This window comes from Marichromatium bheemlicum, from assembly GCF_012276755.1.
GTDB classification, from domain to species: Bacteria; Pseudomonadota; Gammaproteobacteria; order Chromatiales; family Chromatiaceae; genus Marichromatium; species Marichromatium bheemlicum.
In genome coordinates, this window is the sequence record NZ_JAAXKX010000018.1 from 1 (window position 1) to 57,180 (window position 57,180).

At 67.4% G+C, this 57,180-nt stretch carries 51 protein-coding genes; 29 read left to right on the forward strand and 22 right to left on the reverse strand.

The window, feature by feature from the left end; all coding sequences use genetic code 11:
• Positions 1 to 75 precede the first annotated feature (75 nt).
• Positions 76 to 570 (forward strand): pilin, encoded by a 495-nt coding sequence (locus HF203_RS12180; protein ID WP_168670087.1) that lies wholly within the window; start codon positions 76 to 78, stop codon positions 568 to 570.
• Between the two features lie 108 nt (positions 571 to 678).
• On the opposite strand, the gene HF203_RS12185 is transcribed toward HF203_RS12180, so the two are convergent.
• The 4 genes from HF203_RS12185 to HF203_RS12200 form a co-directional block, all read right to left on the reverse strand.
• Positions 679 to 1,014 (reverse strand): cupin domain-containing protein, encoded by a 336-nt coding sequence (locus HF203_RS12185; RefSeq protein ID WP_168670090.1) that lies wholly within the window; start codon positions 1,012 to 1,014, stop codon positions 679 to 681.
• Positions 1,011 to 1,391: a PH domain-containing protein gene (locus tag HF203_RS12190; protein ID WP_168670092.1), complete on the reverse strand. Its 381-nt coding sequence runs from the start codon at positions 1,389 to 1,391 to the stop codon at positions 1,011 to 1,013. The genes HF203_RS12185 and HF203_RS12190 overlap by 4 nt, the downstream gene beginning before the upstream one ends.
• 28 nt (positions 1,392 to 1,419) lie before the next feature.
• The gene (ptsP, locus tag HF203_RS12195; protein ID WP_168670094.1) at positions 1,420 to 3,681 is read right to left on the reverse strand and encodes a phosphoenolpyruvate--protein phosphotransferase; all 2,262 of its coding nucleotides are present in this window, start codon (positions 3,679 to 3,681) and stop codon (positions 1,420 to 1,422) included.
• A 98-nt stretch (positions 3,682 to 3,779) separates the two neighbouring features.
• A complete protein-coding gene (locus HF203_RS12200; RefSeq protein ID WP_168670096.1) occupies positions 3,780 to 4,331 on the reverse strand; it encodes an RNA pyrophosphohydrolase in 552 nt (183 codons plus the stop codon).
• Between the two features lie 256 nt (positions 4,332 to 4,587).
• On the opposite strand from HF203_RS12200, the gene HF203_RS12205 reads away from it, so the two are divergent.
• From HF203_RS12205 to HF203_RS12225, 5 genes are all read left to right on the forward strand, one after another.
• A complete protein-coding gene (locus HF203_RS12205) occupies positions 4,588 to 5,244 on the forward strand; it encodes a histidinol-phosphatase (protein WP_168670098.1) in 657 nt (218 codons plus the stop codon).
• A gap of 114 nt (positions 5,245 to 5,358) precedes the next feature.
• On the forward strand, positions 5,359 to 6,126 hold the full coding sequence (locus HF203_RS12210) for a GNAT family N-acetyltransferase (RefSeq protein WP_168670100.1): 768 nt from the start codon (positions 5,359 to 5,361) through the stop codon (positions 6,124 to 6,126).
• Positions 6,127 to 6,145: 19 nt separating this feature from the next.
• Positions 6,146 to 6,898: a lysophospholipid acyltransferase family protein gene (locus HF203_RS12215; RefSeq protein WP_343043917.1), complete on the forward strand. Its 753-nt coding sequence runs from the start codon at positions 6,146 to 6,148 to the stop codon at positions 6,896 to 6,898.
• A gap of 3 nt (positions 6,899 to 6,901) precedes the next feature.
• Complete coding sequence (locus tag HF203_RS12220) at positions 6,902 to 8,101, forward strand: glycosyltransferase family 4 protein (RefSeq protein ID WP_246221764.1); 1,200 nt, start codon at positions 6,902 to 6,904, stop codon at positions 8,099 to 8,101.
• Positions 8,077 to 8,604: a phosphatase PAP2 family protein gene (locus HF203_RS12225; protein WP_168670104.1), complete on the forward strand. Its 528-nt coding sequence runs from the start codon at positions 8,077 to 8,079 to the stop codon at positions 8,602 to 8,604. The genes HF203_RS12220 and HF203_RS12225 overlap by 25 nt, the downstream gene beginning before the upstream one ends.
• A gap of 90 nt (positions 8,605 to 8,694) precedes the next feature.
• Here HF203_RS12225 and HF203_RS12230 read toward each other — a convergent pair whose 3' ends face one another.
• The 3 genes from HF203_RS12230 to HF203_RS12240 form a co-directional block, all read right to left on the reverse strand.
• Positions 8,695 to 9,102 (reverse strand): sulfur globule family protein, encoded by a 408-nt coding sequence (locus tag HF203_RS12230; RefSeq protein ID WP_168670106.1) that lies wholly within the window; start codon positions 9,100 to 9,102, stop codon positions 8,695 to 8,697.
• A 100-nt stretch (positions 9,103 to 9,202) separates the two neighbouring features.
• Positions 9,203 to 10,111 (reverse strand): uracil-DNA glycosylase, encoded by a 909-nt coding sequence (locus HF203_RS12235; RefSeq protein WP_168670108.1) that lies wholly within the window; start codon positions 10,109 to 10,111, stop codon positions 9,203 to 9,205.
• Between the two features lie 6 nt (positions 10,112 to 10,117).
• On the reverse strand, positions 10,118 to 11,668 hold the full coding sequence (locus HF203_RS12240) for a 2-isopropylmalate synthase (RefSeq protein ID WP_168670110.1): 1,551 nt from the start codon (positions 11,666 to 11,668) through the stop codon (positions 10,118 to 10,120).
• A 279-nt stretch (positions 11,669 to 11,947) separates the two neighbouring features.
• Here HF203_RS12240 and HF203_RS12245 point away from each other — a divergent pair, with 279 nt between their 5' ends.
• The 3 genes from HF203_RS12245 (at position 11,948) to HF203_RS12255 (ending at position 14,860) form a co-directional block, all read left to right on the forward strand.
• Positions 11,948 to 13,438, forward strand: a complete 1,491-nt coding sequence (locus HF203_RS12245; protein ID WP_168670193.1) for an AAA family ATPase — start codon at positions 11,948 to 11,950, stop codon at positions 13,436 to 13,438.
• 156 nt (positions 13,439 to 13,594) lie between these two features.
• The gene (locus HF203_RS12250) at positions 13,595 to 14,491 is read left to right on the forward strand and encodes a DnaJ C-terminal domain-containing protein (protein ID WP_168670112.1); all 897 of its coding nucleotides are present in this window, start codon (positions 13,595 to 13,597) and stop codon (positions 14,489 to 14,491) included.
• Between the two features lie 30 nt (positions 14,492 to 14,521).
• A complete protein-coding gene (locus tag HF203_RS12255) occupies positions 14,522 to 14,860 on the forward strand; it encodes a chaperone modulator CbpM (protein WP_168670114.1) in 339 nt (112 codons plus the stop codon).
• 7 nt (positions 14,861 to 14,867) lie between these two features.
• On the opposite strand, the gene nadC is transcribed toward HF203_RS12255, so the two are convergent.
• Complete coding sequence (gene nadC, locus HF203_RS12260) at positions 14,868 to 15,728, reverse strand: carboxylating nicotinate-nucleotide diphosphorylase (protein ID WP_168670195.1); 861 nt, start codon at positions 15,726 to 15,728, stop codon at positions 14,868 to 14,870.
• Between the two features lie 135 nt (positions 15,729 to 15,863).
• Here nadC and ampD point away from each other — a divergent pair, with 135 nt between their 5' ends.
• A complete protein-coding gene (gene ampD / locus HF203_RS12265; RefSeq protein WP_168670116.1) occupies positions 15,864 to 16,424 on the forward strand; it encodes a 1,6-anhydro-N-acetylmuramyl-L-alanine amidase AmpD in 561 nt (186 codons plus the stop codon).
• Here the strand turns inward: ampD and HF203_RS12270 are convergent.
• The 3 genes from HF203_RS12270 to HF203_RS12280 all read right to left on the reverse strand — a co-directional run bounded on the left by HF203_RS12270 (position 16,313) and on the right by HF203_RS12280 (position 18,525).
• Positions 16,313 to 17,047 (reverse strand): GNAT family N-acetyltransferase, encoded by a 735-nt coding sequence (locus HF203_RS12270; RefSeq protein WP_168670118.1) that lies wholly within the window; start codon positions 17,045 to 17,047, stop codon positions 16,313 to 16,315. The two genes, ampD and HF203_RS12270, sit on opposite strands and share 112 nt — an antisense overlap.
• A gap of 244 nt (positions 17,048 to 17,291) precedes the next feature.
• A complete protein-coding gene (locus tag HF203_RS12275) occupies positions 17,292 to 17,654 on the reverse strand; it encodes a phenylpyruvate tautomerase MIF-related protein (RefSeq protein ID WP_168670120.1) in 363 nt (120 codons plus the stop codon).
• Between the two features lie 52 nt (positions 17,655 to 17,706).
• A complete protein-coding gene (locus tag HF203_RS12280; protein ID WP_168670122.1) occupies positions 17,707 to 18,525 on the reverse strand; it encodes a UDP-2,3-diacylglucosamine diphosphatase in 819 nt (272 codons plus the stop codon).
• 235 nt (positions 18,526 to 18,760) lie between these two features.
• Between HF203_RS12280 and HF203_RS12285 the strand changes: the two genes are divergently transcribed.
• The 3 genes from HF203_RS12285 to HF203_RS12295 all read left to right on the forward strand — a co-directional run bounded on the left by HF203_RS12285 (position 18,761) and on the right by HF203_RS12295 (position 23,194).
• On the forward strand, positions 18,761 to 20,428 hold the full coding sequence (locus HF203_RS12285) for a cation:proton antiporter (RefSeq protein WP_168670124.1): 1,668 nt from the start codon (positions 18,761 to 18,763) through the stop codon (positions 20,426 to 20,428).
• Complete coding sequence (locus HF203_RS12290; protein WP_168670126.1) at positions 20,428 to 21,330, forward strand: universal stress protein; 903 nt, start codon at positions 20,428 to 20,430, stop codon at positions 21,328 to 21,330. The genes HF203_RS12285 and HF203_RS12290 overlap by 1 nt, the downstream gene beginning before the upstream one ends.
• Before the next feature lie 643 nt (positions 21,331 to 21,973).
• Positions 21,974 to 23,194, forward strand: a complete 1,221-nt coding sequence (locus tag HF203_RS12295; RefSeq protein WP_168670128.1) for an argininosuccinate synthase — start codon at positions 21,974 to 21,976, stop codon at positions 23,192 to 23,194.
• A gap of 807 nt (positions 23,195 to 24,001) precedes the next feature.
• Here HF203_RS12295 and HF203_RS12300 read toward each other — a convergent pair.
• From HF203_RS12300 to HF203_RS12325, 6 genes are all read right to left on the reverse strand, one after another.
• The gene (locus HF203_RS12300) at positions 24,002 to 25,132 is read right to left on the reverse strand and encodes a PQQ-dependent sugar dehydrogenase (RefSeq protein ID WP_168670130.1); all 1,131 of its coding nucleotides are present in this window, start codon (positions 25,130 to 25,132) and stop codon (positions 24,002 to 24,004) included.
• A 53-nt stretch (positions 25,133 to 25,185) separates the two neighbouring features.
• A complete protein-coding gene (locus HF203_RS12305; RefSeq protein ID WP_168670132.1) occupies positions 25,186 to 25,620 on the reverse strand; it encodes a gamma-butyrobetaine hydroxylase family protein in 435 nt (144 codons plus the stop codon).
• A 14-nt stretch (positions 25,621 to 25,634) separates the two neighbouring features.
• On the reverse strand, positions 25,635 to 26,735 hold the full coding sequence (gene hemH / locus HF203_RS12310; RefSeq protein ID WP_168670134.1) for a ferrochelatase: 1,101 nt from the start codon (positions 26,733 to 26,735) through the stop codon (positions 25,635 to 25,637).
• Positions 26,735 to 27,295, reverse strand: coding sequence for a hemerythrin domain-containing protein (locus tag HF203_RS12315; RefSeq protein WP_168670136.1), 561 nt, complete (start codon positions 27,293 to 27,295; stop codon positions 26,735 to 26,737). The genes hemH and HF203_RS12315 overlap by 1 nt, the downstream gene beginning before the upstream one ends.
• Before the next feature lie 188 nt (positions 27,296 to 27,483).
• Positions 27,484 to 29,199: a potassium channel family protein gene (locus HF203_RS12320; RefSeq protein ID WP_168670138.1), complete on the reverse strand. Its 1,716-nt coding sequence runs from the start codon at positions 29,197 to 29,199 to the stop codon at positions 27,484 to 27,486.
• A gap of 32 nt (positions 29,200 to 29,231) precedes the next feature.
• Positions 29,232 to 29,615, reverse strand: coding sequence for a DUF6394 family protein (locus HF203_RS12325; RefSeq protein ID WP_062277143.1), 384 nt, complete (start codon positions 29,613 to 29,615; stop codon positions 29,232 to 29,234).
• A 569-nt stretch (positions 29,616 to 30,184) separates the two neighbouring features.
• Between HF203_RS12325 and HF203_RS12330 the strand changes: the two genes are divergently transcribed.
• The gene (locus HF203_RS12330) at positions 30,185 to 32,809 is read left to right on the forward strand and encodes a DUF2339 domain-containing protein (RefSeq protein ID WP_168670140.1); all 2,625 of its coding nucleotides are present in this window, start codon (positions 30,185 to 30,187) and stop codon (positions 32,807 to 32,809) included.
• Here the strand turns inward: HF203_RS12330 and HF203_RS12335 are convergent.
• Both HF203_RS12335 and thrC read right to left on the reverse strand, forming a co-directional pair.
• Entirely contained in the window at positions 32,769 to 34,340 is a 1,572-nt protein-coding gene (locus HF203_RS12335) for an alpha-isopropylmalate synthase regulatory domain-containing protein (protein ID WP_168670142.1), read from the reverse strand. The two genes, HF203_RS12330 and HF203_RS12335, sit on opposite strands and share 41 nt — an antisense overlap.
• Complete coding sequence (gene thrC / locus HF203_RS12340; protein ID WP_168670144.1) at positions 34,337 to 35,737, reverse strand: threonine synthase; 1,401 nt, start codon at positions 35,735 to 35,737, stop codon at positions 34,337 to 34,339. The genes HF203_RS12335 and thrC overlap by 4 nt, the downstream gene beginning before the upstream one ends.
• 549 nt (positions 35,738 to 36,286) lie before the next feature.
• On the opposite strand from thrC, the gene HF203_RS12345 reads away from it, so the two are divergent.
• The 13 genes from HF203_RS12345 (at position 36,287) to pyrC (ending at position 52,293) form a co-directional block, all read left to right on the forward strand.
• Positions 36,287 to 36,544, forward strand: coding sequence for a DUF4212 domain-containing protein (locus HF203_RS12345; protein ID WP_168670146.1), 258 nt, complete (start codon positions 36,287 to 36,289; stop codon positions 36,542 to 36,544).
• Positions 36,545 to 36,556: 12 nt separating this feature from the next.
• Positions 36,557 to 38,362: a sodium:solute symporter family protein gene (locus HF203_RS12350; protein ID WP_168670148.1), complete on the forward strand. Its 1,806-nt coding sequence runs from the start codon at positions 36,557 to 36,559 to the stop codon at positions 38,360 to 38,362.
• Positions 38,363 to 38,476: 114 nt separating this feature from the next.
• Positions 38,477 to 40,339: a DUF294 nucleotidyltransferase-like domain-containing protein gene (locus HF203_RS12355; RefSeq protein ID WP_168670150.1), complete on the forward strand. Its 1,863-nt coding sequence runs from the start codon at positions 38,477 to 38,479 to the stop codon at positions 40,337 to 40,339.
• A gap of 9 nt (positions 40,340 to 40,348) precedes the next feature.
• The gene (locus HF203_RS12360) at positions 40,349 to 41,026 is read left to right on the forward strand and encodes a 3'-5' exonuclease (RefSeq protein ID WP_168670152.1); all 678 of its coding nucleotides are present in this window, start codon (positions 40,349 to 40,351) and stop codon (positions 41,024 to 41,026) included.
• A 249-nt stretch (positions 41,027 to 41,275) separates the two neighbouring features.
• Complete coding sequence (acs, locus tag HF203_RS12365; RefSeq protein WP_168670154.1) at positions 41,276 to 43,222, forward strand: acetate--CoA ligase; 1,947 nt, start codon at positions 41,276 to 41,278, stop codon at positions 43,220 to 43,222.
• 463 nt (positions 43,223 to 43,685) lie between these two features.
• Positions 43,686 to 44,528: a LabA-like NYN domain-containing protein gene (locus tag HF203_RS12370; RefSeq protein WP_168670156.1), complete on the forward strand. Its 843-nt coding sequence runs from the start codon at positions 43,686 to 43,688 to the stop codon at positions 44,526 to 44,528.
• Between the two features lie 97 nt (positions 44,529 to 44,625).
• Positions 44,626 to 46,341, forward strand: a complete 1,716-nt coding sequence (gene pilB / locus HF203_RS12375) for a type IV-A pilus assembly ATPase PilB (protein WP_168670158.1) — start codon at positions 44,626 to 44,628, stop codon at positions 46,339 to 46,341.
• Between the two features lie 6 nt (positions 46,342 to 46,347).
• Positions 46,348 to 47,592: a type II secretion system F family protein gene (locus HF203_RS12380; protein WP_168670160.1), complete on the forward strand. Its 1,245-nt coding sequence runs from the start codon at positions 46,348 to 46,350 to the stop codon at positions 47,590 to 47,592.
• A 60-nt stretch (positions 47,593 to 47,652) separates the two neighbouring features.
• Entirely contained in the window at positions 47,653 to 48,522 is an 870-nt protein-coding gene (locus HF203_RS12385) for a prepilin peptidase (RefSeq protein ID WP_168670162.1), read from the forward strand.
• 5 nt (positions 48,523 to 48,527) lie between these two features.
• The gene (gene coaE / locus HF203_RS12390; RefSeq protein ID WP_168670164.1) at positions 48,528 to 49,142 is read left to right on the forward strand and encodes a dephospho-CoA kinase; all 615 of its coding nucleotides are present in this window, start codon (positions 48,528 to 48,530) and stop codon (positions 49,140 to 49,142) included.
• 71 nt (positions 49,143 to 49,213) lie between these two features.
• On the forward strand, positions 49,214 to 49,471 hold the full coding sequence (locus tag HF203_RS12395) for a hypothetical protein (protein WP_168670166.1): 258 nt from the start codon (positions 49,214 to 49,216) through the stop codon (positions 49,469 to 49,471).
• 171 nt (positions 49,472 to 49,642) lie between these two features.
• A complete protein-coding gene (locus tag HF203_RS12400) occupies positions 49,643 to 51,247 on the forward strand; it encodes a phosphoenolpyruvate carboxykinase (protein ID WP_168670168.1) in 1,605 nt (534 codons plus the stop codon).
• A gap of 5 nt (positions 51,248 to 51,252) precedes the next feature.
• Positions 51,253 to 52,293: a dihydroorotase gene (pyrC, locus tag HF203_RS12405; protein WP_168670170.1), complete on the forward strand. Its 1,041-nt coding sequence runs from the start codon at positions 51,253 to 51,255 to the stop codon at positions 52,291 to 52,293.
• A 55-nt stretch (positions 52,294 to 52,348) separates the two neighbouring features.
• On the opposite strand, the gene HF203_RS12410 is transcribed toward pyrC, so the two are convergent.
• Positions 52,349 to 53,104 (reverse strand): MlaA family lipoprotein, encoded by a 756-nt coding sequence (locus HF203_RS12410; protein WP_168670172.1) that lies wholly within the window; start codon positions 53,102 to 53,104, stop codon positions 52,349 to 52,351.
• A gap of 117 nt (positions 53,105 to 53,221) precedes the next feature.
• Here HF203_RS12410 and rnt point away from each other — a divergent pair, with 117 nt between their 5' ends.
• Positions 53,222 to 53,887, forward strand: a complete 666-nt coding sequence (rnt, locus tag HF203_RS12415) for a ribonuclease T (RefSeq protein ID WP_168670174.1) — start codon at positions 53,222 to 53,224, stop codon at positions 53,885 to 53,887.
• Positions 53,888 to 53,892: 5 nt separating this feature from the next.
• Here rnt and grxD read toward each other — a convergent pair whose 3' ends face one another.
• On the reverse strand, positions 53,893 to 54,234 hold the full coding sequence (grxD, locus tag HF203_RS12420) for a Grx4 family monothiol glutaredoxin (protein WP_168670176.1): 342 nt from the start codon (positions 54,232 to 54,234) through the stop codon (positions 53,893 to 53,895).
• 66 nt (positions 54,235 to 54,300) lie between these two features.
• The gene (locus HF203_RS12425) at positions 54,301 to 56,091 is read right to left on the reverse strand and encodes an N-acetylglutaminylglutamine amidotransferase (RefSeq protein WP_168670178.1); all 1,791 of its coding nucleotides are present in this window, start codon (positions 56,089 to 56,091) and stop codon (positions 54,301 to 54,303) included.
• Positions 56,092 to 56,367: 276 nt separating this feature from the next.
• Here HF203_RS12425 and HF203_RS12430 point away from each other — a divergent pair, with 276 nt between their 5' ends.
• A complete protein-coding gene (locus tag HF203_RS12430) occupies positions 56,368 to 56,949 on the forward strand; it encodes a superoxide dismutase (RefSeq protein WP_168670180.1) in 582 nt (193 codons plus the stop codon).
• Positions 56,950 to 57,180 lie beyond the last annotated feature (231 nt).

The window sequence follows — 57,180 nt, forward strand, 5'->3', positions numbered from 1 at the left end:
GGGGGGGGGGGGGCCGGGGCGGGCGCCCCCCCCCCGCCCCGACATCGCTCTCAACCCATGCAACGGAGAACATGGATGAAACCTCAGCAGTCCGGCTTCACCCTCATCGAGCTGATGATCGTCGTAGCGATCATTGGCGTCCTCGCCTCGATCTCGATCCCGGCCTATCAGAACTATGTCGCCAAGTCACAGGTCGCAGCGGGCCTGGCGGAGATCACGCCCGGGAAGACCGAGATGGAGATGATCATTAACGAGGGACGCACAGACGACTTTAAATCAGACGACGTCACTAGTATTGGTCTAAAGAAAACGACAACCTCGTGCGCAAATGAAGCAACGCTTACAGCGGACTCAGGTGCAGCCAGCATTACTTGCAAACTAAAAGGCACGCCCAAGATCAAGGATGCCACGATCGCATGGAACAGGTCTGCAGATGGGGAATGGGCCTGCGAATATACTAATGCCAAAGATACCGGCAACAAGTTCAGGCCCAGAGGCTGTAGTGCAACAGACGGCAACACGGATCCAGCCGACCCAGCGGATCCAGCGGATCCAGCCGACCCAGACTAAGCATCACCCTCCCCTTTGACAAAACGTCCCCAGCGCGCAGCACCGCTGCTGTAGCATGACGAAACCGCGCGCTGGGGCACGAGACCGCCAAAAACCGCTGGAGCGGCCTCAGTCCTCGGCCTCCTCTGTCTCCCCGACATGCACCGCCAACCACACACAGGCCGGCTCGGTCGAGGTGGACTCAACCCGGTGCGGGGTGTGGGCGGGGATCAGCCGATAGTCACCGGCGCGCAGCCGCACCCGTTCGCCGTCGATCCACAGCACGGCCTCACCCTGGAGCAGACAGACCCACTCGTCATGCGGCTGATCATAGTCGACCGACTCCGGGGTGGCGCTGCTGACGATGCGCTCGATGCGCGCGCCGGGACGGGCGAACAGGGTCTCGAAACGCTCGCCCTCGGCAGGGACCTGCAGGTCGTCGAGCAGGTTGCCCGCGCCGTTCACCCGCCGAGCACCATGGTCGCCAGCGCGCGCTGAATGGCGGCGACGTTCTCGCCGCCGCGGATCTCGCGCACCAGCGGCGTGGGGTCGCTGCCGATCCACAGCTTGAGTTCGGCGTCGAGGTCGAAGTGGCCGGCGGTCTCGACCGCGAAGCGGGTGATCGAGCGATAGGGGATCGACTGATACTCGACCTTGCGCCCGGTCAGCCCCTGCTTGTCGATCAGGATCAGCCGCGCGTTGGTGAAGACGAACTGGTCGCGCACCAGCTGGAAGGCCAGCTCGACGCGCTCCTCGGCACCGAGGATCGGCGCCAGCTCCTCGCCGACGACCTCGGCATCGCGACTGGCGGCATTGCCGGTGATGGCACTCAACAGCCCCATGATCTGACCTCCCCTTGGCTGCGTAGGATTAGCGGCCCGGGCGCACCAGCGCGCCCAGCCCCATGGATTCGAGTTCGCCGAGCAGCAACCGGCGCACCGAGGCGCCGTCCTCGCACTGCAGCGCAGTCTGCAGCATCTCGCGCGCCCGCGTGCGGCTGATACTGCGGATCACCCGCTTGACCCGCAGCAGGCTGCCCGCGCCCATGCTCAGGCTGTGCACCCCCATGCCGAGCAGCAGGAAGATCGCCAGCGGGTCGCCGGCCATCTCGCCACAGACGCTGACCTCGCGCCCGTGCACCCGCGCCCCGGAGACGATCTGCATCAGCGCGCGCAGCACCGCCGGATGGAACTCGTCATACAGCTCGGCCACGTGCGGGTTGTTGCGATCGACCGCGAGCAGGTACTGGGTGAGATCGTTGGTGCCGACCGAGAGGAAGTCGACCCGGCGCGCCAGCGAGTCGATCAGATAGACCGCCGCCGGCACCTCGATCATCACCCCCACCGGCGGCATCCACACCTGATAGCCCTCCTCGCGCAGCTCGTCGTGGGCGCGATGGATGAGCTGCAGCGCATCCTCCAGCTCGGTGATGGTGCTGATCATCGGCAGCAGCAGCTGCAGGTTGTCGAGCCCCACGGCGGCACGCAGGATGGCGCGCACCTGGGCGAGGAAGATCTCCGGGTGATCGAGGGTGATGCGCACCCCGCGCCAGCCGAGGAAGGGGTTGCCCTCCTTCATCGGGAAGTAGGGCAGCGGCTTGTCACCACCGATGTCGAGGGTGCGGATGGTCACCGGGCGCGGCGCGAACAGCTCCAGCACCTGACGGTAATTGGCCATCTGTGCCGCCTCGCCGGGAAAGCTGTCGCGCACCAGGAAGGGCAGCTCGGTGCGGTAGAGCCCAACCCCCGCCGACTCCTCGATGCCCAGCGGGCGGCTCTCGGAGACCAGACCGGTGTTGAGATAGAGCGGCACCTGGTAGCCGTCGGTGGTCTCGGCCGGGAGGTGGCGCAACGCCTTGAGTTCCTTGGTGAGGGCGACGTCGTCCTCGGCCAGGCGCAGGTACTCGGTGCGCACCGCCGGTGTCGGCGAGACATAGACGCGACCACGATAGCCGTCGACGATCATCTCGCGACCTTCGACCCGACTCACCGGCAGGTCGGAGACCCCCATCGCCGCCGGAATACCCATGCTACGGGCGAGGATGCCGACGTGCGACGAGCCCGAGCCCCGGGTCGAGACGATGCCGGCGAGGCGCTCGCGCGGCACCTCGGCGATTTGCAGCGCGCTGATCTCGTCGCCGACGAGGATGGTCTGCTCGGCATAGCGCAGCGGATCGACGGTGCGGTTCTGCAGGTGCATGAGGATGCAGCGCCCGAGGTCGCGCACGTCCGAGGCGCGCTCGCGCAGATAGGCGTCGTCCATGGCGTCGAACACCCGGGTGTGGTCGGCGATGGTCTCGCGCAGCGCCCCCGGCGCCCAATTGCCGGCGCGGATGCGCCCGAGGGTACCGTCGACCAGGGTGTCGCTCTCGAGCATCAGTCGCCAGGCATCGAACAGCGCCATGTCCTCGGCGCCGAGATGGCTGTGGCTGTGACTGGCAAAGCGGTCGAGATCGGCCGCGACCTGGGCCAGCGACTCACGGAAATGACCGACCTCGGCGGCGATGTCCTCGGGGACGCGATCGGGCACGGCGTCGAGATCGGCGGGCGGATAGACCACCACCGCCTGCCCCAACCCGACCCCCGGCGAGGCGGCCAGCCCGGGCAGGAAGCGCTGCGGGATGCCGTCGTCCTGCAGCCGCGCCAACTCGCCGCTGGTACGGGCGAAGGTGATGGCGCCGGCGAGCTGCGAGGCCAGGGTGACGACGAAGGTGACCTCATCGTCGTCGAAATGACGCTTGTCGCGCTGGCGCAGCACCAACACCCCGAGCACCTTGCGATTCTGGATGATCGGGGCGCCGAGGAAGCCGTGATAGCTGGTCTCGCCGGTATCGGTGATGCACTGGTAGCGCGGGTGGGTGAAGGCGTCGTCGAGGTTGATCGGCTCGGCGCGCTCGCTGACCAGGCCGATCAGCCCACGGCCCATCTCCAGACGCACCCGGCCGACCGCCGCGGCACGCAGCCCATCGCTGGCCTGGAGCACGTGGTGGCGCTTGTCGAAGTCGTTGAGATAGACCGAGCAGACATCGGCGCCGACGGCCAGCTTCACCCGCTGTACGATGATCGCCAACGCCTGTTCGAGATCACGGGCGTTATTGACTTCCTGGACGATACGGCGCAGCGCTTCGAGCATAGGGGCAGAGGGACTGTGAGAGATGGTTGGGATGGATGGACGCGGCGCGCCCGGGGACGAGGGCGTGACCGCCGCTTGCCTGCCTGCCCGGGACGCGCTCAGCCTCGCCGCTGGCGCAGCAGCGCGTTGCCGGCCGACTGGCGGGGCTGCTGACGCAGCTCGCGCGCCGGGGCGCCCTCGGGGTAGAGCGACGGCGCCAGCTCTTCGAGGGCCTGCAGATAGACGTGGCGCTTGAAGTAGACGACCTCGGTGAGCGGTTGCCAGTAGCGGACCCAGCGCCAGGCGTCGAACTCGGGCTTGTCGGAGAGATCGAGCTGGAAGGCGTCCTCGTCGCAGTCGACGCGGAGCATGAACCACACCTGCTTCTGACCGATGCAGGTCGGGCCGCAGTGACGGCGGATATAGCGCTTGGGAAGGTGGTAGCGCAGCCAGCCCCGGGTGCTGCCGAGGATGGTGACCTGGTGGTGGTCGAGACCGACCTCCTCCTGGAGTTCGCGGAACATCGCCTGCTCCGGGGTCTCGTCGGAGCGGATGCCGCCCTGCGGGAACTGCCAGGCGTTCTGTCCGATACGCCGGCCCCAGAATAGACGGCGCTCCCGATTGCTCAGGATGATGCCTACGTTCGGTCTGAAGCCGTCGTGATCGATCACGTCACTCTGTCCCACTGGATCGCGCCTTAGCATTCTTCCATACCCCGTTGATAGCGGCAAGCGAGGGATCGACTAAGCGACTGCCAAGCAACGGCTTTCCATCGCCCAGGATATCACGACACAAAACTGGCGCGACCTATGCTTGCAAGCACCAGGGGAATCCCCGACCATCGAGTGGCGGGCCCCGTGCCGGCCCTCCCTGCACCCGGCCAGCGCCGATCCATCCACCTTATCAGCCATCAGGACCCATCGCCCGATGTCATTAGCGATCTTCGATCTCGACAACACCCTGCTCGCCGGGGACTCTGACCACCTCTGGGGCGAGTTCCTGGTCACCCACGGCCTCGTCGACGGCGAGCACTACGCCCGCGAGAACACCCGCTTCTACCATGAATACCGCGACGGCACGCTCGACATCGACGCCTTCCTGCGCTTCTCGCTGCGCCCGCTGAGCGAGCACCCGCGTGAGCGGCTCGAGGCGCTGCGGGCACGCTTTGTCGAGGAGTGCATCGCCCCGATCATGCTCGAGCAGGCGCAGGCGCTGATCGCACACCACCGCGAGGCCGGCGACACCCTGATGATCATCACCGCCACCAACGCCTTCGTCACCGCGCCGATCGCCGCGCGCTTCGGCATCCCCCACCTCATCGCCACCCAGCCGGCCGAACGCGACGGAGGCTATACCGGCGAGGTCGAGGGCATCCCCTCCTTCCGCGAGGGCAAGGTGCAGCGGCTCGAGTCCTGGCTCGCCGAGCGCGAGCACGACCTCACCGGCAGCCACTTCTACAGCGATTCGCACAATGACCTGCCGCTGCTCGAGCGGGTCGAGCACCCGGTCGCGGTCGACCCCGACCCGCAGCTGCGCGCCACCGCCGAGGCCCGTGGCTGGCCGGTGATCTCGCTGCGCGACTGACCCCGGCCACGCCCGGCGACCTTCATGCTGGCGTCATCTCGCCCACACCGCGCCGCAACAGTCGCGACCTACCATCGCCCTCTCAGTCATCAGCAACACAGCAGAGGGTCCGTCATGGTCGCATCCGCGTCTGCGCCGGTCGTCAAGCGCTCCGAACGTCTCTACGTCGAACTGGCCTCCTCCCCCACCGAGGTGCGCGAGGCCCAGGCCCTGCGACACCGGGTGTTCGCCGGCGAGATGGGGGCGCGACTCGACAGCCCGACCCCGGGGCTCGACGAGGATGCCTTCGACGCGCACTGTCAGCACCTGCTGGTGCGTGAGGGCGGTAGCGGTCGGGTCATCGGTTGCACCCGGCTGCTCATCGACACCGCGGCGGCGCGGCTCGGACGCTTCTACTCCGAGGGCGAGTTCCGGCTCGATGCGGTACTGGCGCTGCCTGGGCGCAAGCTCGAGATCGGGCGCACTTGCATCGCCCCGGAGTATCGTCAGGGACCGGCGATCGCGGTGTTGTGGTCCGGGCTGGCCGGCTTCATCCATCTCCATGGGGTCGACTATCTGTTCGGCTGCGCCAGCGTGCCGCTCGGCGAGCACGACCTGCAGGCGGCGGCGATCATGAACCGGCTGCGCCGCCAGGCGCTGGCCGCAGAGCCGCTGCGGGTCATCCCGCGCGCGCCGCTGCACACCGAACACGCCTCGGACGACAACCTCGATGCACCGCTGCCACCGCTGCTACGGGCCTATGTCAGGCTCGGCGCCAAGGCCTGCGGCGAACCCTGCCGCGACCCCGACTTCGGCGTCGCGGATGTACTGATGCTGCTCAATGTCGATGAACTCAACCCAAGCTACTCCAGACACTTCCTCGAACGCGCCACGCACCCTTGAACACGCTGCACGAGCCGGGGTGCTGAGGACCAGTTGGCGCCTGTTGCGACTGGTCGAGCACCTGCTCACCGGAACCATGATCGGTCTGTGGATCTATCTACTCGAACGCCTCGGCCGCCCGCCGGCCTGGACCGCCCGCGCGGTGCGCTGGTGGAACCAGCGGCTGTGCCGGGTGCTCGGCCTGACCCTGGAAGTCAGCGGCCGGGTGGCACCGGGCGCGCTGGTGGTCGCCAACCATGTCTCCTGGCTCGATGTCCCGGTACTCGGCGCCCAGGGCGAGATGGGCTTCCTGTCCAAGTCCGAGGTGCGACGCTGGCCGCTGATCGGCTGGTTCGCGCACCTCGCCGGCACCCACTTCATCGTCCGCGGCGCCAACCAGACCGAGCAGGTGATGCAGGGCATCGCCGATGACCTGCGCAGCGGACGCGCGGTGGTGATCTTCCCCGAGGGCACCACCAGCGACGGTCAGGACGTGCGCCGCTTCCACCCGCGCCTGTTCGCCCTCGCCCAGATCCCCGGCACCCGGCTCCAGCCGGTGGCCATCCGCTATCAGCATGCCGAGCACCCGGCCCCGGAGCGGGCCGCCGCCTACACCGGCAACGACAACCTCGCCCTCAGCCTGCTGCGCATCGTGCGCCACCCGGCGCTACATGTCCGGATCGAGTGTCTGCCCCCGCTCACCCCGACGCCCACGACCCGGCGCCATGAGCTGGCCGAGCAGACCCGCACCGCGATCACGCAATCATTGGATCTGCACCCCGAGCCCGCCTGAACCATGAACACCATCGCCCCCCGGCCGACCGCACTGCACCTTGCCGTCGTCACCGAGACCTACCCCCCGGAGATCAACGGCGTGGCGCACACCATGCGCCATCTCGTCGAGGGACTGGCCGCACGCGGTCACCGGGTACGGCTGGTACGGCCACGCCAGCGCGGCGAGCGCGCCGCCCGGGACCAGACCGCGCCGACCCTGGTGCCGGGGCTGCCGATCCCCGGCTATCACGGGTTGCGCTTCGGGCTGCCGGTCTACTGGCGGTTGCGCCGACAGTGGCGACACGAGCGCCCCGACCTCGTCTATATCGCCACCCAGGGGCCGCTCGGGCATGCCGCACTCGCCGCGGCACGCGACCTCGGGGTGGCGGTGGTCACCGGCTTCCATACCCAGTTCCATCAATACAGCCGCCACTACGGGTTGGGGCTGCTCACCGGCCCGATCGTGGCCGCGCTGCGCCGCTTCCACAATCGCTCCCAGGCCACGCTGGTACCGACCGCGACGCTGTGCGAGAGGCTCGGCGCGGCCGGTTTCGACAATGTCGCGATCTTCGGACGCGGGGTCGACATCGAGCGCTTCTCGCCACGCTGGCGCGACCCCGAGTTGCGCCGCGCCTGGGGCTGTGCCGCAGATGACCTGGCGGTACTCTACGTCGGACGGATCGCTGCGGAGAAGAACCTGGCGCTGGCCTGCGCCGCCTTCGAGGCCATCCGCACCGAGCGCCCGGGTGCGCGCTTCGTGCTCGTCGGCGACGGCCCAGAACTGGCACGGCTGCGCCGCACCGCCCCCGACTATGTCTGCACCGGGGCCAAGACCGGCCAGGCGCTCTCGGCCCACTACGCCTCGGGCGACCTGTTCCTGTTCCCCAGCGAGACCGAGACCTTCGGTAACGTGGTCACCGAGGCGATGGCCAGCGGCCTGCCGGTGATCGCCTACGACGATGCCGCCGCCCACACGCACATTGACCCCTGGCGAAACGGCGTTACAGTGCCGTTAGGCGAGCGCGACGACTATCTCCGGGCCGCGCGTGAGGCGGCGCGCGACCACGCGCGGCTGCGCCGGATGGGCGAGGCGGCGCGTCATGACGCCGAGGGCATGAGTTGGGAACGCGTCCTCGAAGGACTCGAGGAGCAACTGAGAGAAGTCATCCATCGACAGTGCCGCAGCGGAGGCTTGTCATGCAGATGTGGCTACAACACCTGAACGACCTCGAGACCATCCTCTGCCGGGCCTGCAGCCGCCCCAGTCGGCGACAGTGGATCCAGCGCAGCTTCGCCTTGATCAGTCGGCTCGGCGATGGCCTGTTCTGGTACAGCCTGATCGCGCTGTTACCCCTGACCCACGGCCTCTACGGCCTGCAGACCAGCCTGCACATGCTGCTCACCGGCGGGGTGGCACTGGCACTCTACAAGTCGCTCAAGGGCGTTACCCGCCGCGAGCGCCCTTGCAACCACGCCACCGACATCGTCGCCCTGGTGCCACCACTCGATCGCTACAGCTTCCCCTCGGGCCATACCCTGCACGCGGTGGTCTTCACCATGGTGGCGATCCACTACTTCCCGCAGCTCGCCTGGATCCTGGTGCCCTTCACCCTGCTGGTGGCCGGCTCGCGGGTGATCCTCGGCCTGCACTACCCCAGCGACGTGCTGGTGGCCACCGCCATCGGCCTGCTCCTCGCCGACACCAGCCTGGCGCTGTTGGGCTGAGCACAACGCAAACAGGGCGCTGCCCCGAGGGGATCAGCGCCCTGTCGTCACGCATCCGCCCGAGTGGCGGACACGTTCACGCCACCCGGCTTACTTGGAGGCGGGCTGAGCCGGCTGCGCAGGCTGGGCCGGGGCACCCGGCACACCCGGTGCACCATAGGGGTAGGCATAGGGGTAGCCACCGCCGTAGTAGGGCGCACCACCGTAGTAGGGCATGCCACCGTAGTAAGGCGCGCCATAACCGCCGTAATAGGGATTGCCGTAGCCGTAGCCATAGCCGTTGCCGCGGCCGTAACCACGACCATAGCCGCGACCACCGCCGCTCATGTTCATATTGAAGTCGCCCCAACCGTCTCCAAACATGTCGCTGAACATGTCACCGACGCCGGAGCCATAACCCGGACCATAACCACCCCAGCCCGGTCCCCACCAGGCGGAAGCGGAAGCGGATGCACCCAGGAGGGCGGCGACTGCGGCGGCGGTAGCAAGCTTTTTCATTGATCTCTCCGGTCGTTGGATCTCGATCTGATAGCAAACCCGGTCGCCGCAATCGGCGACGACGGGACGCATTGTATTAGAAGTTAATTAAATATGAAACTTATTTTCCGCCCCCTTCACGCAACCGCTGCGCGACCGCGCTGAGATCCTCCCAGGCCTTCGCCTTCTGTGCCGGCGAGCGCAGCAGATAGGCCGGATGATAGGTCACCCGCAGCGGGATGCGCGCCTCGCCGATCTCGAACCAGCGCCCCCGCAGCCGACCCACGCTGACATCGGTATTGAGCAGGTGTTGGGCCGAGATCCGCCCCAGCGAGAGGATCAGCGTCGGCTCGATGAGCGCGATCTGGCGCTGTAGATAACCCTCGCAGCGAGCCATCTCCTCGGGTCGTGGATCGCGGTTGCCGGGCGGGCGACACTTGAGCACGTTGGCGATGAAGACCGTCTCGCGTGTCAGCCCGATCGCCTCGAGCATGCGCGTGAGCAACTGCCCGGCACGGCCGACGAAGGGCTCGCCCTGGCGGTCCTCGTCGGCCCCCGGCGCCTCGCCGATCAGCATCAGTCGGGCGTCGTGCGCACCGCTGCCAAAGACGCTGTGCTGGCGGGTCTCGTGCAACGCGCAGCCACGACACTCGCGCACTGCGCCGGCCAGTTGCCCCCAGTCCATCGCCGCAACCGCCGCAGCGCTCCCCGGCGCAGTGGCCACAGCCGGCGCAAACAGGTCATCGTCCGGCGGCTCGGCCACACGCGCGGCGACCGGCGCCGGCGTGGCGCGCGCCACCACCTCGGCCGGTGGCGGGGCGCAAGGCGGCGGCATCGGCAACGGCGGCGGCTCGGGGGCACGCGGCGTCGGGCGCGGGCGTGGCGGCTCGGCGACGACCGGCTCGGGGGCCGGCGGCACCGCCGGTGGCATGGCCAGCGGCGGTGCCAGAGCCTCGGCCCCGTCCTCACGCGGCTGCCAGGCGTGTATCCCCATCCGCGCCAAATAGGTCAGACGACGTTGCTCGTCCATCCCGGCTCAGACGTCCGCGCCCTGCGGGTGCGCACGATGCGTACCGTGCAGCACCTTGTTGCAGGCGTTGACGTAGGCCTTAGCCGAGGCGATGACGATGTCGATATCGGCGCCCTGGCCGTTGACCACGCGCCCCCCCTTCTCCAGACGCACCGTCACCTCACCCTGGGCGTCGGTACCGCTGGTGATGGCGTTGACCGAGTAGAGCTTGAGTTCGGCGCCGCTCTCGAGCACCGACTCGATGGCCCGGAAGGCCGCGTCCACCGGGCCACTACCGGTGGCCGACGCGCTGCGTTCGGCACCGTCGACGGCGAGCACCAACGCGGCGTTCGGGGTCTCGCCGGTCTCCGAGCACACCCGCAGCGAGACCAGCTTGACGCGCTCGTTGGCGGCACCGAGGTTGGTGTCGGTGACCAGGGTCTGCAGATCCTCGTCGAAGATCTCGTGCTTCTTGTCGGCGAGGTCCTTGAAGCGGGCGAAGGCGGCGTTGAGTTCCTCCTCGGAGGCGAAGTCGATGCCGAGGTCGTGGAGCCGGCTGCGGAAGGCGTTGCGACCCGAGTGCTTGCCCAGCACCATGCGGTTCTCGGTCCAGCCGACGTCCTCGGCACGCATGATCTCGTAGGTCTCGCGATTCTTGAGCACGCCGTCCTGATGGATGCCCGACTCGTGGGCGAAGGCATTGGCACCGACCACCGCCTTGTTGGGCTGAACCGCGAAACCGGTGATCCCCGAGACCAGCCGCGAGCAGGTGACGATCTGGGTGGTGTCGAGCCGGGTGTCGCAATCGAACAGGTCCTGACGGGTGCGTACCGCCATCACCAACTCCTCAAGCGCGGCGTTACCGGCACGCTCGCCGAGCCCGTTGATGGTGCACTCGACCTGGCGCGCGCCGTTGCGCACCGCCGCCAGCGAGTTGGCCACCGCCAGGCCGAGGTCGTTGTGACAGTGCACCGAGAGGATCGTCTGGTCGATGTTGGGGACACGCTCGCGCAGCGCCGCGATCACCGCGCCGAACTGATCGGGGATGTTGTAGCCGACGGTATCAGGGATGTTGACCGTGGTCGCGCCCGCGGCGATCACCGCCTCGGTGATGCGACAGAGGAAATCGATCTCCGAGCGTCCGGCATCCTCGGCGGAGAACTCGACGTCGTCGGTATAGCGCCGCGCCCGTCGCACCGCCGCCACCGCCTGCTCGATCACCTGCTCGGGCTGCATCCGCAGCTTCTTCTCCATGTGGATCGGCGAGGTGGCGATGAAGGTATGGATACGCCCGGCGTTGGCCTTGGCCAGCGCCTCGCCGGCACGGTCGATGTCCTTGTCGAGCGCGCGCGCCAGACCGCAGACACGGCTGTCCTTGATCTGCTCGGCGACCGCCGCGACCGCCTCGAAATCACCCGGGCTGGCGATCGGGAAACCGGCCTCGATCACATCCACCCGCAGCCGCTCCAGCGCCCTGGCGATGCGCAGCTTCTCGTCACGGGTCATCGAGGCCCCGGGGCTCTGTTCACCGTCGCGCAAGGTGGTGTCGAAGATGATCAAATGGTCTTTTTCGCTCATGGCTCTTCTCTTGCTACGCCTGGAGGCCCGACCAGGCCGATACTGAATGGCTATCGTTGGGGCCGCGCGCCCCAGCCCACCCGTCGGGCACGGCGGGCAGCGGACCTGGGACAGGATCGAGGGAACAGGTCGGCGCGGCGTGTCACCGCATCTTCGCAGTCTGACCCGACGCTGTCACTGGGTTGTCGCCGGTGATACTGGTAAATTTACCGGCAAGGTCCACGCGACGCCGCCACCCGGTCCCCGAGCATGGCCATCACGCCCCCCGCCCACACCCCGATGCCGGACCTGCACGACCTCGAGTTGCTGCTGCGCGCCGACACCCCGATCCTGATCATCGAGTCGGTCGAGGAGCCGCGCGTGGTCGAGCTGTTCGCCGGGCTGGCGATCCGTCTCGGCCAGCCCGCCTTCCGCTGGACGGTGACCGAGGGACTGCGCCGGCTCGAGTTCGACGCCGAGCCACAACGCAACCTCGCCGAACCGCGCCAGGCGCTGCGTCATATCCACGCGCTCGATCAGCCCGGGCTCTATCTGCTGCTCGACTTCCACCCCTATCTCGACGATCCCATCCACATCCGCTTGATTAAGGAGATCGCCCAGACCCACGCCACCTGCGCCCGCACCCTGGTGCTGGTCAGCCACGGGCTCGAACTGCCCGCCGAGCTGCGTCACCTGAGCGTGCGCTTCCAACTGCGCCTGCCCGATCGCAACCGCATCATGGGACTGATCCGCGAGGAGGCGCGCGCCTGGCAGGAGGCCGCGCCCGGACGCGCGCTGCGCGCCAGCCGCGAGGCGGTCGAGCAGCTGGCCAACAACCTGCTCGGGCTCACCGAATCCGACGCCCGGCGGCTGATCCGCAACGCGGTGCGCGACGACGGCGCCATCACTCGCGACGACGTCGCCACCCTACGCCGCGCCAAGTACGCCCTGCTCAGCCCCGATGGCGTGGTCTCCTTCGAGTACGACACCCGCAGCTTCGCCGACATCGCCGGGCTCGACAACCTCAAGGCCTGGCTCGACCGGCGACGCGGCCCCTTCCTCGACGCCGACGAGCGCCGCGACCGCCCGCGCGGCATCCTCCTGCTCGGGGTCCAGGGTGGCGGCAAGAGCCTCGCGGCCAAGGCCGTCGCCGGGCGTTTCGGGGTGGCACTGCTGCGTCTCGACTTCGCCACCCTCTACGACAAATACATCGGCGAGACCGAGAAGAACCTGCGCCGGGCGCTGCGCACCGCCGAGGTGATGGCCCCCTGCGTGCTGTGGATCGACGAGATCGAGAAGGGACTGGCCACCGGCTCGGCCGACGACGGCGTCGGCCGACGCGTGCTCGGCACCCTGCTTACCTGGATGGCCGAGCGCCGCGCCCGGGTCTTCCTGGTGGCCACCGCCAACGACGTCTCGCGCCTGCCGCCCGAGCTGTTGCGCAAGGGTCGCATCGACGAACTGTTCTTCGTCGATCTACCCGATACCGGGGTGCGCCGCGAGGTCTTCGCCATCCATCTCGCCCGCCGCGGCATCGACCCGGCAACCCTTGATCTCGACACCCTCGCTGCCGCCAGCGAGGGCTTCACCGGCGCCGGGATCGAGCAGGCGGTGGTCGCCGCCAGCTATGCCGAGGACGGCGGCGAACGCCGCCCCGACACCGAGGCGCTGCTCGCCGAGCTGGCCGCCACCCAGCCGCTGGCGGTGGTGATGGAGGAGCGGATCGCGGCACTGCGCCACTGGGCCCGCGAGCGCACCGTGCCGGCCCACGGTGCCACCGCCACGGACTGAACCACGCGCCGCCGTCGCCACGGTTGACAGCGCCCCGGCGCAACGACTATCCAACGAACAGACGACGATCGGACCCGGCACCGCTGGCTGTGGCACCAGGCCACACCCGGGCACCACGGAGCATGATCGGATCCGTCCATCCCGCGAGAGCAGACGATGCAATACAAGGATTACTACAAGACCCTCGGGGTGGCGCGCGACGCCACCCAAGACGAGATCAAGCGCGCCTACCGCAAGCTCGCGCGCAAGTACCACCCGGACGTCAGCAAGGAGTCCGACGCCGAGGCCCGCTTCAAGGAGATCAACGAGGCCAACGAGGTGCTGCACGACCCCGAGAAGCGCGCCGCCTACGACGCCCTCGGCAGCGGCTGGCGCGCCGGTCAGGACTTCCGCCCACCGCCCGGCGGCGGGCGCCGCGGCCACTACCGCTTCGACGCCGATGACGTCGGCGACTTCAGCGACTTCTTCTCCAGCATCTTCGGGCGCGCCTTCGGCGGCGCCGAGCCACCGCGACGCCGCGGCCAGGACCAGACGGTGCGCATCGCCCTCGATCTCGACGAGGCCTATCGCGGCGTCACCCGCCAGGTACGGGTCGAGTCCTCGGGCAACGCCCGCACCCTCAAGGTGCGCATCCCCGCCGGGGTCACCCAGGGCCGACAGATCCGTCTCGCCGGCCAGGGCGGCGCCGGGCTCGGCGGCGGCCCGGCCGGCGACCTCTATCTCGAGGTCGAGCTGAAGCCCCACCCGCACTTCACCCCGGACGGGCGCGACATCCACCTGCGCCTGCCACTGGCACCCTGGGAGGCGGCGCTCGGCGCTGCGGTGAGCGTGCCCACCCTCGGCGGCACCGTCAGCCTGAAGATCCCGCCGGGCTCGCAGTCCGGGCAGCGGCTGCGGCTCAAGGGACGCGGGCTGCCCGGCGATCCCCCCGGCGACACCCTGGTGACGCTCGAGATCCAGGCCCCGCCGGCGACCACCGAGGCGGCGCGCCGCGCCTATCGCGAACTAGCCGAGCAGCTAGACTTCAACCCGCGCGCCGACCTCGGGGTGTAGCGCGCGGAACCAACAGGGAGGGCATCGCCGATGCAGCAGCTGGAGCGGATCTTCGAGGGTATCGTGCTCGACGAGGGCCTGAGCCTGTCGCTGGTCGAGCTGTGCATGCTCTGCGACGCCGAGCACCACCTGATCGAGTGCATGGTCGCCGAGGGGCTGCTCAACCCGTGCGGCAACCTCCCCGCCGAGTGGCGCTTCGATGGGGTCGCGGTGCGCCGTGCGCGCCGCGCCGTGCGGCTGCGCCACGACCTCGACCTCAACCTCGCCGGCACCGCGCTGGCGCTCGACCTGCTCGAGGAGAACGAGCGCCTGCGCGAGCGGCTGCAGGTGCTCGAACAGCACCTCGCTCAGCCCGGCACGCCGCGCTGAGCGAGGCTCAGCCGACCTCCAGGCGCATCGACAGATCGACCGCGGTCACATCCTTGGTGAGTGCGCCGACCGAGATGCGGTCGACCCCGGTCTCGGCGATCGCGCGGATGGTCTCGAGGTTCACCCCACCGGAGGCCTCCAGGCGCGCCCGCCCGGCGCTCAGCGCCACCGCCTCGCGCAACTGGTCGTTGTCGAAGTTGTCGAGCAGCACCGTCGGCGCACCGGCGGCCAGCGCCTGCTCGAGTTCGGCGAGCGACTCGACCTCGACGATGATCTCCAGCCCGGTCTCCAGCGCCCGCGCCGCGGCCACCGCCGCGGCGATCGAACCGGCGGCGAGGATGTGGTTCTCCTTGATGAGGATGGCGTCGTGCAGCCCCATGCGGTGGTTGGTGCCGCCACCGCAGCGCACCGCGTACTTCTGCTGCAACCGCAGCCCCGGCAGGGTCTTGCGGGTGTCGAGCACCGCCACCGGCAGCCCGGCGACGGCGTCGGCGAAGCGGCGGGTGCGGGTGGCGGTGCCCGAGAGGGTCTGCAGCAGGTTCATCGCCGTGCGCTCGCCGGTGAGCAGCGCCCGCACCGGGCCGGTGATCACGCACAGCCGCTGCCCCGGCGCGACGCGCTCGCCGTCGGCCGCCTCCCAGTCGATAACGATCGCCGGGTCGAGGGCGTGGAACACCGCCTCGAACCAGTCCCGGCCGCAGAGCACCGCCGACTCGCGGGTGATCAGCTCGGCGCGCGCCTGCTGATCGGCAGGCAGCAGCGCGGCGGTGACGTCACCGCCGCCGAGGTCCTCGGCGAGCGCTGCGCGCGCCTGCTCGCGGATCAATGCCGCATCGAGACCAGCCGGGAGGGATTGAGGGGAAGACATGCTGCTCATGGGATCCTGTGCTTACCGCATCGCTCGGGGAAAAGCTGTCGATTATCGACGATTCGCGCCACAATCGACACGGCCAACGCGGCGGTACGTCGCGCGCGCCGCTGTAGTCCAGAGCAAGGAATCATCATGTCCACGCACCCCGACCCCGAGATCGACGCCGCCGGCTGGCTCGATGCCGCCCTCGCCCGGCCCTCGCCCAACTGCGACGAGCGCCCGCCGGGGACCACCATCGACCTGCTGGTGATCCACAACATCAGCCTGCCGCCGGGTGAGTTCGGTGGCGAGTGGATCGACGCCCTGTTCCACAACCAGCTCGACCCCGATGCCCACCCCTACTTCGCGGGGATCGCCGGACTACGCGTCTCCGCCCACCTGCTGATCCGGCGCGACGGCACCCTGCTGCAGTACGTGCCCTGCGAGCGCCGCGCCTGGCATGCCGGGCGCTCACGCTTCGGCGCGCGCGAGGCGTGCAACGACTTCGCCATCGGGATCGAACTCGAGGGCACCGACACCCGACCTTTCACCGATGCCCAGTACCACCAGCTCGGGCGCTGCGCCCGCGCGCTGCGTCGGCGCTACCCCGGGATCACCCCCGAACGCGTCGTCGGGCACGCCGACATCGCCCCGGGGCGTAAGACCGACCCCGGCCCGGCCTTCGACTGGGCGCGGCTGCGCCGGGCGCTCTGAGCCGCACGCCGCGCCAGCACGCGCGAGCGCCGCGCGCCGAACGAACGCGGTCGCGGATGCATCCAGGTACGATAACGGGCGACGGCCGCGCGCCAGCCACCTCGCACCGCCGGCGACTCGTCCCCACCGAGCAGGTGCTCGTATTCGAGTACCGCGCCACCACGCCAACGTGGCCGCGCGCCGAGCCGCGCGGCCAGGGCGCGCATGCCGGCGTTGGCCGCCAGCACCTCGCAGCGCAGTCGGCAGATGCCTGCGGCACGGGCGTGCTCGGCGAGCACCCGCAACAGCGCGGTCCCGACGCCACGACGCTGCGCCACGTCGATCACCTCGACGGCCAGCTCGCCGCTGTCGGCGCCGGGTGCGGTCCGGATGCAGCGCGCCACCCCCAGCGGCTCGCACGGCATGCCGCGCGCATCGAGCCGGATGGCCCCGATGGCGAGATGGTCGTGACCATCGATGGCGGCGAGCACCGCGAGATCGCGCTCATTGAGTTCCCGCTTGACCCCGCAGAAACGCAACCGCCGCGAGCCCGGTGAGAGCCCGGCGAAACAGGCGAGCAGGAAGTCGCGATCACCCGGACCGAGCGTGCGCAGCAGACAGCGGCTACCATCTTGCAGCCGCACTAGGTGGGGGCTCGGGCCCCGATCGGACAGTACGCGGGCCTCCATGACTCCACACCTCCCATCGCATGGACCGACAAGGACCGTCCGGGGCGGACGGCATGGGACCCCGGACATCGCGGCGGGTCTGGCGAGACGGGGACGGGGCGTGGCCCGCGCCGCTCGATCGGGCGCGATGCCACACATCTCGGTTTAGATGCTGATCAGGGGACAGAGGTTCAATGGCCGCCGGCCACGGCGGCACCGGCTAGTCGCGACGCGGGTCCTGGAAGGTCCCGCCGTTCCAACCGAAGAGGTGGCGCGGCGGCGTACGGAAGTCAATGTAGACCCGTCGCTCGGGGACGCCGAGCAACGCCTCGCAGAGGGCACAGAGGACACGCGCATAGCGCGGGGTCTCGGCCTCGGGCAACCCGAGGCTGAGCAGTTCGAGCAGCGCCGTCGGCTCGGTGCTGCCGCCAAGGCTCAGCGCGCAGCGGTCATCGAGCAGGACCATCACATAGGACTCAGGCTTGCCGAGCAGCTCGGCGACCGCAGTCGAGAGCCTACCGAGCAGCTCGGCGCGCTGCGCGTCGGGGACGGTGACATTGGTATGCAGTTGTAACGTGGGCATGGCACGTCTCCCTGGGGTGGACCTCGTCCGATGATAGGACAACGCCCGCCGATCAACCGGCCCGCGCCAAGGCTACCCCCGGGCGTGCCTCCTCGTCACCGAGCGACTCGGGGCAGGCGTCGGTCCAACGCAACAGTTCCAGCCGACCGTCGTGGTGCTCGACCAGCGCGGTACAACTCTCCACCCAGTCGCCACAGTTGCAATAGGCCACGCCGGCGATGTCGCGCATCTCAGCGTGGTGGATATGACCGCAGATCATGCCGTCGAGCGCACGGCGCGCCGCCTCGTCGGCAACCACGCACTCGAAGTCGCCGATATAGTTGACCGCGTTCTTGACCTTGCGCTTGAGGTAGCCGGCCAGCGACCAGTAGCGCAGCCCCAGCAACCGCTGCAACCGACTGAGCTGGGCGTTGAGCGCGAGCAGTCGGTCGTAGGCATGCGAGCCCAGGCGCGAGAGCCAGCGCGCGTGCTCGATCACGCCATCGAAACGGTCACCGTGCAGCACCAGGAAACGACGCCCGTCGGCGGTGGTGTGGACCACCTCGTCGCGCACCGCCACCCGACCGAAGTCGAGCCCGAGATGGGCGCGCAACACCTCGTCGTGGTTGCCCGGCACATAGATCACCTCGGTGCCGGCGCGCGCCTTGTCGAGGATCGCGGCAACCACTCGGTTGTGGGCCTCGGGCCAGTAGAGTCCGCCGCGCAGCGCCCACAAGTCGACGATGTCGCCGACCAGATAGAGCCGTCGACACTCGGTCGCGACGAGGAAGTCGAGCAAGAACTCGGCCTGACACCCCTTGAAGCCCAGATGGACGTCGGAGATGAAGATGCTGCGATATTTCAGCGGGGACATGCGGGTGATCTCGGTCATCGCGTCGCCTGCCTGGATGAGCGTGGCGCCCATGCTCCTCGATCACTGTTGCCACGGCGTTGATGCCCGGTGAAGATGCGGTGACCCCGGGATGACCACGCCGGGAACCGCCACGTCCGCGCCCGGTCCGAGGGAGGGAGACCGACCGCCCGAGGTGGACCATGGATCGATCCCGCCCGCCCCGCTCGCGAGGCACCCGTAACCCCCGTCGCCCCAACCGCCGGCAGGTCCTTCAATGAACGACGACCTGTTCCTGCAGATGGGCCTAATCCTTGGCGTCGCCGCCATCGCCGGCGCGCTCGCGCGCGGCCTGCGCCAACCGCTGATCGTCGCCTTCATTGCCGTCGGCATCCTCCTCGGACCGACCGGTTTCGGGCTGGTCGCGCACAGCAGCGAGATCGAGCTGTTCGCCCGCCTCGGCATCGCGCTGCTGCTATTCGTCGTCGGACTCAAGCTCGACCTGCACATCATCCGCACCGTCGGCCCGGTGGCGCTGGCCTCCGGGCTCGGCCAGGTGCTGTTCACCTCGGCGGTGGGCTATGTCATCGCCCGGCTGCTGGGGCTGGAACCGGTGGCCGCGCTCTATGTGGCGGTGGCACTGACCTTCTCGAGCACCATCATCATCGTCAAGCTGCTCTCGGACAAACGCGAGGTCGACGCGCTGCACGGGCGCATCGCCGTCGGCTTTCTCATCGTCCAGGACATCGTGGTGGTGCTGGTGATGATCGCGTTGACCGCCGTCGGCCAGGCCGGCGCCGACATCCACCCCGGGCGCGAGGCGCTCACCATCCTGCTCAAGGGCGCGGCGATGCTCGCCACGGTCGCGGTGCTGATGCGCTATGTCCTGCCCTGGCTACTACACCGGCTGGCGCGCTCGACCGAGCTACTGATGCTGTTCGCCATCGCCTGGGCGGTACTCGGCGCACTCGCCGGCGATGCCCTCGGCTTCAGCCGCGAGGTCGGCGCCTTCCTCGCCGGGGTATCGATCGCCTCGACCCGCTACCGCGAGCAGATCGCCGCGCGGCTGGTGACCCTGCGCGACTTCCTGCTGTTGTTCTTCTTCATCGAGCTGGGCGCGACGCTCGAACTCGGGCTGATCGGCGATCAGCTCGGCGCCGCCGCGCTGCTATCGCTGTTCGTGTTGATCGGCAACCCGCTGATCGTGATGGTGATCATGGGCTACATGGGCTACCGCAAGCGCACCGGCTTCCTCGCCGGGCTGACGGTGGCGCAGATCAGTGAGTTCTCGCTGATCCTCGCCGCACTCGGGCTAAGCCTCGGTCATCTCGGTGCCGAGACCCTGGGGCTGATCACCCTGGTCGGGCTGGTCACCATCAGCGTCTCGACCTACCTGATCCTCTACTCGCACCCGCTCTACGAGCGCCTCGCACCCTACCTCGTTTGCTTCGAGCGACGCGTCCCCCACCGCGAGATCGACCAGGAGCTGACCGACAACGAGGCCCCCGAGATCCTGCTGTTCGGCCTCGGGCGCTTCGGTGCGGCCATGGCCGACGGGCTGCGCGAGCGCGGCCGGCAGGTACTCGCCGTCGACTTCGACCCCGACGTGGTGCGCCGTCAGACACGCGCCGGTTATCGGGTGCACTACGGCGACATCGAGGATCCGGAGCTGATCGCCACCCTGCCACTGAGCCAGGCGCGCTGGGTGGTGAGCACGGTGCGCGAGCGCGCGATCAACCGCTTGCTGCTCCACGGCCTGCGCCAACAGGGCTATCGCGGACGGGTCGCGCTCTCCACCGCCAGCGAGGCCGACGCCCAATGGTTCGCGCAACAGGGGGCGGATCTGGTATTCATCCCCTATACCGATGCCGCACGTAGCGCGGCACAACGGTTGTGTGAGGATTGCGTGCCGGAACCACCGGCCAGAGCTGCCGAGGGCATGTGATGAAACGTTTCAAGAATATCCTTTATGTCATTGCCGATGGCATCGGCCCGGAGCACGCACTGGCGCGGGCGCTGACACTCGCGCACAACAACCAGGCCAGCCTCACCGTGCTCGCGGTGCTGACCACGCCACCGGCGGGGGAATCGCAACGCGAGGCCGTGGCGCGACTCGAGCGCACCCTGAAGGTGCGCCTAGCGGCCCATCATGAGTGCTGCGCGCTCCACATCGAGGTACGTGTCGGCGCCCTCGCCCGCGAGGCACTGCGCCAAATCGAGCAGTGCGGTCACGACCTGGTGATCAATCCCGCCCAGCCGCCGGAGCGACTCGAACGCTTCCTCGGTGGCGACGACCGCCAGCTGCTGCGCAATAGCCCCTGCCCGGTATGGCTGATGCAGCCCTGCGAACGCGACAACTACGACACCCTCCTGCTCGCGCTCGACTACGATCCAGCCCGCCCGGAGACGATCGACACCCCGCTCAATCGACGCCTGCTCACCCTCGCCAGCTCACTGGCGTTGTCGGACTTCGCCACGCTGCACCTGGTGCACGTCTGGGACGCTCCGGCCGAGCTGCTGTTCCGCGTCTGGTCCGACGCCCCGGACCACTCCACCCGCGACTACATCGAGAGCGAACGTATCCGTCACCGTCGCGGGCTCGAGGCGCTCAATATGGTGCTGCGCGAGACCCTGGGCGCCAAGGCCCACGACTATCTCGCCCCCCGCCTACACCTGCCCCGCGGCCTGGCCACCGAACAGATCCGCCTCCTCGCCGATCAGCTCGATGCCGACTTGGTGGTGATGGGCACCGCCGCACGACGCGGCCTCACCGGCTTGCTGATTGGCAACACCGTCGAGGCCATCCTCGACCAGCCACCCTGCTCGGTGCTGGCGGTGCGGCCCTAGAGGGAGCTTCCAGCCTCAAGCCATCAGCTACCAGCTACCAGCCTGCCGTCTCCAGCCAACGGCGCCAAGCCTTCCCCACTGGAGGCTGACGGCTGGTAGCTGGAGGCCGGCGGCTAACCGCAAACACCTTGCCAACCAAATATCCCCTTCGCGCCCTTTGGGCCTTTGCGGTTCAATCCCCCCTGACGACTGACGACTGACGACTGACGACTGACGACTGACGACTGACGACTGGAGGCTAGAAGCTAGCCGCAAACACCTTGCCAACCAAATATCCCCTTCGCGCCCTTTGAGCCTTTGCGGTTCAATCCCCCCTGACGACTGACGACTGACGACTGACGACTGACGACTGACGACTGGAGGCTAGAAGCTGGAAGCTAGCCGCAAACACCTTGCCAACCAAATATCCCCTTCGCGCCCTTTGGGCCTTTGCGGTTCAATCCCCCCTGACGACTGACGACTGAACCTAAGCCGCCCTCCGCCCCTCCCCTTAATGCCATTCGACGTTCTATACTGGTGGATTACCCGGGACGCGGCCGTCGGGCCGATCATGGCACCGCGCGCCACTGGTATCCGCCACCGGGGAGGGCGAGGCGCTCGCCCGGTCCCTGCAAACACCCCTTCACGATTCTGGAGCAAGACGATGGCGCAAAGCGCAGTCAAGAAAGTCGTTCTGGCCTATTCGGGCGGACTCGACACCTCGGTGATCCTCAAGTGGCTGCAGGAGGAGTACGGCTGCGAGGTCGTGACCTTCACCGCCGACATCGGTCAGGGCGAGGAGCTCGAGCCGGCGCGCGCCAAGGCCGAGGCCGCGGGCGTGAAGGAGATCTATATCGACGACCTGCGCGAAGAGTTCGTCCGCGACTTCGTCTACCCGATGTTCCGCGCCAACGCCATCTACGAGGGCGAGTACCTGCTCGGCACCTCGATCGCGCGACCGCTGATCGCCAAGCGCCTGATCGAGATCGCCGCCGAGACCGGCGCCGATGCCATCGCCCACGGCGCCACCGGCAAGGGCAACGACCAGGTCCGCTTCGAGCTCGGCGCCTATGCGCTCAACCCCGAGATCAAGATTATCGCCCCCTGGCGCGAGTGGGACCTGCTCTCGCGCGAGAAGCTGATGGCCTACGCCGCCAAGCACGGCATCGGCGTCGAGCAGAAGCGCGAGGGCAACAAGTCGCCCTACTCGATGGACGCCAACCTGCTGCACATCTCCTACGAGGGCTACGACCTCGAGGATCCGTGGACCCAGCCCGGCGACGCCATGTGGCGCTGGAGCGTCTCGCCCGAGCAGGCCCCGGACCAGGCCACCGAGATCGAGCTGACCTTCGAGCGCGGCGACATCACCGCCATCGACGGCAAGGCGATGACCCCGGCCGAGGTGCTCGCCGAGCTCAACCGCATCGGCGGGGCCAACGGCATCGGGCGCGCCGACATCGTCGAGAACCGCTATGTCGGCATGAAGTCGCGCGGCTGCTACGAGACCCCCGGCGGCACCATCATGCTCAAGGCACACCGCGCCATCGAGTCGCTCACCCTCGACCGCGAGGCCGCGCACCTCAAGGACGAGTTGATGCCGCGCTACGCCAGCCTGATCTACAACGGCTACTGGTTCGCCCCCGAGCGGCGCATGCTGCAGGCGGCGATCGACGAGAGCCAGCAGGTGGTCAACGGCGTGGTCCGTCTCAAGCTCTACAAGGGCAACGTCAGCGTGCTCGGCCGTCGCTCCGAGACCAACAGCCTGTTCGATGAGTCGATCGCGACCTTCGAGGAGGATGCCGGCGCCTACGACCAGACCGACGCCACCGGCTTCATCCGCCTCAACTCGCTGCGCCTGCGCGTGGCCGGTCGCAAGCGCGGCTGATCCCCCCACCCGGCCCCTCGGGCCGGGCCACCGTCGCCGCGTCCTGCGGCGACGGTCTCCAGAGACTTGAACCGCCAAGACGCGAAGAGCGCGAAGAACAGAAAAACCTCCAGTGAGGAGCGGTGCCTGCCTCGTCACACTCCAGTTGATTGCAAGCGGAGACTGAAGGCTGCCGGCTGTCAGCTAGTCGCTGGCAACTTGAACCTCTTCGCGTTCTTTGCGGCTTTGCGGTTCGATCCCCTACGGTTGACGCCGCTCAGTGCATAGGCTGAGCAAAGCGTCGCGTGCCCAGCGAAAGGCGCGATCAGCTGATCAGAAGATTGAACCGCCAAGACACGAAGGACGCAAAGAAAGCGACCAGCCTTCGGCAAACAGCCTCCAGTTGCGGTTTGCAGTCAGCCTTGAAGGTACGAGACAAGCCTGCTCCTCTCGCTGTCAGCTGGTCACTAGCAACTTGAACCTCTTCGCGTTCTTTGCGGCTTTGCGGTTCGACCCCCTACGGTTGACGCCGCTCAGTGCATAGGCTGAGCAAAGCGTCGCGTGCCCAGCGAAAGGCGCGATCAGCTGATCAGAAGATTGAACCGCCAAGACGCGAAGGACGCAAAGAAAGCGACCAGCCTTCGGCAAACAGCCTCCAGTTGCGGTTTGCTGTCAGCCTTGAAGGCACGAGACAAGCCTGCTCCTCTCGCTGTCAGCTGGTCGCGAGCAACTTGAACCTCTTCGCGTTCTTTGCGGCTTTGCGGTTCAATCCCCTGGCGGCTGGCGGCTGGCGGCTGGCGGCTGATCGCTGGACGCTAGCCCCGCGCGCTATCCATCCGGGACGATCCGCAACAACGCGCCGTCGGGCGCATCGGTGAGGACGTAGAGATGGCCGTCGGGGCCCTCGCGCACGTCGCGTACCCGAGTGCCGATGGTCAACCGTTCCTCGCCCACCACCACGCCGTCCTCCAAGTCGATACGCCGCACCTCGCCGAATTTGAGCGCGCCGCTGAACAGGTCGCCGCGCCAGGCCGGGAAGTGCCGTCCGCTGTAGTAGGCGAGGCCGCTCGGGGCCTTGGAGGGGGTCCATTCGAGCAGCGGCGCGGTGACGTCGGCGCGCTGGTGGACGTTGGAGATCGCCGGTCCCCAGTACTCGTGGCTGGTGGTGACCGCGGGCCAGCCGTAGTTGGCACCGGGGGTGATGCGATTGAGTTCGTCACCACCGCGCGCGCCGTGCTCGTTGGCCCACACCCGTCCGCTCACCAGATCGCGCGCGAGGCCCTGAATGTTGCGATGGCCGAGGCTGTGGATGGCCGCACGCGCGCCACCGGCGGCGTACCAGGGGTTGTCGGGATGGGGGCTGCCGTCGACGCGCAGCCGCAGGATCTTACCGAAGTGGCTGTCGAGACGCTGCGCCTGCTCGCGGATCAGCCCGCCGGCGAAGCGGATCGGCGGATTACCGCCGTCACCGATGCTGAGCAGCAGGCTGTCGTCGTCGAGCCAGAGGATACGCGAGCCGAAGTGCTGGGTGTCGCGCTTGGTGTCGGGGTTGGCATAGAGACGTTCGAGATCGTGCAACGCGCCGTCGACCAGCCGCGCCCGTGCCAGCGCGGTGCGGTTGGCGTCGGTCGTGCCCTCGGCATAGCTGAGATAGACCAGCCGGTTGCGGGCAAAGTCAGGGTGTAGGGCGACGTCGAGCAGACCGCCCTGCCCCTCGGCGAGCACCTCGGGCACGCCCTCGATCGGCGTCGGATCGAGCCGACCGTCGGCCGCGAGCCGACGCAGCCGGCCCGGGCGTTCGCTGATTAGCGCCGAGCCATCGGGCAGCCAGGCGATCGCCCAGGGGTGTTCGAGCCCGCGCGTCACCACCTCGGCGCGCCAGCCCTGGGCCTCGGGTGGCGCGGCCTCGACCGCGAGGGCGCCGAGCAGCGCGCACAGCGCCACTGTCCAGCGGTGCATCAGGCCTCCATCCATGTGCCTCCACTCCTGCGGGTCGCACCCGCTCCCGGGTGTCAGTCGCGCGCCGGGGTCAGCGCCTCGGCCGGCACCTCGCCGCGCGCCTGCAATTGCTCGAAGGGGTCGGGACCGTCACGGTGCGCGCCGACCTCCTCCAGCTGCTTGAGATAGTTCTGCCACAGCGGCTGCCAGGCGCGACCGAGCCGGTGGAGATAGCCCCAGTCGTAGAGCCCGGAGTCGTGGCCGTCGTCATAGCGGATCTTGAGCGCATAGGCACCGATCTGCTCGATGGCGGTGATGTTCACCTGTTCCTTGCCGAGCTGCAGCTTGGCGCTCGCCGGCGAATGGCCGCGCACCTCAGCCGAGGGCGAGTAGACCCGCAGGTACTCGCACGGCAGCCGAAAGCGCGACCCGTCGTCGAAGGCCAGCTCCAGCACCCGCGAGCGCTGGTGCAGCCGGATCTCGGTAGGCAGTGGGTGGGTGTCGTCCATGGAGACCTCCGCGATCAGTACTCGGCACCGAGCGCACGGGCGCGGGCCTGGCGCTCGGCGAGCGCCTCGGCATCCTCGGTCGGGGCATCGAGCCCGGGCCAGCCGGCACAGTGACGCAGGATCAGCTCGGTGAGCAGGTCGAGATGCGCCGGCGCATCGTTGAGACAGGGGATATAGCCGTAGTGCTCGCCGCCGGCCTCGAGGAAGTACTCGCGGTTCTCCTCGTCGATCTCCTCGATGGTCTCCAAACAGTCGGCGGAGAACCCGGGCGAGAGCACGTGGACCGACTTCACCCCGTCCGCACCCCATTGCTTGAGGGTGGCCTCGGTATAAGGCTGGAGCCACTCGCTCGAGCCGAGGCGCGACTGGAACGACATCCCCCAACGGTCCTCCGCCAGCCCCAGCGACTCGATCACCAACCGCGCGGTCTTGCGACACAGACAGTGGTAGGGATCGCCCTTATCGAAGTAGTCCTTGGGGATGCCGTGGAAGGAGAACAACAGCCGCTCGGGCTGGCCGTGCTCGGCCCAGTGGGCACGGATGCTGGCAACCAGGGCATCGATATAGGCCGGATCGTCGTGGTACTGGTTGATGAAGCGCAGCTCCGGCAGCCAGCGCCAGCGCCGCAGCTCGGCGGTGACGGCGTCGAAGGCCGAACCAGTGGTGGTGGCCGAGTACTGCGGATAGAGCGGGAACACCAGGATGCGTCGGGCATTGGCCGCGCGCAGCTCGGCCAGCGCCGAGGCCACCGAGGGATTGCCATAGCGCATCCCCAGCGCGACCTTGACCGGTCCCCCGAGGCGCTCGCCCAGGCGCTCGGCGATGCCGTCGCGCTGCCGTCGCGAGATCGCCAACAGCGGCGAACCGTCCTCGGTCCATACCGACTCATAGGCACGCGCCGAGCGCGCCGGTCGGGTACGCAGGATGATGCCGTGGAGCAGCGGCAACCACAGCGCGCGCGACATCTCCACCACCCGCGGGTCGGAGAGGAACTCGGCGAGATAGCGGCGCACGTCCGGCACGCTGGTGCTGTCGGGCGTGCCCAGGTTGATCAGCAGCACCCCGAGCGACTCGGGGATGTCATGGCGGTAAGCGGGGGTATCGACGAACTTCATCAAGGGGTCTCGGACTGGGCCTGTTCGGAAAGGAGTCGGTAGAGCGCGCGGAAACGCTCGAGATCGGGGGCGCCGAACAACGGATCCTCGGCGGAGGGCGCCGTGGCCGCCACCGCCTCCCAGTCAGCCGCATCGAGTATCTCAAGGGCGATGGGGAAGGCCTCGCGTTCCTCGAGCGAGAGGTGCGCGCGCATGGTCGCGACCAGCTCACGACCATTGGCCTCGACATCCTCGCGCAACAACACCTCCTCGTTGAGGATACCGTCGAGCGACTGCCGGAAGCGCTTATTGACCTGGCCGAGTGCGGCGTGCTGGCGCATCAGCACATCGAACACCTCACGCTGGCCGGCGCCCTTGTCGAGCACGCGCTGGAAGATGATGTCCTCGGTCGGGTGATGGACGGTGTCGGCGTAGCTGTCCATGTATTCGAGCATCTCGCTCATCAGATCGTAGTCGGGCTCTTCGCCCTCATGGAAGCGGTCGAGCAGGGTCTCGAACAAGTCGAGTAGCTTGACGAGACGGGCATGGTCCTGGCCCAGTCGGGTCATCACCGGGTGCATAGGCCTTTCTCCTAGGTCGGTGGGCAATCGTCTCAATCGATCCAGTATGCCATCATCCCCGGTCGTGCCCACAAGACACGCACGACGTGCGTCCCATCGGGATGGCGACACGCAGCCCCAGACGCAACCGTCTGGCTACAACGTCTTGCTCGATATCAGACGAGCACCGCCGGCCACGGTTCCCGCCCCTAGCATCCACGAGCACGCCGCAGCAATGGGGCCAGCATTCGCCATACCGGCCCCTCGCGCCACCCCTCGCGGCCACACACGTAGTCGAACGCATGCAGGTTCTGCAGGGTCCACCCCATGCGCCGGCTCACCCACTCACGACCACAGCAGAGCAGCCGGTCCCCCACCTCGAGCTCGGTGTCGAGCCCCGGTAGCAACCACCGGGCACCGTCGCGTGCCAGCAGCAGCGGGATCACCGGCAGGCGCTCGTCACGCGCCTGCGGATCGCGCAGCAGGACCTCCAGGGTCGGCGACTCACCACGCGCGATCGCATCACACACGGCAAAGGCGCGCCCCGGTTCGAGCGCGACCTCCCAGACGTGCGGCGCGCGCTCCTCGACCAGCGCCAACACCCGGCTCACCAACTCGCAGGCCCAGGGCTCGTCCTCGAGCCGCGCCAGGGTAGCGAAATCGGAGAGCAGCGGATTGACCAGCCGGATACCGATGCGATTGGCGACGATCAGACTCGGGTGCATGATCGCGTGGGCGCCGACCCGATCGAAGAGCGCATGATTGTGGTGCTGGTTCTCACGCGCGATCACGAACAACCCGCGGTTGAGCATCCGCGCGGTCATCACGATCGAGAGGTTGTCGGCGTCGTGATCGGTACCCGCCACCAACCCCACGGCGCGGCGGATCCCGGCCTGCTCCAGGGTCACCGCCTCGGTGCCGCGCCCCTGCACCACGCCCTCCTCGGGGATGCCGGTCTTGTGCGGCAGCGCCTCGATCACCTGCACCTCCAGCCCCTGCTCCTTGAGGTGCTTGTACATCGCCTTACCGAAGCGGCCATAGCCACAGACCACCCAGCGCCCCTCGCTCGGCGGGAACAGCGGCTCCTTGAGGCGCTCGCCGCCGAAGCCCGAGAGCCAGTCGAACAGCAGGGTCAGGCAAGGCGCCTGGATGGCGGTGGCCATGTAGAGCGCGAAGGTATCGAAGGGGTCGTAGATATGGTCGGTGCCGAAGGAGGCCATGTTGGCCTCGACCGCATGCGAGTCGGCGCGACAGATCACCGTCACCTCGGGGTGCATCAGCTTGGCGGCGATGGCGATCTTGAGGTTGGTCTCATTGACATTGGTCAGCGCCACCACCCCCTGACACAGCGGGTGCCTGAGCCCGGCCGCCTCGAGGTGCGCCGGACTGCGCGCGTCGGCGCAGAGCGCGGGGACGTATTCGCGCTGGTTCTCGAGCTGGAGCAGATTGATACGCTCGGGGTCGATATCGACCACCACCGCACGCAGATGACGATCGGTCAGCCCCCGCACCAGGGCGCTGCCGGTCTGGCCATAGCCGCAGACCAGATAGAAGGGCGTGCACAGCCCACGCACCCGAGCGCGGAAACGGTGCTCGCGGATGGCGCGCTGAAAGGTCGGATCCTGCAGCAGCGCGATCAGGGTACCGATGGCATAGATCCACACCGCCACGGTGGCGAACACACAGCCCGAGACCCACAATCGCTGGGCATCAGTGAAGGTGTTGGGCAGCTCACCGAAACCGATGGTGGTCGACATGTAGCTGACGAAATAGAAGGCATGGAACAGGCTCATCGTCGCCGGGGCGCCAGCGGCGTCCTGGGCCGGGATCAACGCCAGCCCGGCCATCGCTACCGCATAGACCAGGATCAGCGACAGCAGCGGCGCGCGCATCCGCCGGAAGACGAGAAAGACGATGGTATCCATGCGACGGCCCCCCGCTCGCGGCGCCGCACCGCTCAGCGGCGCAGCATCACCGTCTCGATCAGCAGCAGCACCACCGAGACCACGTTGGCGATCATCGCACCACCGGCGAGCGAGACGATGCTGGCCATCGCCGAGGGGGTCATGCCGCCCTCACCGACGTGCACCACCGCCGTCCACACCAGCGCCGCGGCGACGAGCTGCAGGATCGCCACCAGACTGGTGGCGAGCAGCACCGCGCCGAGCTGGGTGCGGTCGCCGAACTTGAGCACGGTGGCGACGAGGTTGACCACGATCACCGCGAACAGCTCCCAGGCGTGATGGTGGTCGGGATTGTCGATCTCACCGACGAAGAACCCGAAGTTCAGCGTCAGGGCGAGCACGATGAAGAAGCCGAAGACGACCTTTTCCGGGTTCATCCGTCTCTCCGCAACAAGGGGCCCGAGCGGGCGCGAACACGATGGCGGCCAGACCGCCGGCGCATCATAGCAGTTTGCCGGTGGGCAGCAGACTCAACCGTAAATGAAGACTGAACCGCAACGCCGCGAAGCACGCAAAGGGGATGAGGTGTGATGACGGCCTGAGGCCACGGCCGGCGCGGGGCCACGCCGCCGTCGGGTGATCGCTGGCGGCTGACGGCTTATTCCCTCTTCGCGTCCTTGGCGTCTTGTATCTTGCGGCCCCGTGGTGGTTAGCTCCCACCACGCGAGATTGAGGTAGCTCGATTGCGTCTTCGCGGTTCATGCGTCGAAGCTCTGCGATCACGCCCGATGTTGGGTTAACCGTCGACGAGCGCCGCAGATTCGTCGATGGCCTAGTGGACAGACGGTTAACCCAACCTACGAGACTGGAGGCTTATTCCCTCTTCGCGTCCTTGGCGTCTTCGCGGTTCAACCCCTACGGGAGCAACCTCCAACCGCCCCCGATTGCCCCCGCCCCGCCCGCCGGGCTAACGTGTCGGCATACACGGCGGTACGAGGACCCCGGCATGGCCCTGACCCTGATGCTGACCCTGATCGGTCTCGCCGGCGGGCTGTGGCTGGCCGAGGCCGGGCTCGACGGGCTCGCCGCACCGCTGATCGGCGCCCTGTTCGGTTTCGTGCTCGCCCGCCAGCAGCTGCTCGAGCGGATGCTGCGCGAGCAGCTGGGGCGCGCGACCCCGCCGTCCGCCGAGCCCTTGCCCTCACCGGCACCCGACTCCGAGCCGCTGTCGCTCGACCTGCCTACACCGCCACCGACCCCACCCCGCCCGACGCCCGCCCCACGCGCCCCCTGGCGGCTGCGCGAGCGCCTGCTCGGTGCCAACCCGCTGGTGCGGATCGGCATCCTGCTGGTGTTCGTCGGCACCGGCTTCCTGATCAAGTACGCGGTCGACCAGCAGTGGCTGCGGTTGTCGCTGGAGCTGCGCCTCGGCGCCATCGCCCTGGCCGCGCTGGGGCTGCTCGGGCTCGGCTGGCGGGCGCGCGCGCGCAATCGCGACTACGGGTTGCTGCTCCAGGGCGCGGCCATCGGCATCCTCTATCTCGACGTCCACGGCGCCCATGTGCTCGCCGGGCTGCTCGGACCCGTCGCAGCCTTCGCGTTGCTGGCATTGATCGCGCTCGTCTGTCTCGCCCTGGCGCTCACCCAGGAGGCGCGCAGCCTCGCCTGGTTCGGCCTGATCGGCGGCTTCCTCGCGCCACTGATCAGCGCCGACGGCGGCGGCGACCCGGTGGTGCTGTTCGGCTATTACGCCCTGCTCGACACCCTGGTGCTGGCGCTGGCCTGGGCACGCGGCTGGCGCGCACTCAACCTGCTCGGCTTCGCCTTCACCTTCGTCATCGGCATCGCCTGGGGCGTGCTGCGCTACGAGCCGGCGCTGTTCAGCCGGGTCGAACCCTTCCTGATCTACTTCTTCCTCGTCTATGTCGCCGTGGCGCTGCTCCACGCCCGGCACCGCCCGGCGGGCGCCGCCACCCCGGTCGACGCCACCCTGGTGTTCGGCACCCCGCTGCTGACCCTCGCCTGCCAGCTCGCGCTGGTCGCCCACCTGCCCTGGGGCGAGGCCTACTCGACCCTGGCGATGGGGCTGTTCTATCTCGCCCTCGCCGGCTGGCTGCGACGCGACGGGCATCCTGCCACGGCGTTGCTCGCCCAGACCTTCCTCGCGCTCGCGGTGATCCTGCTGTCGCTGACCCCGGCCTTCGCCCTCGATGCCGAACTCACCGCTGGCTTCTGGGCGCTCGAGGGCGCGGCCATGGCCTGGATCGGCGCCCGTCAGGAGCAGGAGCGGGTGCTGGTCTTCGCGCTGCTGCTCCAGCTCGGCGCGGCGCTGGCGCTGCCCTTCGCCGAGACCGCCGTCGACCCGCGCCCCTTCCTCGGCGCCGAGGTGCTCGGCGCGCTGGCGATCGCCCTCGCCGGGCTGGTGAGCGCCTACTGGTTCGACCGCGCCCGCCCCTGGTGCCGCACCCTGGCGCCCTGGCTACTCGGCTGGGGGACGCTGTGGTGGCTCGGCGCCGGGAGCGCCGAGCTGTGGCGCCTCGACCCCGGCGCAGTGCTGCCGGCACGACTCATCGGCTACGCCTTGCTCGGCGCGCTGCTCGCCGAGCTGGCCGCCACCCGGCTGCGCTGGGCACGACTCGACGCCCTGCTCGGCGGACTGCCGGCACTTGGGCTGGTCGCGCTGGCGGCCAGCGCCGAGCGGCTGGAGCAACCGTTCGGCGCTGGCGGCGCGCTCGCCTGGCCGGCCTTCGTCGGCCTCGGCTATCTGCTGCTGTGGCGGGTCGAGCGCCGCGCACTCGCCCCGGGCATCGGCTGGGGGCTGTTCGCCCAGGGACTGACAACGCTGCTGGTACTCGACTGGGGTTGGCTGTGGTGGGCCCTGGTCGCGCACCAGCCCGCCCCCGGCTGGCACGCCGCGGCGTTGGCGCTGCTCCCGGCCGTGGCGCTGCTGCTGGCCACGCGGGCGCGGCCCTGGCCGTTGACCTGGACCCGGGTCCATGCCGGCGCGCTCGGCACGCTGCTCGCGCTCGGGCTGATGATCTGGTCGGTCTGGTCGATCGGGATCGCCGGCGACAGCGCGCCCTGGCCACGGCTGCCGCTCATCAACCCGCTCGATCTCGTCACCGCGCTGGTGCTCGTCGCGCTGTGGCGGTGGTGGCGCACGCTCGAGGCAAACGGCCTGATCGACGTCAGCACCCGCGGCCGGCGGGCGGTCATGGCGCTGTTCGGGGGACTCGGCTTCGGTTGGCTCAACCTGGTGGTGCTGCGCGCGCTGCACCATGCCTGGGGGGTGGACTATCGGGTGACGACGCTGCTCGACTCGGCACCGACACAGATGGTGCTCTCGGTGAGCTGGGGGCTGTGCGCGGTGGCGCTGTTGCTGGGCGCGCGGCGCTGGGGCTCGCGCATGCTGTGGTTCGGCGCCGCAGCGGTGCTGGCGCTGGCGGTGGTGAAGCTGTTCGCGATCGATCTGGCCGCGCGCGGCGGGGTGGAGCGCATCGTCTCCTTCCTCGCCATCGGCGGCTTGATGATGGGGATCGGCTGGCTCACGCCGCTGCCGCCACGCGCGACGACAGACGACGCAAGTGAGGTCAGTCGCTCACCGCCTCGGCCTCGGCGGCGGCCCGCTTGAGCGCGCGATGGATGACGATGTTGAGCATGCGTAGCGTCGCCGCGATCGAGGCGAACACCTGGTTGGCATGCACCCCGCGGGTACGCAGCTCTCCCTGTTCGGTCTGCCAGACGATGCTGCACTCGGTAAGGGCATCGGTGCGCCCGCCCTTGGGGATGCGCACCTCGTAGTCGGTCAACCTCGGCAGGGTCAGGCCGCGTTTCTTCACCACCCGCGCGAGTGCGCTCATGAAGGCGTCGAAGCCACCGTTACCGCTGCCCACGGCGGTATAGATATCGCCCTCGATGCGGACCTTGATGCTCGCGGTCGACTCCAGGTCCATGGTCGAGGCCACCGAGCAGGCGAGCAGCTCGGCGTGGTCGTAGTCCTTGCTCTCCAGCACCTCGGCGATGATGAAGGGCAGGTCCTCGGTGGTAATGGTCTTCTTCGAGTCGCCGAGCGCGATGATGCGACGCAGCACCGCCTGCTGTTGTTCCTCAGAGAGCTGGATATCGAGGCGTTCGAGGTTCTTCGCCAACGAGGCCTTGCCGGCGAGCTTGCCGAGCGCGTACTTGCGACGGCGGGCGAAACGCTCGGGCGAGAGCCGCGAGTGATAGAGGCTGCCCTTACGATCGCCGTCGGCATGGATGCCGGCGGTCTGGGTGAAGACGTCGGCGCCGACGATCGGCGCGTTGTCGGCGATACGCTTGCCCGAGAAGTACTCGACCAGCTCGCTGGTACGGGCGAGATGGGTCTCGTCGATACCGGTGCGATAGTCGAGCTGATCGCGCAGGTTGACCGCGACCTCGGCCAGCGAGGCGTTACCGGCACGCTCGCCGAGACAGTTGACGGTGCAGTGCAGCGCGCTCACCCCGGCACGTGCGGCGGCGAGCACGTTGGCGGTGGCCAGACCGTAGTCGTTGTGGGGGTGGAAGTCGAAGCACAGCCCGGGGAAGCGCGCGACCATGTCGGCGATCGCCGCCTCGACCTGCTCCGGGGTCATCACCCCGAGGGTGTCGGGCAGCATGAAGTGCCCCACCCCGGTGTCGGCGAGCTGCTCGACGAAGCGATAGACATAGTCCGGGGTGTCGCGATAGCCGTTCGACCAGTCCTCGAGATAGAGGTTGACGGTGAGCCCGGCATCGCACGCACGACCGACACAAGCGCGCACATCGGCGACGTGCTGCTCCAGGCTCTTGCCGAGCTGCCCCCGGCAGTGACGCTCGCTACCCTTGGTCAGCAGGTTGAGCACCCGCCCGCCGGCACTGCGAATCCACTCGATGCTGCGCCCCTGGTCGACGAAACCGAGCACCTCGACCCGCTCGGCGAGCCCCCGCCCCTCGGCCCAGTCGATGATCTGACGCACCGCGTCGGCCTCGCCGCTGGAGACCCGCGCCGAGGCGACCTCGATGCGGTCGACGCGCACCTGTTCGAGCAGGGTCTTGGCAAGATTGAGCTTCTCGGCCGGCGAGAAGGACACCCCCTGGGTCTGTTCCCCGTCGCGCAGGGTGGTGTCCATGATCTGCACATAGCGTTTGGCCGACTCGCTCATGCGCTCGCCCCCGAGGCGGCGAGGGTGCGTTCGATCTCGGACTTGACCGCCTCGACCGTGGCCGGCAGCTCGACACAACGCTGCTCACGCTCCATCAGCCCCTGCAGCGGTGGCGGCAGCGGCGCGCCCTGGCCAATCGCCTGCTCGACGGCCTCGTTGAACTTGGCCGGATGCGCGGTGGCCAGGCAGATGGCGTCGTCCATGCCACGCGCGGCATGGACACCGACGGCGGTGTGCGGACAAAGGATGTAGCCGTCGTGCTCGTAGCTGGCACGGATCTGCTCCAAGGTCTCGGCGTCGCTCGCGGCACGGGCGTCGAAGTCGGCGCGCACCCGGGCATGGTGCTCGGCATCGACCTCGAGTCGTCCCCCGTCGCGCAGCCCCTCGAGCAACATCCGCACCCGCGCGCAGTCGCCGTCGTGGAGGAAGTAGAGATAGCGCTCGAAGTTGGAGGCGAGCTGGATGTCCATCGCCGGACTGAGGGTGCGGTGGACCTGCGACTCGGCGGCGTAGACCCCGCTGTCGACGAAGCGGGTGAGGATGTCGTTGCGGTTGGTGGCGATCACCAGCCGGCGCACCGGCAGGCCCATGCGGCGGGCGAGATAGCCGGCGAAGACATCACCGAAGTTGCCGGTGGGCACGGAGAAACTGACCGCGCGTTCGGGGTCGCCGCCGCTGACCCGGCCCCAGGCGTAGAAGTAGTAGACCATCTGGGCGAGGATCCGCGCCCAGTTGATCGAGTTGACCGCGCCGAGGTGGTGGCTGCGCTTGAACGGCAGGTCGCCGAACAGCGTCTTGACGATGCGCTGGGCGTCGTCGAAGGTCCCCTCGACGGCAATGTTGTGGACGTTGTCGTCGAGCACCGTGGTCATCTGCCGCGCCTGGATCGGCGACACCCGCCCCTTGGGGTGGAGAATGAAGACCCGGATGCGCGCCTTGCCGCGCACCCCGTAGATCGCCGCCGAGCCGGTATCGCCCGAGGTGGCGCCGACGATGTTGAGTTCACCGCCATCACGCGCGAGCAGGTATTCGAAGAGGTTGCCAAGGAACTGCAGCGCCACGTCCTTGAACGCCGCGGTGGGACCGTGGAAGAGCTCGAGGATGCGCGCCCCGCCCCCCTCGACTACGGGGGTGACCTCGGGGTGGGAGAAGCCGGCGTAGGAACGATCGATCAGCGCGCGCAGGTCCTCGCGCGGGATCTCGTCACCGACGAAGGGGGTGAACACCTCGAGGGCGAGTTCCTGGAAGCTCAACTGCGACCAGGTACGCAGGGTCGCGGCATCGATGCGAGGCAGCTCGGCCGGGACCAGCAGACCACCGTCGGTGGCCAACCCCATGGTGACCGCGTCGGCGAAACCAATGCCGGTGACTCCCCCGCGGGTACTCAAATAGTGCATCTCGTTCTCTGTGTTGAATGGTTGCTGATACCGGGCGGACGACGGCGACTGCGCGCGGCCTCGGACGTGCGTTCCGTGCAGGCGTCGGGAGACGATGGACGAGACAGGCCGCGATACCCCAGGGCGAGAGCGGGGCATGCCCGGTGCGCGCACGAGGACCACGCCGGGGCCACATCTTGCACCGGCGCTCACCCCGAGCAGACGCCGGAGAAATGGTTGAGAGTAAAAAACCTGCGCTGGCTTGGCAACCGCGGCGTGATCACCCCACCCTCATCAATCATGATCACCGAATGCTGCACCCGCGTCATCATCGTCACTATTGAATCGAATATCACTCTGGGTCGTTGACATCCCGGTAAAGGCAACCAGACAATGCAAACCGTGCGCCTTAACTGACAGATATGGCGCACGCACACTACAAGAAAGAGAATGAGGGGGCATCTGTCGCGGTCTGACCATCGGGCCCGTGCTCACGCACGGCTGCCGGTCAAACGCCCCGTCACCCCGAGCAATCACACAATCCACTTGTCGATACGGAGTGACATCGAAATGACACCTGAAAAACGGGCGGCCTACTGGCGGGCGAACCTGCGCCTGCTGGTAGTGTTGCTGACCATCTGGTTCGTGGTCTCGTACGGGTTCGGCATCATCCTCGTTGAACCCCTGAATGCCATTTCCCTTGGGGGCTATAAGCTCGGCTTCTGGTTCGCCCAGCAGGGCTCGATCTATACCTTCGTGGTACTGATCTTCGTCTATGCGGCGAACATGAACAGGCTCGACAAGAAGTTCGACGTCGGCGAAGAGTAAGGAGCACAGGTCATGACTTCCCTTGATATGTGGACCTACGGCGTCGTCGGTGCGACCTTCGCGTTGTACATCGGCATCGCCATCTGGGCCCGCGCCGGCAGCACCGGCGAGTTCTACGTCGCCGGCGGCGGCGTCCATCCGGTCGCCAACGGCATGGCCACCGGCGCCGACTGGATGTCGGCCGCGTCCTTCCTCTCCATGGCCGGCATCATCGCCTTCAACGGTTATGGTGGATCCGTGTTCCTGATGGGCTGGACCGGGGGCTACGTATTGTTGGCGCTGCTGTTGGCGCCCTATCTGCGCAAGTTCGGCAAGTTCACCGTGCCCGAATTCATCGGTGATCGGTACTACTCGCAGTCGGCGCGCATCGTCGCGGTGATCTGTCTGATCCTCGCCTCGATCACCTATGTCATCGGTCAGATGAAGGGCATCGGCGTGGCCTTCTCGCGTTTTCTCGAGGTGCCCTACGACACCGGCCTCTATATCGGCATGGGGATCGTCGCCATCTACGCCGTACTCGGCGGCATGAAGGGCATTACCTATACCCAGATCGCCCAGTATGTGGTCATGATCTTCGCCTACACCGTGCCGGCGGTGTTCATCTCACTCAACCTCACCGGTAATCCGCTGCCCCAGCTGGGGCTCGGCAGCGAATACATCCAGAACGGTGTTGCCACCGGCATGTCGCTACTCGACAAGCTCGATCAGGTGGTCACCGACCTCGGTTTCAAGGAGTACACCACCCAGACCATGGGCAACTCCCTGAACATGTTCGCCTACACCCTGTCGCTGATGATCGGCACCGCCGGTCTGCCGCACGTCATCATCCGCTTCTTCACCGTGCCCAAGGTGCGTGACGCGCGCTACTCGGCCGGCTGGGCACTGGTCTTCATCGCCCTGCTCTACACCACCGCCCCGGCCGTCGGCGCCATGGCACGACTCAACCTGATGGACACCATCCAGATCGGTCCGATCGGCAGCACCGAGGGCAACCTGCTCTACGACGAGCGTCCCGACTGGTTCAAGAAGTGGGAGGAGACCGGCCTGCTGCAGTTCGAGGACAAGAACGGCGACGGGCGCATCCAGTACTACAACGACGCCGATCCCACGTTCACCGAGATGGCCGAGTCCTACGGTTGGGCCGGCAACGAGATGGTCAAGGTCGACCGCGACATCATGGTGCTCGCCAACCCCGAGATCGCCAACCTGCCGGCCTGGGTGATCGCGTTGGTGGTCGCCGGTGGTCTGGCCGCGGCGCTCTCGACTGCGGCGGGACTGCTGCTGGCGATCTCCTCGGCGATCTCGCACGACCTGCTCAAGGGCGTGATGATGCCGCAGATCTCGGAGAAGAACGAGCTGATGGCCGGACGCGTGTCGATGTTGGTGGCGATCCTGGTCGCCGGCTATCTCGGTCTCAATCCACCGGGCTTCGCCGCCGGCACCGTGGCCATCGCCTTCGGGCTCGCCGCCGCCTCACTGTTCCCAGCACTGATGATGGGGATCTTCGCCACCCGGATGAACAAGGCCGGTGCGGTCGCGGGCATGATCGCCGGTATCACCGTGACCCTGCTCTACGTGTTCCAGCACAAGGGCATCTTCTTCATCCCCGGAACCGCCTTCCTGATGCCCGAGATGGGCATGGGCGAGGACTGGTTCTTCGGCATCTCGCCCAACGCCTTCGGCGCGGTCGGCGCGGTGGTCAATTTCACCGTGGCCATCATCGTCGCCAAGCTGACGGCACCACCGCCGGAGCACATCCAGCACCTGGTCGAGGACGTACGCATCCCGCGTGGCGCGGGTGAGGCCACCGGCCACTGATGCAACCCCGGCTCAAACACTGAGCATCGACCCGAGCCCCGCTGCGGCGGGGCTTTTTTCACGCGCCGCGCCGCCAGACTGCGCGCCCAGACAATTGGGTACGGGACATCGACCATGGACATCGAACTGATCGAGATCCAGGAATTCCTCGCCGACCGACCACCCTTCGACCAGCTACCGGAGCACGCGCTGGCAGCACTGCCCCGCCGCCTCCAGGTGCGTTATATCCGCCGGGACGGCGTCTTTCCGCCAGCCGACGAGGGGCTACCACAGTTCTACATCCTGCGCCGTGGTGCGATCGAGCTGCGTGATGCCGAGGACGAGCTGATCGGCAAGCTGGCCGAGGGCGATCTCTGCGACCTACGCTGTCGCGACGACACCACGCCGCCCTACCGCGCCACGGCCGTCGAGGACACCCTGGTCTATGCCCTGCCCTGCAGCGAGCTACAGGAGCTACGCGCCCAGCATGCCGAGTTCGCCGCCCACTTCGAACAGTCGATCTCCAGCCGTCTGCGCAAGGCGCTCGATGTCGTTCGCGACACCCCATCGACAGGCACTGGGTTGATGACGGTGCGGGTGCGCAGCATGATCAATCGCGCGCCAATCAGCACCGGACCGGAGACCAGCATCCGCGAGGCGGCGCGGATCATGTCCGAGCACCATGTCTCCTCGCTGCTGATCATGGCCGATGACCAGCTGGCGGGGATGATCACCGATCGCGACCTACGCAGTCGCTGTCTCGCCGTCGGACTCTCGAGCGAGCGCCCGGTGCGCGAGATCATGACCGAACGGCTACACAGCATCGCCCCCGAGACCCTCGGCTTCGAGGCGCTGCTGACCATGACCCGGCTCAACGTCCATCATCTACCGGTGATCGAGCGCGGGCGCGTGGTCGGGCTGGTCTCGAGCACCGACCTGACCCGCGTCCAGAGCGCCAACGCCGTCTATCTGGTCGGCGACATCCATCGCGCCACGACCCTCGAGACCCTGGTCCAGATCAGCACCCGCATCGCCGAGCTCCAGGTCCACCTGATCACCGCTGGGGCCACCGCCCACCAAGTCGGCCAGGCGATCACCACCATCACCGACGCCATCACCCGTCGTCTCTTGGAGCTGGCCGAGGCTGAACTGGGCGCGCCCCCGGTGCCCTATTGCTGGATGGTCGGTGGCTCCCAGGCCAGGCGCGAGCAATCCTCGCACTCCGACCAGGACAACGCCCTACTGCTCGCCGACGAGGCCGGCCCCGAGCATGCCGAGTACTTCACCACACTGGCCCGCCGCGTTAACGACGGCCTGCACGCCTGCGGCTTCATCTACTGCCCGGGCGATGTCATGGCCTCCAACCCCAAGTGGCGCCAGCCCCTGCGGGTCTGGCACGACTATTTCGCCACCTGGATCGTCAAGCCCGAGCCACTGGCACTGATGCTCGCCAGCGTGTTCTTCGACCTGCGCCCGTTGCACGATCCGGCCGGGCTGTTCGAACCACTCCAGCAGCGCATGCTCGAACGCACCCGCGCCAACCGCATCTTCATCGCCTACATGGCCGCCAATGCGCTCAAGTACCGCCCACCGCTCGGCTTCTTCCGCAACATCGTGTTGATCCACGGCGGTGACCACGACCACACCTTCGACATCAAGCACCGCGGCACCGTGCCGATCATCGATCTGGCGCGGGTCTACGCGCTCTCGGCCGGACTCGCCGAGACCAACACCCGCGAGCGGCTACGCGCCGCGGCCGAGTGTGGCGCACTGAGCCGCGACGGCGCGGCCAACCTGGTCGATGCCTCGGAGTTCATCGCCACCCTGCGCATGCGCCACCAGGCCCATCAACTGCGCAACGGCGAGAAGGCCGACAACTTCCTCTCACCCGATGAACTCTCGCCGCTCGAACGCGGCCATCTCAAGGACGCCTTTCTGCTGATCAACACCATGCAGGAGTCTCTCGGACAGCGCCACCAGGCGGGCCGCTTCACCTGAGGAGGCCGGATGCCAAGACTGATCGAATGGCGCCGGCGCTGGCGACTGCGCCGCGCGCCACCAGGACCGCTGCGCGAGTTCCTCGCCCACCCGAGTGCCCGTCCCGGTGCCGACTGGCGCGCCATCGAGTACCTCGCGGTGGATCTCGAGACCACCGGACTCGACCCTCGCAACGACCAGATCCTCAGCGTCGGGTATGTCGTGCTCCGTGGCGCGAGCATCGACCTGGCCAGCGCGCGCCGGCACCTGGTGCGCGTCGGCGGAGCGATCCCCGAGGCCAGCGCCGTGATCCACCAGATCACCGATGATCAGGCCGCCAGCGGCGGCGATCTCGAACCGGTTCTCGCCGAGTTGCTCGCGGCGCTCGCCGGACGGGTGCTGATCGCCCACCACGCCAGCATCGAACTCGGTTTCCTCTCGAACGCCTGCAGACGACTGTGGAACCAAGGGTTGCTAACCCCTTTGATTGACACGCAGGTACTGGCACACCGCACCTTCGAGCGCCGGCAGATCCCGTTTCGCGGCTCCGACCTGCGCCTCTATGCGCTTTGCGATCGCTACAACCTGCCTCGCCACGCCGCCCATGACGCCCTCGGCGACGCACTCGCCGCCGCCGAGCTGTTTCTCGCCCAGGCGGCCTATCGCGACGCCGGCAACGGGGTCACGCTCGCCACCTTCCTGTGCTGAATCGCAGGGGGTGGCGACCTGGGAGTCGCACACGAAAGGAACATGACATCGCGCAACTGCCTATGACCGCCCCAGGCCGCACCGCCTCGCGCCCCGGCGCGCCGAGCAACGGCTAGATGCCTCAGGTGAGAGCGTTTACCATGTACCCACGACAATACGCCGGCCTCACGGTATCGACGCTGCTTCAAGCAGTTCGCCGGCACCGCATTACCCAAATGAAGAGACCACGATAAAGAGGAGACGAGACCAATGTCAGAACAAAAGGTCTATCCAGTGCCGGCGAACATTGCCGCCAACGCCCATGTCGATGCGGCAACCTACGAGGCGATGTATCGACGTTCCGTCGATGACCCCGAGGGTTTTTGGGGCGAGTATGCCGAGCAGTTCGTCAGCTGGTTCAAGCCCTGGGACAGCGTCCTCAACTACAGCTACCAGGCCGACGACCTGCACATCGAGTGGTTCAAGGGCGCCACGCTCAACGTCACCTACAACTGCCTCGACCGCCATCTCGAGACCCGTGGCGATCAGGTCGCCATCATCTGGGAGGGGGACGACCCCAACGAGGACCGCAGCATCACCTACCGCGCGCTCCACGACGAGGTCTGCCGTCTGGCCAACGCGCTCAAGGCTCGCGGCGTCGAGAAGGGCGACCGGGTGTGCATCTATCTGCCGATGGTCCCCGAGGCGGCGGTGGCGATGCTCGCCTGCGCGCGCATCGGCGCAGTGCACTCGATCGTCTTCGGCGGTTTCTCCTCGGACTCGCTGCGCGACCGCGTGCTCGACTCCGAGTGCAAGGTGGTGATCACCTCCGACGAGAGCGTACGTGGCGGGCGCCACATCCCGCTCAAGCGCAACGCCGACACCGCATTGCAGGAGTGCCCCAATGTCGACACCGTGGTGGTGGTAAGCCGCACCGGCGGCGCGGTGGAGTGGGTCGAGGGGCGCGACATCTGGTATCACGAGGCCATCGCCGCGGCGGATGCGACCTGCGAGCCGGTCGAGATGGACGCCGAGGACCCGCTGTTCATCCTCTATACCTCGGGTTCGACCGGCAAGCCCAAGGGCGTGCTGCACACCACCGGTGGCTATCTGCTCTATGCCGCGATGACCCACAAGTACACCTTCGACTATCAGGACGGTGAGGTCTACTGGTGCACCGCCGACGTCGGTTGGGTCACCGGGCACACCTACATCGTCTATGGCCCGCTGGCCAATGGCGCCACCTCGCTAATGTTCGAGGGCATCCCCAACTACCCCGACATGTCGCGCTTCTGGCAGGTCGTCGACAAGCACCAGGTCAATATCTTCTATACCGCACCGACGGCGATCCGTTCTCTGATGCGCGCCGGCGAGGAGCCGGTAAAGCAGACCTCGCGCAAGTCGCTGCGCATCCTCGGTTCGGTCGGCGAACCGATCAACCCCGAGGCCTGGGAGTGGTACTATCATGTCGTCGGCGAGGAGCGCTGCCCGATCGTCGACACCTGGTGGCAGACCGAGACCGGTGGCCACCTGATCACCCCGCTGCCCGGGGCCACCGCGCTCAAGCCGGGGTCGGCCACCCGTCCCTTCTTCGGCGTGGTACCGGCGCTGGTCGACCCGGCCGACGGCACCCCGATCGAGGGCGCGGGCGAGGGCGCACTGGTCATCACCCGACCCTGGCCGGGACAGATGCGTACCGTCTACGGTGATCACCAACGCTTCATCGACACCTACTTCAAGCAGTACCCGGGGTACTACTTCTCGGGTGACGGGGCTCGACGTGACGCCGACGGCGACTACTGGATCACCGGACGCATCGACGACGTACTCAACGTCTCCGGCCACCGCCTCGGCACCGCCGAGATCGAGTCGGCGCTGGTGCTGCACCCACACGTGGCCGAGGCCGCGGTGGTCGGCTACCCGCACGACGTCAAGGGTCAGGGCATCTATGCCTATGTCACCCCGATGGCCGGGGTCGAGCCGACCGACGCGTTGAAGAAGGAGCTGGTGTCGCTGGTCCGCGGCGAGATCGGTCCGATCGCCATCGTCGACCTGATCCAGTGGTCACCGAGCCTGCCGAAGACCCGTTCGGGCAAGATCATGCGCCGCATCCTGCGCAAGATCGCGGCCAACGAGATCGACTCGCTCGGCGACACCTCGACACTCGCCGATCCGACCGTGGTCAACGAGCTGATCGACGGCCGACTCAACCGCTAAGGATGCACTCCGAGGCGCAAGGAGGCGCCGACGGCATACCCGGCCTAGCCGGGTACGTCCCGAGACGGCGCCCGGGGCTGCCTCCCCCGGGCGCCGTCTTGATTCACGCGCAAGAACACCACAACATCGGTTTCTCTGCCCCGGCAGATGACCGCCTCCCCCCTCGGGACACGGCCCCTGCCCCCGGATCCGCACTGCCAGGCATGGGCGTCAAGCAGCACGGGCACATCCCAGGCAGGCGAGCGCAAGACGCGTATCGATCATCACCAGCGCGCCCCAAGCCGTTTCCTCGGACCGCACCACCCGCGGCCCGGCGACAGCGGTGGCCATATGCCACAGCAGCGTCAGATTGCGAGGTCATGGATGCGCCCGCTCGCCACGCCAGGCGTCCGCGAACGGACTCATAAATACAGACCAGAGACCATGATCGACATGGTCGCCACAGTAATCAAAGCATTCATCAATGAGTTCACAACCCAGGGTCGGCGTCTTCGTCGACGCGGAAAACATCCGCTACAACGGCGGCTATCAGATGCGCTACGATGTGCTGAGACGGTTCGCCGCGCGCGAAGGAGGGAGACTGCAGCGCCTCAACACCTATATCGCCTATGATATCGAGCGCGCCGAGAAGGACGGCGACGAGGACTACAGGCGCAAGTGCCGTGAGTACCACCAGCTGATCCGCGAGTTCGGCTACAAGGTCAACCTCAAGCACGTGCGTCACTATCGCGACGAAGACGGCAACATCACCAACAGCAAGGCCGACGCCGATCTCGATCTGGCGATGGACGCCATGCTGCAGGCCGAACGCCTCGACCATATCCTGCTGGTCACCGGTGATGGCGATTTCCTGCCGCTGGTGCGCGCACTGCAAAGCCGGGGCTGTCGGGTCGAGCTGATCGGCTTCAAGCACGTCTCGGAAGAATTGCAGGGACAGGTCGACGCCTTCTACTCCGGTTTCACTATTCCCGACCTGCTGCCGATCCACTACGAGAAGGATAATCAGTGGGGCGAGGTCGGTTCGTGCGTGCGCGGCGTCTGCGTCAACTGGCTGAAGGACAAGGGATACGGCTTCATGCGGGTACTCGATCGGATCTCATCGGACCTGTGGATCACCGACACACGCAATCCACAGTCACCCTATATCTCGGTGTTCTGCCACAAGAGCGAACTGGCCGAAGGGATCGATGACAGACAGCTGAACAATCGCGACTTCATCTTCGAGTTCTATCTCCAGCGCAGTGAGCAGAAGGAAGGCCTGATCGCCACCAACGTCAGAGATGCCTACCTGATCAACAGCAAGTGAACCCGCGCCGCCTCGTCCCCTATCCGCCCATTCGCCCGCCTCGCCCCTGCGGCCAAGGCCGATACTCACCCTCTGATGTCACCGGAGTCTCGCCGTCATGTCGCTAGATCTCGCCAACGTCAAGCTCTCGGGACTGGCCTGGCGCCTGGTCAGGGACAAGCTACTCAGCGAACAGCAGGCGATCGAGGCCCAGGAGGCGGCAACCCGTCAACGCAACACCTTCGTCGGCCACCTAGTCGGCCAGGGGTTGCTCTCGAGCCGGGCGATCGCGGTCGCGGCGGCCGAGGAGTTCGGGGTCCCGGTGATCGATCTCGAGGCCCGCGAACTCTCCGACCTGCCGATCAACCTGGTCGACGAGCGGCTGATCCGCAAGCATCACGCGCTGCCGCTGTTTCGCCGCGGTAATCGCCTATTCCTTGCCGTCTCCGACCCCACCAACGATCAGGCACTCGAGGAGATCCGCTTCAACACCGGGTTGACCACCGACGCGGTGCTGGTCGAGGAGGACAAGCTCCAAGCCGCTATCGAAGCGGCGATCGAGGCCCAGGACACGACCATGAGCGAGATCATGGACGCGGACCTGGAGAAGCTCGAGATCGCCCCCGACGAAGACGAGGAGCGCGACGACGGCAGCGAGGCCAATATCGACGAGGCGCCGATCGTGCGCTACGTCAACAAGATCCTGGTCGACGCCATCACCGCCGGGGCCTCGGACATCCATTTCGAGCCCTACGAGAAGTTCTTCCGGGTGCGCTTCCGCCAGGACGGTCTGCTCCAGGAGGTGGCCAATCCCCCGCAGAGCATCGCCAATCGACTCGTCGCCCGACTCAAGGTGATGTCGCGCATGAACATCGCCGAGCGGCGCATTCCCCAGGACGGACGCATCAAGCTCAAGCTCAGCCGCTCGCGCGACATCGACTTCCGCGTCAACACCCTGCCCACCCTCTACGGCGAGAAGGTGGTGCTGCGCATCCTCGACTCCTCCTCGGCGCAGGTCGGCATCGACGCGCTGGGCTTCGAGCCCGAGCAGCGCGACACCTTTCTCAAGGCGATTAGCAAGCCCTACGGGATGATCCTGGTCACCGGTCCGACCGGCTCGGGCAAGACCGTCTCGCTCTACACCGCGCTCAACATCCTCAACGAACCCGACATCAATATCTCCACCGTCGAGGACCCGGTCGAGATCCAGGTACCAGGCATCAACCAGGTCAACATGAACCCCAAGACCGGGTTGACCTTCGCCGCAGCGTTGCGTGCCTTCCTGCGTCAGGACCCGGACATCGTCATGGTCGGCGAGATCCGCGACCTCGAGACCGCCGAGATCGCCGTCAAGGCCGCCCAGACCGGTCACCTGGTGCTCTCGACCCTGCACACCAACGACGCCCCCCAGACCCTCACCCGTCTGGCCAACATGGGCGTGGCGCCGTTCAACATCGCCTCCTCGGTGCTACTGATCATGGCCCAGCGACTGGCGCGACGACTCTGTCTGCACTGTCGCCAACCGCACGAGCTGCCGCCCGAGGCGCTACGCGCCGAGGGCTTCAGCGAGGCCGAGATCGAGGAGGGGCTGACCATCTACAAGCCGGTCGGCTGTGAGCGCTGCACCAAGGGCTACAAGGGCCGCGTTGGTATCTTCCAGGTGATGCCCATCTCCGAGGAGATCAGCCGGCTGATCCTCGAGGGCGGCAACTCGATGCAACTCGCCGAACAGGCCCGACGCGAGGGCATCGCCGACCTGCGCCAATCGGGGCTGCGCAAGGTCAAAAACGGGCTCACCAGCCTCGAAGAACTCAACCGGGTCACCAAAGAGTAAGCACCCATGGCGCTGGCAGCGAAACAGAAACCGAAGACCCAGCAGGAAAAGGCCACCGTCTTCCTGTGGGAAGGGGTCGACCGCAAGGGCGCACGCCTCAAGGGCGAGAGTCGCGCCGCCACGATGAACCTGGTGCGTGCCGAATTGCGCCGCCAAGGGGTCAGTCCGACCAAGGTCCGCAAGAAGCCGCAACCCCTGTTCGGCACCCGCAAGAAGAAGATCAGCAGCGCCGACATCGCCGTCTTCACCCGCCAGCTCGCCACCATGATGGCCGCAGGCGTGCCCCTGGTGCAGGCCTTCGACATCGTCGGTCGAGGCCATGACAACCCCTCGATGCAGGACCTGATCCTGACCATCAAGCAGGACATCGAGAGCGGCACCACCATGGCCCTGGCGCTCGGCAAACACCCGCTCTATTTCGACGACCTGGTGTGCAACCTGGTCTCAGCCGGCGAGCAGGCCGGTGTACTCGACGTGCTGCTCGACAAGATCGCCACCTACAAGGAGAAGACCGAGTCGATCAAGGGCAAGATCAAGAAGGCGATGTTCTACCCTGCGGCGGTGATCCTGGTGGCGATCGTCGTCACCGTGGTGATCCTGCTGTTCGTCATCCCCCAGTTCAAGGACCTGTTCTCGAGCTTCGGTGCCGACCTGCCGGCCTTCACCCTGATGGTGATCAACCTCTCCGACCTGCTGCGCCAGTGGTGGTGGGCGGTGTTCCTCGCCCTCGGCGGCGCCGGTTACGGCTTCGTCGCCACCTACAAGCGCAGCCGCGGACTGCGCGAGGCGCTCGACCGGATGGTGCTGCGCATCCCGGTGATCGGCTCGATCCTCAACAAGGCGGCGTTGGCCCGCTTCGCCCGCACCCTCTCGACCATGTTCGCCGCCGGTGTACCGCTGGTCGACGCACTCGAATCGGTCTCGGGGGCCACCGGCAACATCGTCTACCAGGACGCGGTACTGAAGATGCGCGAGGAGGTCGCCACCGGTCAGTCGTTGCAACTGGCGATGCGCCAGCGCGACCTCTTCCCCCACATGGTGATTCAGATGACCTCGATCGGCGAGGAGTCGGGCGCACTCGACAGCATGCTCGCCAAGGTCGCCGACTTCTACGAGGAGCAGGTCGACAACGCCGTCGACAGCCTCAGCAGCCTGCTCGAACCGATGATCATGGTGATCATCGGCGGCCTGGTCGGCAGCCTGGTGGTCGCCATGTACCTGCCGATCTTCAAGCTCGCCTCCGTCGTCTGACGCCGCGGCGGCGCCCAGGCGCCGCCACCCTCCCCGACCCGCCCCAGCAAGGACTCGCCCATGCCCTGGCTCGAGCCATTCCAGCACTATCCGCTGCTGCTCTATATCACCGTCACGCTGCTCGGATTGATCCTCGGCAGCTTTCTCAACGTCGTCATCCTGCGTCTACCGCGCATCCTCGAATACGAGTGGCACGCACAGTGCGCTGAACTCGCCGGCAAGGCCGGTGACGAGGCGCCACCGCCGGGGCTGGCGCACCCACCCTCAACCTGCCCACACTGCGGTCACCGCATCCGTGCCCACGAGAACATCCCGGTACTGAGCTTCTTGCTGCTCCGCGGTCGCTGTAGCGCCTGCCAGACACCGATCGGCTGGCGCTATCCGGCCGTCGAGCTGCTCACCGCGCTGCTCAGTCTCGTCGTGGCGCTGCACTTCGGCGCCAGCGCCCAGCTGCTCGCCGCGCTGGCGCTGACCTGGGGGCTGATCGCCCTGGCGGTGATCGACCTCGACACTCAACTGCTCCCCGACCGCATCACCCTGCCACTGCTGTGGCTGGGGCTGATCCTCAGCCTGTTCGGGCTATTCACCGACGCCCACGCGGCGATCATCGGTGCGGCCGCCGGCTATCTGCTGCTGTGGGGCCTTTATCACGCCTTTCGGCTACTCACCGGCAAGGAGGGCATGGGCTATGGCGACTTCAAGCTGCTAGCCCTGTTCGGGGCCTGGCTCGGCTGGCAGGCGCTGCCGCTGGTGATACTGCTCTCGGCGCTCTCCGGCAGCCTGGTCGGTGGTGCGCTGATCGCACTACGTCGTCAGGGGCGCGACACCCCGCTCCCCTTCGGCCCCTTCCTCGCCATCGCCGGCTGGATCGCGCTGCTGTGGGGCGAGCAGATCACCGGCGCCTATCTGCGCCTCAGCGGACTGGGGTGAGCGCCATGCTGACCATTGCCCTCACCGGCGGCATCGGCAGCGGCAAGAGCACCGTGGCCAAGCAGCTCGAACACCTCGGCGCCGGCGTGGTCGATGCCGACTGCATCTCCCACGCCCTCACCCGTCACGACGCCGAGACCCTGTCGGAGATCGCCGCGGCCTTCGGTCCTGAGGTAATCGCCGACGACGGCTCGCTCGATCGCGCCACGATGCGTGCCCGGGTCTTCGCCGACACCGCCGCCCGCCAGCGTCTCGAGGCCATCCTTCACCCCCGGATCGAGGCACGGATGTGCGCCGAGCGCGCCGCGTTGTGCACACCCTATGCGGTACTAGTCATCCCGCTCCTGTTCGAGACCGGGCAGCAACGCCTCGCCGACCGGGTGCTGGTGGTCGATGTCCCGGAGACGGCGCAGATCGAGCGGGTGCGGGTACGCAGTGGTCTGAGCACGGCCGAGATCGGGCGCATCATTGCCGCGCAGATCCCTCGCGCCGAGCGTCGTGCCCGCGCCGACGATCTGATCGACAACAGCGGCGATCAGGCCGCGCTCGCTGCCCAGGTCGACCGGCTCCATCGACGCTACCTGGCGCTGGCCGGCGCCGACGACTTGCAAAGCGGCTGAGCGCTGCCTAGCTTTCTTCACGCTACGTGTAATACGGGACATCTCTCGAACCGACACCACCGGAGGGAAGCATGCGCATCAACCCGCGTCTCGCGCTGTCCATCGCCACCGCTGCACTCATGCTGGGTACCACCCCGATCGCCACCGCCGCCTCGGCCTGCAAGGGGCTCGACAAAGGCGCCTGCGAGCGCAAATCCGACTGTCACTGGGTCGACCCCTATACCCGCAAGGACGGGGTCAAGGTCTCCGGGCACTGTCGCAGCAGCGGCAAGAGACAAGGCGGCAGCGCCACCAGCACGGGCACGGCCCCCCGTGCTAACGGCTCCTGAGTCCCCGGCGCACGGGCTGATCCGCCGCAACCGAAGGCGTCGCGACGCCGCCCGAGCGTCCGCAGCGGGGTCGATTTGGTGTAGGCTCCACGCTATCGATTCCCGCTGCGACAAGCTCCGTGCACTTGTCCAGCCTGCCCTCGTCTCGACAACCCCAGATTGGAGCCAGCAATGCGCGTTTCCGGACGTCCCAACAGCGACCACCCGCTCGAACAACACGGCCTCTACAACCTCAACGCCGTCCACTGGAACCTCCCCACCGCGGAGCTCTACGAGCAGGCGCTGGCGCGCTACGAGGGTCAGGTCGCCCACATGGGACCGCTGGTGGTGCGCACCGGGCACCACACCGGCCGCTCGGCCGACGACAAGTTCATCGTCGACGAGCCGAACAACCGCGAGGCGATCTGGTGGGGTGAGGTCAATCGCCCGATCGATGCGGCGCACTTCGACCTGGTCCATCATCGTCTCGCCTCCTACCTGCAGATGAAGGACGTCTATGTCCAGGACTGCTTCGTCGGCGCCGACCCCAAATACCGCCTGCCGGCGCGCATCATCACCGAGAAGGCCTGGCACAGCCTGTTCGCGCGCAACCTCTTCATCCAGCCCCAAGCCGATGAACTCGAGCACTTCGCACCCGAGTTCACCGTCATCGCCGCACCGCACTTCCACGCCATCCCCGGCCTCGACAAGACTCGTAGCGAGACCTGCATCCTGGTCAACTTCGACAAGCGACTGGTGCTGATCGGCGGCACCAGCTACGCCGGCGAGATCAAGAAGTCGCTGTTCACGGTGATGAATCACCTGATGCCCGGTCGTGGTGTGCTACCGATGCACTGCTCGGCCAACATCGGCGAGGACGGTCGCACCGCGCTCTTCTTCGGGCTCAGCGGCACCGGTAAGACCACCCTCTCGGCCGACGCCTCACGCACCCTGATCGGCGACGACGAACACGGCTGGAGCGATAACGGGGTATTCAATTTCGAGGGTGGCTGCTACGCCAAGATGATCCATCTCTCGGCCGAGGCCGAGCCCGAGATCCATGCCACCACGCGCCGCTTCGGCACCGTGCTCGAGAACGTCACCATGGACATGGAGACGCGCCGTCTCGACCTCGACGACGACTCGCTGACCGAGAACACCCGCGGCGCCTATCACATCAGCGCCATCCCCAACGCCAGCGAGACCGGCATGGGCGGGCACCCCGACGCCATCCTGTTTCTCACCTGCGACGCCTTCGGCGTGCTGCCCCCGATCTCGCGGCTGACCCCGGAACAGGCGATGTATCACTTCATCTCCGGTTACACCGCGCGCGTAGCCGGCACCGAGACCGGGGTCACCGAACCCTCGCCCGTGTTCAGCGCCTGCTATGGCGCGCCTTTCATGCCGCAGCACCCGCAGCGCTACGCCGACCTGCTCGGCAAGCGCCTGGCCGAGCACGGCACCCAGGTCTGGCTGATCAACACCGGCTGGAGCGGCGGCGCCTATGGCGTCGGCAAGCGCGTCGCCATCCCCCACACCCGCGCCATGGTGCACGCGGTGCTCGATCGCAAGCTCGAGGGCGTAGCCACCCGCCCCGACCCGATCTTCGGGCTCAACATCCCCGAGACCTGCCCCGGGGTGCCGGACGAGATCCTCGATCCGCGCGCCACCTGGTCCGACCCGGCCGCCTACGACGCCCAGGCACGCAAGCTCGCCGGGATGTTCCACGACAACTTCACCAAGTTCGCCGACGAGGTCGATGCCGCGATCCTCGCCGCCGGCCCACAGGTGGGCTGAGCACTATGACCGAGACCATCGAGATCACCCGGCCCGACGACTGGCACCTGCACCTGCGCGACGGCGCGGCGATGGCCGACGTGGTGGGGCACAGCGCGCACCGGTTCGCGCGCGCCATCATCATGCCCAACCTCAAGCCGCCGGTGACCGACACCGCCCTGGCGCTCGCCTACCGTGAGCGCATCCGTGCCGCGCTGCCCCCGGGGAGCCGCTTCGAGCCGCTGATGACGCTCTATCTCACCGACCGCACCCGGCCCGAGGAGATCGACAAGGCACGCGCTAGCGGCGCGGTGGCCGCCTGCAAGCTCTATCCGGCCGGCGCCACCACCAACTCCGACAGCGGCGTCACCGACATCGCCGCCATCGCCCCGGTGCTCGAGGCGATGCAGCGCCACGCCATGCCGCTGCTGGTGCACTGTGAGGTCACCGACCCCGAGGTCGACATCTTCGAGCGCGAGCAGCGCTTCATCGAGACCCGACTGACCCGGCTGGTGGAGGACTTCCCCGGTCTCAAGATCGTCTTCGAACACGTCACCACTGCCGATGGCGTGGCCTTCGTGCGCGAGGGGCCGGCGACCCTGGGAGCCACCATCACCCCGCACCACCTGCGCTACAACCGCAACGCCCTGCTCGCCGGCGGCATCCGCCCGCACCTCTACTGCCTGCCGGTACTCAAGCACGAGCGCCATCGTCAGGCACTGGTCGAGGCGGCCACCAGCGGTCATCCCCGCTTCTTCCTCGGCACCGACAGCGCCCCGCACCCGCGCGCGGCCAAGCTCAGCGACTGCGGTTGTGCCGGCGCCTACAGCGCCCACGCGGCACTGGAACTTTATGCAGAGGTGTTCGACGAGGTCGGCGCGCTGGATCGACTCGAGGGCTTCGCCAGCCATCACGGCGCCGACTTCTACGGGCTGCCGCGCAACCAGGAACGGATCCGGCTGACCCGCACGCCCTGGCAGGTCCCGGCGCACTACGCCTTTGGTGAGGATTGCGTGGTACCGCTGCGCGCCGGCGAGACCCTGGGCTGGCGGCTCGAGACGGCCTGAGCCGACCGTCCGGGGAAGGTCCCGGCGCCCCGACCGAGGGCGCCGGGCAATGGGCTCAGATCTCGGCGGGGTCGTCGAAGTCGATCTCGTCCCAGAAATCGTCGCCATCCCCACGCGGCGGATTGCCATCGTGGACCAGGCTCTCGCGCCGCTGCAGATAGGTCTCGCGCAGGAAGCTGTAGGGGTCGAGTGCAGCCTCTTCGAGTAGGTCGCTGGCATCGAGGAGATCGGCACGCTGGTCGACTGCGCGGACCACCACGGCCCCCCAGTAGATGTGGCTCTTCTGGATGCTGAAGAAGGGATCGAGGACGACATCGCCGGCGAACCCGAAGGTATCGCGGATACTGCTCGGCCCCACGAATGGCAGCATGAAGTAGGCGCCGGGTTCGAGCCCCCAGTAGCCGAGCGTCTGGCCGAAGTCCTCCTTGTAGCTCGGCAACCCGACGTTGGTGGCGACGTCGAACACCCCGAGGACACCGACGGTGGAGTTGATGAACACCCGCCCGACATCGCTGCCGGCGCGCGACATCTTGAACTGCAGTACGTTGTTGACTGCCGAGGTCATGTCGTTGATATTGGCGAAGAAGTTGCTGACCCCTCGATCGACCGGCTCCGGGGTGACCTTGCGGTAGGCCCGAGAGACGGGCTGCACGAAGGCCTTGTCGAAGTCGGTGTTGAAGCGATAGACGGCTCGGTTGTAAGGCTCGAGCGGGTCACGGGGATCGCTCACGCGCGCCGCGCCGGAGGCGCAGCCGGCCAGCAGCAGCGCCGCACCGAACATCCCAAGCCATTTCAACCCGCGTGTGTCCATCTCGACGTCCTTCACCTGATCAACGCAAGAGTCGCGATCCTACCACAGCCTCGCACCACCGGCGGCAGACACCTCGGCACCATTGGCGTTACCACGCAAACCACTTATGCTGTCGCGATGAACGGTGAAGAACAGATCCCAGACGGCATCGCCCAACGCTTTCGCGGCTTCCTCCCGGTGGTCGTCGACGTCGAGACCGCGGGCTTCGACGCCCAGCGCCACGCCCTGCTCGAGATCGCCGCGGTGGTCATTCGCATGGCACCCGACGGCCGGCTCGAACCCGCCCCCGCGATCCATTGCAATGTGTTGCCCTTCGTCGGCGCCGAGCTCGACCCAAGGGCATTGGCCTTCAACGGCATCGATCCGGACCACCCGTTGCGCGATGCCGTCCCCGAGCACGAGGCGCTCGGGCGCGTCCTCGCACCGATCCGCAAGGCGGTCAAGAACAGTGGTTGCACCCGCGCCATCCTCGTCGGACACAACGCCCACTTCGACCTCGGTTTCATCAAGGCCGCAGTCGACCGCACCGAGTTCAAGCGCAACCCCTTCCACGCCTTCAGCGTCTTCGACACCGTCAGTCTCAGCGGGCTGATGTTCGGCCAGACCGTGCTTGCCAACGCCGCGCGTGCCGCCGGGCTCGGCTGGAGCAACAGCGAGGCGCACTCGGCGCTCTACGACGCCAAACAGACGGCGCGACTGTTCTGCACCATCGTCAACCGCTGGGGCGAGTTCGATCCACTGCGTTTCTGGGAGAGTGGCGAGCGCCTACCCGCCACCGACTGATCGCATCACCGCGCCGCCGCGCCGCCCTCGGCGCGCGCCGCCGCCTGTTCCACCATCGGTCTGAGCTCACCGCTGGCGTGGAGTTCGAGGGTGATGTCGCAACCGCCGACCAGCTCGCCGTCGATGTAGAGCTGCGGGAAGGTCGGCCAGTCGGCATAGCGCGGCAGGTGCTCGAAGATCTCCGGGTCCTGCAACACGTTGACATAGGCGAAGGGCACCCCGCACTCCTGGAGCGCCTGTACCGCCCGCATCGAGAACCCACACTGCGGGAACTGCGGCGTCCCCTTCATGTAGATCACCACCGCATTGCCCTTGACCTGCTCGTCGATGCGCTCCAACACATCCATCGCTCACCTCGTACCGGGTTTGATCCTGTCGTCGCTGGCACGAGGATCGGGCCGACCGGGCCGATTTCAACCGGCGCCGACGCCATCGACATTGCGCTGCAGCCACAGCTCGAGTGCCGCGAGGTGCCACAGCTTGTTGCCCTGGATGCGGGTGTGGTGCATATCGGGGGCGGCGAGCAGCTGCTCGATGTAGTCGCGCCGGTAGAGCCCGCGCTCGCGACAGGCGCGTGACTCGAGCAGCTCGCGCATGAAGGCGAGGAAGGGCCCGCGCACGTACTTGAGCGCGGGCATCGGGAAATAGCCCTTGGGGCGATCGATCACCGATGCCGGCAGCAGTCCGCGCGCCAGCGCCTTGAGCGGGTACTTGCCACCCTCGCGCAGCTTCAGCTCGGGCGGGCAGCGCGCGGCCAGCTCGACGAGCCGATGATCGAGGAAGGGCACCCGCGCCTCCAGCCCCCAGGCCATGGTCATGTTGTCGACCCGCTTGACCGGGTCGTCGACGATCAGGGTGGTGACATCGAGACGCAGCACCGCATCCATGAAGGTATCGGCACCGGGCGCGGTGAGCGCCGGGCCGATCAGCTCGGCGGTGTGATCGGCGCCGCCGTGGGCGGCCGCGACCATCCGCAGGTACTCCGCGTGATCGCGGTCGAAATAGTGCTTGGCGAAGCGCTCGAGCCGGCTGCCCGCGCCCTCGGCCTGCATCCGCGGATACCAGAAGTAGCCGCCGAAGACCTCGTCGGCGCCCTGCCCCGACTGCACCACCTTGATTTCGCGCGAGACCTGCTCGGCGAGCAGATAGAAGGCCACTGCGTCCTGGCCGAACATCGGCTCGGCCATGGCGTCGATCGCTTCGGGCAGGCGCTCGAGCACCTGGTCGTTGGGCACCTGGAAGCGCTGGTGGCGGGTGGCGTAATGGGCCGCGACCTGGTCGGAGTAGAAGAACTCGCTGCCCGACTCCTCCGGGGTGTCCTCGAAACCGACCGAGAAGGTGCGCAGATCGCTCACCCCGGTCTCGGCGAGCAGCGCCACCAACAGGCTGGAGTCGAGCCCGCCGGAGAGCAGCACCCCGACCGGCACGTCGGCGATCTCGCTGCGTACCCGCACCGCGCGACGCAGCTCGCCCTGGATCGCTTCCAGCCACTCGCCCTCGCGGCGAGGCTGCGCCGGGCGTGTCGCCTCGAGCTGCCAATAGACCCCACCGCTGCGCCGGCCGTCAGCCTCGAGACGCAACCAGTGCCCCGGCTCGACCTTGCGCACCCCACGCAGGATGGTACGTGGTGCCGGCACCACCGCATGCAGGGTGAAGAGATGATGGAGCGCCACCGCATCGATCGTGGTATCGACCCCGCCGGCGGCGAGCAACGCCTGCGAGTTGGAGGCGAAGCGCACCCGCCCACCCTGCTCCGACCAGTACAGTGGCTTGACGCCGAAGCGGTCGCGCGCCAGCACCAGCGCCTGCTCACGCGCATCCCACAATCCGAAGGCAAACATGCCGTGGAGTCGTTCGAAGCACCCCGTCCCCCACGCATGCCAGGCCTTGAGGATGACCTCGCCATCGCCCTCGGAGAAGAAGCGATACCCCCGACCGACAAGCTCGGCACGCAGCTCGCGGTGGTTGTAGATAGTGCCGTTGAACACCAGCGCGAGCCCCAGCTCGGCATCGACCATGGGTTGATTGGCACGTACCGACAGGTCGATGATGGAGAGACGGCGGTGCCCGAGGGCCAGGGCGCCGTCGCTATAACTGCCCCCATGGTCGGGGCCGCGCCGAGCCAGGCATGCCATCATCGTCTCGATCGCGCCGAGATCGGCCGGGGCGCCGTCGAGGCGCAGCTCACCACAGATTCCGCACATCCGTGCTCACTCCATCATAATCTTGATCGTTCACAAGTTAGGCGCCGGAGCCTGGCCCTTGCAACACCCCGCCCGACGCGGGCTCGATGGTCACATGGCGCCGTCGACCGTTGCAAAAGTGCCCACACGGCCTCAGTTTGGGGCGCAAGGCACAACCAAGCCCGCGGTCAGGTCCGCCAACCGCACCCCGGGCAAACAGGACTCGACCACGGGGCACGTACCCCGTCGCAAGCCACGTATCCACCGACAAGCCGCATATCCAGGAGGAGAACCCAGATGGCACACGAACTCCCACCCTTGCCCTATGCCAAGGACGCGCTCGAGCCGGTGATCTCGGCCGAGACCATCGACTACCACTATGGCAAGCATCACCAGACCTACGTCACCAAGCTCAACGACCTGATCGCCGGCACCGAGTTCGAGTCCGCCACACTCGAGGAGATTATCGCCCGCGCCGAGGGAGGCATCTTCAACAACGCCGCCCAGGTGTGGAACCACACCTTCTACTGGCACTGCCTCTCGCCCAACGGCGGGGGCGAGCCGACTGGAGCACTGGCCAACGCGATCGCCTCGGCCTTCGGTTCCTTCGATGACTTCAAGCAGCAGTTCGAGCAATCGGCCGCAGGCAACTTCGGCTCCGGCTGGACCTGGCTGGTGAAGAACGCCGAGGGCGCGCTGGAGATCGTCAACACCTCCAACGCCGCCAATCCGATGACCGAGGGCAAGACGCCGCTGCTGACCGTTGACGTCTGGGAGCACGCCTACTACATCGACTACCGCAATGCCCGCCCGAAGTACCTCGCGGCCCTGTGGGAGAAGGTCAACTGGGACTTCGTTGCCGCCAACCATTCGGCCTGATCACCCCGCGCCCGGCGTCGCCGGGCGCACCCGACCGCCATTCCGATCATTTTCGACATTCACATCAACAAGTTATAAAGCGCGCGCGGCACCCGCACGCGCAGAGTGGTTTCCTTGTAACCATCACCACATTCGCGTTATATTCACTGACTTCGCCTTAGTTTGGAGGCGGTTTCCGCACCGAGGAACCGCCTCTTTTCATTTTTCTACCGGAGACCGAGCGGGGCCCTA

Bases quoted from the DNA above. Each gene is read 5' to 3' on its own strand.
- HF203_RS12180 (WP_168670087.1), top strand. From the start codon at position 76: ATGAAACCTCAGCAGTCCGGCTTCACCCTCATCGAGCTGATGATCGTC.
- HF203_RS12190 (WP_168670092.1), bottom strand. From the start codon at position 1,391: ATGGGGCTGTTGAGTGCCATCACCGGCAATGCCGCCAGTCGCGATGCC.
- ptsP (WP_168670094.1), bottom strand. From the start codon at position 3,681: ATGCTCGAAGCGCTGCGCCGTATCGTCCAGGAAGTCAATAACGCCCGT.
- HF203_RS12205 (WP_168670098.1), top strand. From the start codon at position 4,588: ATGTCATTAGCGATCTTCGATCTCGACAACACCCTGCTCGCCGGGGAC.
- HF203_RS12210 (WP_168670100.1), top strand. From the start codon at position 5,359: ATGGTCGCATCCGCGTCTGCGCCGGTCGTCAAGCGCTCCGAACGTCTC.
- HF203_RS12220 (WP_246221764.1), top strand. From the start codon at position 6,902: ATGAACACCATCGCCCCCCGGCCGACCGCACTGCACCTTGCCGTCGTC.
- HF203_RS12225 (WP_168670104.1), top strand. From the start codon at position 8,077: ATGCAGATGTGGCTACAACACCTGAACGACCTCGAGACCATCCTCTGC.
- HF203_RS12230 (WP_168670106.1), bottom strand. From the start codon at position 9,102: ATGAAAAAGCTTGCTACCGCCGCCGCAGTCGCCGCCCTCCTGGGTGCA.
- HF203_RS12235 (WP_168670108.1), bottom strand. From the start codon at position 10,111: ATGGACGAGCAACGTCGTCTGACCTATTTGGCGCGGATGGGGATACAC.
- HF203_RS12240 (WP_168670110.1), bottom strand. From the start codon at position 11,668: ATGAGCGAAAAAGACCATTTGATCATCTTCGACACCACCTTGCGCGAC.
- HF203_RS12245 (WP_168670193.1), top strand. From the start codon at position 11,948: ATGCCGGACCTGCACGACCTCGAGTTGCTGCTGCGCGCCGACACCCCG.
- HF203_RS12250 (WP_168670112.1), top strand. From the start codon at position 13,595: ATGCAATACAAGGATTACTACAAGACCCTCGGGGTGGCGCGCGACGCC.
- HF203_RS12255 (WP_168670114.1), top strand. From the start codon at position 14,522: ATGCAGCAGCTGGAGCGGATCTTCGAGGGTATCGTGCTCGACGAGGGC.
- nadC (WP_168670195.1), bottom strand. From the start codon at position 15,728: ATGTCTTCCCCTCAATCCCTCCCGGCTGGTCTCGATGCGGCATTGATC.
- ampD (WP_168670116.1), top strand. From the start codon at position 15,864: ATGTCCACGCACCCCGACCCCGAGATCGACGCCGCCGGCTGGCTCGAT.
- HF203_RS12275 (WP_168670120.1), bottom strand. From the start codon at position 17,654: ATGCCCACGTTACAACTGCATACCAATGTCACCGTCCCCGACGCGCAG.
- HF203_RS12280 (WP_168670122.1), bottom strand. From the start codon at position 18,525: ATGACCGAGATCACCCGCATGTCCCCGCTGAAATATCGCAGCATCTTC.
- HF203_RS12285 (WP_168670124.1), top strand. From the start codon at position 18,761: ATGAACGACGACCTGTTCCTGCAGATGGGCCTAATCCTTGGCGTCGCC.
- HF203_RS12290 (WP_168670126.1), top strand. From the start codon at position 20,428: ATGAAACGTTTCAAGAATATCCTTTATGTCATTGCCGATGGCATCGGC.
- HF203_RS12295 (WP_168670128.1), top strand. From the start codon at position 21,974: ATGGCGCAAAGCGCAGTCAAGAAAGTCGTTCTGGCCTATTCGGGCGGA.
- HF203_RS12300 (WP_168670130.1), bottom strand. From the start codon at position 25,132: ATGCACCGCTGGACAGTGGCGCTGTGCGCGCTGCTCGGCGCCCTCGCG.
- HF203_RS12305 (WP_168670132.1), bottom strand. From the start codon at position 25,620: ATGGACGACACCCACCCACTGCCTACCGAGATCCGGCTGCACCAGCGC.
- hemH (WP_168670134.1), bottom strand. From the start codon at position 26,735: ATGAAGTTCGTCGATACCCCCGCTTACCGCCATGACATCCCCGAGTCG.
- HF203_RS12315 (WP_168670136.1), bottom strand. From the start codon at position 27,295: ATGCACCCGGTGATGACCCGACTGGGCCAGGACCATGCCCGTCTCGTC.
- HF203_RS12320 (WP_168670138.1), bottom strand. From the start codon at position 29,199: ATGGATACCATCGTCTTTCTCGTCTTCCGGCGGATGCGCGCGCCGCTG.
- HF203_RS12325 (WP_062277143.1), bottom strand. From the start codon at position 29,615: ATGAACCCGGAAAAGGTCGTCTTCGGCTTCTTCATCGTGCTCGCCCTG.
- HF203_RS12330 (WP_168670140.1), top strand. From the start codon at position 30,185: ATGGCCCTGACCCTGATGCTGACCCTGATCGGTCTCGCCGGCGGGCTG.
- HF203_RS12335 (WP_168670142.1), bottom strand. From the start codon at position 34,340: ATGAGCGAGTCGGCCAAACGCTATGTGCAGATCATGGACACCACCCTG.
- thrC (WP_168670144.1), bottom strand. From the start codon at position 35,737: ATGCACTATTTGAGTACCCGCGGGGGAGTCACCGGCATTGGTTTCGCC.
- HF203_RS12345 (WP_168670146.1), top strand. From the start codon at position 36,287: ATGACACCTGAAAAACGGGCGGCCTACTGGCGGGCGAACCTGCGCCTG.
- HF203_RS12350 (WP_168670148.1), top strand. From the start codon at position 36,557: ATGACTTCCCTTGATATGTGGACCTACGGCGTCGTCGGTGCGACCTTC.
- HF203_RS12355 (WP_168670150.1), top strand. From the start codon at position 38,477: ATGGACATCGAACTGATCGAGATCCAGGAATTCCTCGCCGACCGACCA.
- HF203_RS12360 (WP_168670152.1), top strand. From the start codon at position 40,349: ATGCCAAGACTGATCGAATGGCGCCGGCGCTGGCGACTGCGCCGCGCG.
- acs (WP_168670154.1), top strand. From the start codon at position 41,276: ATGTCAGAACAAAAGGTCTATCCAGTGCCGGCGAACATTGCCGCCAAC.
- HF203_RS12370 (WP_168670156.1), top strand. From the start codon at position 43,686: ATGAGTTCACAACCCAGGGTCGGCGTCTTCGTCGACGCGGAAAACATC.
- pilB (WP_168670158.1), top strand. From the start codon at position 44,626: ATGTCGCTAGATCTCGCCAACGTCAAGCTCTCGGGACTGGCCTGGCGC.
- HF203_RS12380 (WP_168670160.1), top strand. From the start codon at position 46,348: ATGGCGCTGGCAGCGAAACAGAAACCGAAGACCCAGCAGGAAAAGGCC.
- HF203_RS12385 (WP_168670162.1), top strand. From the start codon at position 47,653: ATGCCCTGGCTCGAGCCATTCCAGCACTATCCGCTGCTGCTCTATATC.
- coaE (WP_168670164.1), top strand. From the start codon at position 48,528: ATGCTGACCATTGCCCTCACCGGCGGCATCGGCAGCGGCAAGAGCACC.
- HF203_RS12395 (WP_168670166.1), top strand. From the start codon at position 49,214: ATGCGCATCAACCCGCGTCTCGCGCTGTCCATCGCCACCGCTGCACTC.
- HF203_RS12400 (WP_168670168.1), top strand. From the start codon at position 49,643: ATGCGCGTTTCCGGACGTCCCAACAGCGACCACCCGCTCGAACAACAC.
- pyrC (WP_168670170.1), top strand. From the start codon at position 51,253: ATGACCGAGACCATCGAGATCACCCGGCCCGACGACTGGCACCTGCAC.
- HF203_RS12410 (WP_168670172.1), bottom strand. From the start codon at position 53,104: ATGGACACACGCGGGTTGAAATGGCTTGGGATGTTCGGTGCGGCGCTG.
- rnt (WP_168670174.1), top strand. From the start codon at position 53,222: ATGAACGGTGAAGAACAGATCCCAGACGGCATCGCCCAACGCTTTCGC.
- grxD (WP_168670176.1), bottom strand. From the start codon at position 54,234: ATGGATGTGTTGGAGCGCATCGACGAGCAGGTCAAGGGCAATGCGGTG.
- HF203_RS12425 (WP_168670178.1), bottom strand. From the start codon at position 56,091: ATGTGCGGAATCTGTGGTGAGCTGCGCCTCGACGGCGCCCCGGCCGAT.
- HF203_RS12430 (WP_168670180.1), top strand. From the start codon at position 56,368: ATGGCACACGAACTCCCACCCTTGCCCTATGCCAAGGACGCGCTCGAG.